The organism is Alphaproteobacteria bacterium, assembly GCA_016124955.1.
Lineage (GTDB): Bacteria > Pseudomonadota > Alphaproteobacteria > UBA9219 > RFNS01 > RI-461.
The window spans coordinates 1-56,527 of sequence record WGMR01000003.1 but is presented as its reverse complement, the minus strand read 5'-3'; the positions used below and the strand labels follow the sequence as shown (position 1 = coordinate 56,527).

The following is a 56,527-nucleotide window of genomic DNA, read 5'->3' as shown; positions in this document are numbered from 1 at the left end:
TGGTATTCGATATCGGCTGAAAGCTGGCCGCGTGCGGCGCGCGGCAACGTAACGGCATAATCTTCATCAACCACAAGCGGCACGTTTTCCATCTGCCCAAGCCAAACACCGGCATCCCCGACCTGATCGCCAGCCTTGAATAAAGTATAGGTCCCGAATTCGCGAAACCCCCATTCCAGAAGCCGCGCGGCTTCGTCGGCGCGTTCCTGCATATCCTTAAGGCCGTTGACGACCAGAACAAGCCTGCGGCTATCCTGCAGCGCCGAAACCGCGATACCGTAGCCCGCCTCTTCGGCATGGCCCGTCTTTAACCCATCGACATTAATGCTGCGGTACAAAAGCGGGTTGCGGTTGCCTTGCTTGATTTTGTTGAAGGTAAATTCTTTTTCAGAAAAATAGTGGTAATGCTCGGGGAAATTCTTGATTAGCGCCATTGAAAGCACGACCAAATCGTGCGGCGTCATGTAATGATCGGGTTCGGGCAGGCCGCTTGCATTCGTGAAGTGGCTTCCGGTCAGGCCGATGCGCGCGGCCGTTTCATTCAAAAGACCTGCAAAGGCCCCGACGCTGCCTGAAATCGCTTCGGCCAAAGCAACACATGCATCGTTGCCGGATTGCACGATAACGCCGCGGATTAAATCTTCGATCTTCACTTGCATGCCCGGTTCAAGGAACATGCGGGAGCCTTCCTGCTTCCACGCCAGCTCGCTGACTGTCGCGGTGTCATCAAGCGCGATTTTGCCGTCGCGCAACGCATCGAATACCGCGTACATGGTCATAAGCTTGCTCATGGACGAAGGGGGCATTCTCTGGTCGGCATTCTTGGCCAGCAAAACCGTGTTGGTCGTGGCGTCTATCAGCAAAGCTTCGCGTGCCGTGGTTTCCGTGGTCGGCAGCTCGGCGCGCACCGGCGAAACCACAAGCAAAAGGCACAGGGGAAGAAGCAAAGCTAGGAAACGCATGGATACCCTCGTTTAATCAATGACAATGCGCGGTTCGGGCACGCCGGCACGAACGACCTGCTGCAGAACATAATCCGCCTGATCGACCGTTGCCACGGGCCCAAGCCGCACGCGGTAGAATTCACGCCCGTTCACGACCGCCTGCATGATGTTCGTTTGCGCTATATTTCCAAGGCGCGCTTTGAGCTTGCTGGCATTTTCCTGCTTGGTAAAGGCGCCCGCCTGCACATAGATATCGGATTTTTTAGGCACAGCGACTTGCGTCACGACCGGCTGGGCCGGGGCGTTATAGGGCGGTTCGCGTAATACGCTGTCGGCATATTGCTTGGGCAGCGGAATGATTTTGGGCTCCTGCGGTTGCACCACCTGTACCGGCGACGGCGTAACGGACGGCAACGCCTGCACTTCGACCGAAGGTTCGGACGCACGCGGCGCAGATGCGCTGGCCACCTGCAAGGTTTCCGGCGCACTCGCACCATGAGTTTTTGCCGCTTGCGCGATGGCGCGGCTTTCATCCGTCATAACCTGAACGCGCACCTTCGCCGTACCTTGATTTTCAAAGCCAAGCAGCTGTGCCGTACGCCGTGAAACATCGATCACACGTCCGGCCTTGTACGGGCCGCGATCATTGATACGGACAACAACGGAACGGCCATTATCAAGGTTGGTAACGCGCGCAAGCGAAGGCATAGGCAGCGTCGGGTGCGCCGCCGTCAGTTCGTTTGAATCATAAATTTCACCATTCGCGGTGGATTTTCCGTGAAATCCGGGCCCATACCACGAAGCAATACCGGTTTCGTCATAACTGAAATCTTCAGCCGGGTAATACCATTCACCCTTGATTTGGTATGGCTTGCCGACCTTATAGGTTCCGGCCCCTTCACCCGAAACGCGCGCCTGCTCGGTCGTGCCGCAGGAACCGAGCATCACGAGCATCGCTGCAAAAATCAGGAGATTGAAAGATTTAATCATCGGCGGGACCCGTACCAGAGAATCAGGACGCTATTTCATCAGCAAGAAGCCCAACCGTGGTAGCAAAATATGTGGACCTGTTCCAGCGCATGAGCGCGCGGTAATTATCATATACCAGATAACTTGCACCGCCGGCGCCATCCGGCTGTACTAGCGAAGCTTTTATGTCTTCCAGCGGCAACGGCTGGCCATTGCTTTGGCGCACACCCGCCCCGTGCCACGCTCTGAGCGATTGCGCGTAATCAAGCCCCGCGTGCCGCGCAGCCACCGGCTTCGTGAGCCGCACAGCCCGCCCCCATGTAATGCCATCACGCCAGCCTTCGGCCCGCAGATAATTTGCCATGGATGCGAACACATCGGGCAGTGTGGACCAAATATCCCGCCGTCCGTCGCGATTGTAATCGACCGCGTAATGCAAAAACGTTGTCGGCATAAACTGGCATTGTCCCATGGCGCCCGCCCACGAACCTTCCATCTCGTAGGCGCCAATTTCGCCGCGCTCCAGGATCGACAGCGCGTTCATCAGCTCGCCACGAAAATAGCCGGACCGGCGCCCGTCATAGGCAAGCGTGGCAAGGGAATCGATAACATTGAAGCCGCCTGTATATGTGCCATAGCGGGTTTCAACGCCCCAAAGCGCCACAATATATTTGGCCGCAACCCCATATTGCTGCGCAATACCTTGCAAAAGCGCAAAATGTTCGCGGTACAGCGCGCGCCCTTGTTCGATCATCGTGTTCGTGACGTTACGTTTTTTGTATTCTTCAAAAGTGATGCGCCCTTCCGGCTGCTTGCGATCAAGCCGCAAAACATCGTATTGAAGCTCGGTGCCTGCCAAAGCCGTATCTAGCGTGGCACCGCTAACCCCGCGCTGCATCGCTTCCTGCCGCACGCCGCCCAGCCACACATCGAACGGTATTGTATTGGCCTGCGCAGGCACAGAAACCGCAACGACAAACAGCGTGAATAGAAACACTTTGATCATTCCCGTACCGGCCCCGGAAAGAAACTGTCCATTCTACCCATCAGATAATACGCAATGTGGCCAAGCCATTCATGCACCGCCATATGCAGTTGGCCAAGGTTACGGGTCACATCGAATTTGATCAGCGTGTCATATGTTCCGGTCGTGAAATAACCCGCCGGGTAGGGTATGACGTTCCAGCCTTGCTGTTCAAACACGCCAACGGCGCGGGAAAGATGGAACGCACTTGTGACCAGCACCCATGGTTGCCTGATTTCATCCCCCAGCAGCTTCGCGGCGTTGGCGGCGTTCTGAAAGGTGTTTTTTGAAGTGCTTTCGTAAACGACTTTACGGTTCATACCCATGGCCTGCAGAAGCCCCTTGGCCACAACCGATTCTGTAACGGGCAAATCGCCCTCTTTCATGCGTCCGGTCCCACCGGCAAAAACGAGTTTTGCTTCAGGATGTTCACGGGCAAGCTTCGTAAACTGGATTAAGCGTTCGCCGGCGTAATTTATGCTCGGTTGCCCGCGATGAAAGGCAACAGCCTCGTTTTCTGTGCCGCCAAGCACAACAATACCATAAACCTTTTGCGGTAAATCGGGCACCGGAAAACGGTTTTCAAGCGGCGTTAACAGCCATTCGCCCATCGGCAACGCCGAAATGGCGACCAGTGCGGCAGCGCTAAGGCCAAGCAAACGGCGTCCAAACCGCCTTAGCCCCTCGGGCTTGCAAAAACCCAGAACAAGCCCCGCTGCCAAAAGAATGACCAGCAAACTGGGCGGGGAAAACAAAAGCCAGAAAACCTTGCTAAAAACATAGAGGCCGGACATCGTCGCACCCTTTCAAGGTTTCCGGGTCGCGAGCCAAGCCGGTTGCTATCAGCTTTCCATGCCGAGAACGGACTTGTAAAGCTCAAGCAGCTCCTGCTGCTCAACCCGCTGCTGCTCTTCCATTTTGCGCAGCCTGATCACCTGCCGCATGACCTTCGGATCAAAGCCGGTTCCCTTGGCTTCCGCATAGACTTCGCGGATATCCGTCGCCACGGCGGCTTTATCTTCTTCCAGCTTTTCAATGCGCTTGATGAAGGATTTCAAACGGTCAGCGGAAACATTTCCTGACGCTTCAGGCATACGTGAACCTCGTGTGAATGTGTGCGGGGCTTGGCAAAATAGCGCGCGTAGCGTTCCGATCAAGCCCTATTCTTCTTCGACCCTGCCAGAACGATACATAGCGTAGCGTGCCGCCAGGTTATTCGCGGTGGCACGGATCGCCTGATAGCTGGCTTCCAGCAGGTTTTCATTATTGAAGGATTCCTGAACGCCGAAGGTGCCCTTCGCATATTCCGGCGAATAAGGATACTTGCGGTCACCGGCAATCGGGAAATCCGCCTGCTGGCGGAACTGATCGACGGCGATAATCATGCCATCGGCGCGCACAAGCTGGGCCGTGCCTTCAAACGTGACATAGCGAATACCGCCGCCGCTGGCGCCGGCGAGCAAAAACCCTTCCTTACGGCGCGAAAGGATCAGCTGCCCATCAACCAGCAGGAAGGCATCAGCCCCCATGGCGCTGGTGATGCTGCCGATAGCGCCAAGCATCGGGTAGGAGGTAAAGCGCTGGTCATATGCGCCGCCGCCCTTGGTCTTGGCGGGAAGCTTGAATGAGAAGTTGTTTTCCGGATCGGGGAAAATACGCGTGTTCGCGCTCGTGACGCGGTCGTTCTTCGTATCGGAATCTTCGCGCAGCTTCCAGCCGTGATAGGCCATCTTTTCCTGCGACTGTGCATTCAGCGCATGGCTCGCGGAACGTTCGACGAAACCTGCCTCGTAATCGAAACCGTGTTCATAAAGCTTTTTGCTGTAGGGCGGGGAAACCACGTTAAAGCCGCGTGCAAGCAGCGCCCCTGAAAACTCTTCTTCAAACTTGGTTAGCACATTCATAAGTGCGGCCGTGTCGTTGCTGAGCACGGGCATCGACTGTTCCTGGCGGCTGCTGATGGTCGCGAACGCAATCGTGTTCACCCCCGTCATGGCTTCGGGGCGCACATCAAGCGTCTCTATTTCCTGTGTAGAACAGGCAGTCAGCAACAAGGCGGCTAAAGCGGGGACGGCAAAGAAACGAGCTTGCAACATGGTATTCCCTCGTAGATGAAGACAAAGATTCCAGCCACATGACCAGCATACCGGGGGAGCCCGAGATTGGCATAAGTAATCAGCGGTGCCAAGAAAAACTTGCGATTCAGTGACTTGCTGGCAATAATGGCCATCGGCCAAGGAGTACACCCTAAATGCCTTATATTATCCGCGACAAAGACGGCAACATCACAAAAGCAAGCGTTAGGATGATCCCCAACGCCGATTTTTTGCCGCATACGGACGCGAAACTTAAGGCGTTTGTCGAATCACGCGGCGTCAAGCTGGCCGACATCGAAGGCTCCCTTGAAGAACTGCGGCGCACCGACTTGGATATGTCGCGCGCCGTTGAAGATGTCATCACCGCGCTGCTGAAAAAAAATATTTTGAAGATGACGGACCTGCCCAAGGCGGTACAAGACCGCATAGCGCTTCGCGTAAAAATGCGCGCGCTGATCGCCGAAGCCTACGACCGCGCTTCGGACAGCAAGGCGGCCTCGCGCTGATCCGTCGCGCCCTTCTCCGCCAAACCAGCCAATATCGCACGTGCAATCGCGCCATAGGTCCGCGCTTGCGGGCTTTCAGGCTGTGCCACAACAAGCGGCAACCCATCGTCCGATGTCTTGCGTATATCCAGATCAATCGGAATTTCGCCAAGGAATGCACAACCCATCTTGGCCGCCTCTTCGCGCGCGCCGCCATGTGCGAATATCTCGCTCCGCTCTCCGCAATGCGGGCACTGAAAGAAGCTCATGTTCTCTATGATGCCCAGCACGGGCACATCGACACGGCGAAACATGTTCAACCCCTTGCGGGCATCTATAAGGGCGATATCTTGAGGCGTTGAAACAATGACGGCGCCCGCAAGCTGCACTTGCTGCGTTAGCGTCAATTGCGCGTCCCCCGTGCCCGGCGGCATATCGACGACAAGGATATCAAGCTCGCCCCACATTACATCACGTAACATCTGCTGGATCGCGCCCATCACCATGGGGCCGCGCCAGATGGTGGGCGTGCTTTCATTCGTGACAAAGCCGATCGACATAACGGTAAGCCCGTGCCGCTCGATCGGAACGATTTTCTTTTCCGGCGTGAGCTTCGGTCGTTCTTCAATGCCCAGCATACGCGGAACCGAAGGGCCGTAGATATCGGCATCAAGCAAGCCAACCTTTTTGCCTGTGCCCGCCATAGCAAGCGCGAGGTTGACCGCCGTCGTGGATTTCCCGACACCGCCCTTCCCGGATGCGACCGCCACAATCTGCTTAATGCCCTTTATTTCCATGCGAGCGGGCGGGCGCGGACGGCCACCGGGCAGCGGCTTGAGCTGCGTGGCACGGTGCGCCGTGAGTACCGCGGTCACAGCCGCCACACCCGGTAATACGGCAACGACGCGCTCCGCTTCCTGCCGCAAGGTTTCCATCTCCGCGCCACGCGCAGGATCAATTTCGATCGAAAAGCTGACATGTTCGCCCTTTTCGCCCGCGCTGGTATTGAGCCCTGCTATCATATTCAGGCTGACGATATCTTTCCTGTGGATAGGGTCTATAACCTGCCGAAGGGCCTGAATAATTTTATCCTGCATTTGCCGTGCCATTGCTGCATTACATCCTGTATAACCGATTAAGCTTGATTATGACCCGCGATAGCCAATATAGCTAGCGCATCGCTAACAGGGAGCAGCCATGAGCTGGAATGAAAACAAGGGCGGTCCGTGGGGTTCGGCGGGCGGCAATAGGCCGAAAAACCCGTGGCAAAACAATAATGGCTCGGGCAACGGTGGCGGCAATGGACAGCAGCCTCCGCCAGATATCGATGCCGTGTGGCGCGAAATCCAACAAAAGATGAACCAGTATTTTCCAGGCGGCCAGCATCGCAGCCGCGGTATTTTTGTTGCCGTCCTTGTTGTGGCCGGGCTGTGGCTCGCCAGCGGTTTTTATCAGGTTTCAGCCGGTCAGCTCGGCGTCGTGCTCCGTTTCGGCAGCCCGACGCGCATCGAAGCGCCGGGCCTGCGTTACCATTTACCTATGCCAATCGAGCAAGTTATTTTGCCGGACGTTACATCGGCGCGGAAAACCGAAATCGGCTTCAGCGCCGACCGGCGCGGCAATTCTGACCGCGACATTCCCGATGAAAGCATGATGCTGACAGGCGATGAAAACATCATCGACGTTAACTTCGAAGTGATCTGGCAGGTCGATCCCGTCAAGGTAAAAGATTACCTGTTCAACATCCGGGACCCGGAATTGATGGTCAAGGCGGCGGCGGAAAGCGTCATGCGTGACGTTATCGGTACCACCAACATCCAGACCGCGCTTACCGGCGGCCGTTCGCTGATCGAACAAAGAACCATCGAATATCTGCAAAAGCTGCTTAGCCAGTACCAGGCGGGCATTCTGATCACACAGGTCAATCTGCGTAGCGCCCGCCCGCCCGCCGAAGTGGCCGATGCCTTTCAGGATGTGACCCGCGCGCGGTCGGACAAGGAAACAGCCATCAATAAGGCCGAGACCTATAAAAGCCGCGTCGTGCCGGAAGCCGAAGGCGAAGCGGCACGCAAGATCCAGGAAGCCGAAGCTTACAAGAAGCAGGTTGTGAATATCGCGAAGGGCAACGCTGAACGTTTTCTGAGCGTTTACGAGTCCTACAAGCTTTCAAAGGACACAACGGCCAAGCAAATGTACATGGATGCCATGGAAAGCATTTTGCAAGATGCGCATAAGATCGTGATCGACCCCAAGAACGGCAGCGGCACCACGTCTTACTTGCCACTGAACGAGCTGATCAAGCCCCCGGCCACACAAAAATCAAGCAGGAACTGAGCCAGCCATGCACCAGCTCAAAATCACTATCCTGATAATCCTGGTTACCGTTGTCATGATCGTGACGACCAGCACGCTTTACGTTGTCGATCCCGCGCAACAGGCCATCGTGTTCCAGTTCCGCGAAAAGAAACGCGTTGTGAAGGATCCGGGGCTTTATGCCAAATTGCCCTTCATCCAAGACGTTATGTACTTCGACAAGCGCATCCTGCCGCTTGAGCCCACAGGTCAGGTCATTATTCTTGATGAGCAAAAGCTGCTTGATGTCGATGGGTTCGCCCGCTGGCACATCACGGATCCATTTGTGTTCTTCCAGACCTTGCGCGACGAACGCATCGCCGTTGACCGGTTAAACGGGTTGCTGAACTCTTCGATTCGCAACGTGCTCGGCACCGTAAAGGTTTCCGATCTTTTGTCCGATAAGCGCATCGAGATTATGGAACGCATCCGCGATGAAATGAATGCATCAGCCGTGCGTTTTGGCGTCGAGGTCATTGACGTGCGCATTCGCCGCACTGATTTGCCGCGTGAAACGGTACAAAACGTCTTCAACCGCATGCAATCGGAGCGCCAGCGCGAAGCCGCCGCATTGCGCGCCGAAGGCGCCAAAATCGCCAATGAAACGCAGGCTAAGGCCGATGCCGAAGTAACCGGCATCCTTTCGCAGGCACAAAGCGAAGCACAGAAGATTCGTGGCGAAGGCGACAAGGAAGCGCTCAAGACCCTCGCTGAAGCTACCAGCCGCGATCCACAATTCTTCGCTTTCTACCGCTCGCTGGAGGCCTACAAAGTGGCTCTGCCGCCGGATAACACAACCTATGTGCTCTCCCCCGACAGCGAATTCTTCAAGAACTTCAGCAACGGCGGGCGATAGGCATTTACCGCATCTGCGCCCTCTGTCATAAATTCGCCTTAAACTTTTCCTTGATTCTTCTCCGTTACAAACGGGAGGGTATTGTGATGTTGCGCCGTAGCGTTCTTTCTTTTCTCTGCCTTGTTTTCTTTCTGTCCGCTTCGCCAGCGCATGCGGCGGCGCCCCATGCCAGCTATGCCGACCTCGCCGAAAAGCTTTTGCCGGCGGTCGTGAATATTTCCACCACAAGCAAGCGCGGCTTCGATAACGCAGAAGAAACGATGCCGGATATGCCGCAATTCCCGCCCGGATCGCCGTTCGAGGATTTTTTCCGCGATTTCATGGAACGCCATCAAGGCATGACGCCGCAGCAGCGCAAGGTTACCTCGCTGGGCTCCGGCTTTATCATCGACCCCGATGGGCTGATCGTCACCAACAACCACGTTATTCAAGATGCCGACGAAATTACCGTTATCCTGCATGACGACACCAACCTGAAAGCCGAGGTTGTGGGTCGCGATAAGAAAACCGACCTTGCCTTGCTTAAAGTCAAGCCGAAGAAAAAATTACAGGCCGTGCAATGGGGCGATAGCGACAAAATGCGCGTGGGCGACCCTGTGCTTGCGATCGGCAATCCGTTCGGTCTTGGCGGTACGGTCACCGCCGGCATTATTTCCGCGCGCGCGCGCGATATCAATTCAGGCCCCTATGACGATTATTTGCAAACCGATGCATCAATCAACCGCGGCAATTCTGGCGGGCCTATGTTCAATCTCGATGGCGAGGTTATCGGCATCAATACGGCTATTTTCTCGCCCACCGGCGGATCGGTCGGGATTGGTTTTGCCATCCCTGCCGCGCTCGCCAAGGGCATTGTCACGCAGCTGAAAGACCACGGCTACACCAAGCGCGGTTGGCTTGGCGTCAAGATACAAACCGTGACGGACGATATTGCCAGCAGCCTCGGCCTAGATAAGGCCCGCGGCGCGCTCGTGTCCGAAGTTACCCCCGGCGGTCCAGCCGAAAAAGCGGGCTTGAAGTCCGGCGATGTCATCACCGGTTTTGACGGCAAAGACGTTGATGAAATGCGCCGCCTTCCCCGCATGGTCGCCGAAACGCCCGTGGACAAAAAAGTTGATATTGATCTGTGGCGCGATGGCAAGAAGCGTACGCTTGGCCTGAAACTGGGCGAGCTCAAACCCAGCGACGACGAAGACGATGAAGATAAGCCAACAAGCGACGCCAAGGAAAACACGCCCAAGGCCGACAAAATCGACGATCTTGGCGTTAGCGTCATTCCGCTTTCAAGCGACATGCGCAAGCGCTATTCGATCAAGACAGAAACCAAGGGCATGCTGGTTACGGACGTAAAGCTTAACGGGCCGGCGGATGACCGGGGCTTGCAATCGGGTGACATCATTGCCGAAATCAACCAGAAGGCCGTTACGTCTTCTGACGAGGTCAAAAAGCAGGTCGCCGCCGCCAAGAAGGACAAAAAGCCCGTCCTGATGCTGGTCGAGCGCAAGGGCGACATGCGCTTCGTCGCTGTTCCGCTTAGGGACGATAAGAAAGACAAGGACTAGGCGCAGCCTAAGCCACAAATTCAGCTTTCCTGTAACCTTGCAGGTATAGCAGCGCCGTAAGATCGCAATGCCGGATGCGATGGCGCACGGACGCGTTTACGCTCGGCTTGGCATGAAAAGCGACCCCGAAGCCCCCGGCCTCCCCTGCCCCCAAAAGCATGGGCAAATCATTCGCGCCATCCCCTACGGCAATGGTTTTGGCCGGATCAACTCCTAGCTCGCTCGCGGCAAGCTGCAGCGTCGCAAGCTTGGCGTCCTTATCAAGGATCGGTTCCCGCACGCCGCCGGTCAGCGCACCACCCGTAACAACAAATTCATTGCCAAATTCGCGCTCAAACCCCAGCGCGGCGGCAACGATACGGGTAAAAACACGAAAGCCGCCAGAAACCAGCCAGCATTTTGCGCCATTCCGCGCCATGGTAGCCGTAAGCGCCCTAGCGCCCGGCGTATAGGTCATACGCTTTGCCATGTCCGCCAGCAAACTTTCCGGCTGCCCCTTGAACAAAAGCACGCGTTCTTTCACGGCAGCAATAAAATCAAGCTCGCCATTCATGGCACGGCGCGTGATATCCGCCACCTGCGGCCGCGCATCTACAACCTCGGCCATTTCATCCAGCATTTCCTGCTCGATAATGGTCGATTCCATATCAGCCAACAGGAATGTCTTGCGGCGATTTTTTCCGTCATGCAAAACCGCGTCGATTCTCATACCCGCAGCAACGGCTTCGACAACCAGCAGGATATCGGCTTCCGCGCCTTGCACCGTGCAATCCACGGCTTCATCGGGCGCAAGCCAATCGGTGGCGCTTAGGGCGCACCCTTTTGCTTGTAATGCCGCTGAAAGATGCGCGACCCATTCTTGTGTCAGGGCGGTTTCGCCCGGCGGGGCGATCAGCGTAACGACGGCCATGACTATGAAGCCGCGGCCATGGTCTCGTCACGATCAAATGTACGATCTTCTTCCTCGTTCCACGTGGCGGCGTCTTCGCCAAGCGTGTTATCTTCCTTGTTCGCGGGCATCGCCTCAAGAACCGGGCGCGCATCAAGCAGGCCGGCGGCACGCAAATCGTCAATGCCGGGCAAATCGGTCAGTGCGGCAAGGTTGAAGTGGCTCAGGAAATCCTGCGTCGTAACCCATGTAAACGGGCGGCCCGGGGTTTCACGGCGGCGGCCGGGGCGTACCCAACCAAGGCCCAAAAGCAGTTCAAGGGTTTCGGACGCCACGGAAACACCCCGGATCGATTCAATTTCCGCGCGCGTAATGGGCTGATGGTAGGCAACGATCGCCAGCGTTTCGGCGGCGACGCGCGGCAGCTTGCGGCGGCGTTCCGTTGTGATCTGCATAACGCCCGCAAGGTCGGGCGCGGTGCGGAAACTCCAGGCGCCATCGGTTTCCACCAGGTTGACGCCGCGGTCGCTGTAGGATTCCTGCAGTTCCGCAACCAGCCCTGCGATATCCGCCTCATCGCCCAGCCGTTCCTGTATCATGGAAGCGGACAGCGGTTCGGGCGAAGCGAACAGAAGCGCTTCAAGGGTACGGAGATTCTGTTGTTCCTGCTGCTGATCGGTCATAACGCTTACTCTGCTACGGTTGAGGTTGCTGAATTTTCGGCGCGGCGCACATAAATGGGGGCGAAGGTGCCGTCTTGCCTTATTTGAATTTCTCCAAGCTTCACCATTTCAAGCGAAGCCGCGAAGGTCGAAGCAATGGCGGAACGCGCCGCCAGCGGGTCTTGAAGCATATCCGGGATGAAATCGGCAAGCTGCATCCATTGCGGCGCATAGCCGACCATGTTGCGAAGCCGCTGCAACGCGTCTTCCAGAGAAAGCAGCTTGTCGAGCGGCAACTGATAGGAAGGTGATTTTTTGCGGCGCAGCGGTTGCGTCAGCGCATGCAACAGATCGGTCACGCGCAAATAGTAAACCGGCTTTTCGATAATCTCGATCTCGTCCGGAACGCCGCGCATAAAAACATCGCGCCCGAGCTGCGGCAAGCCTTGCAGATCCTGCGCTGCCTTCTGCATGGCTTCGAGCCGCAGAAGCTGGAAGCGCAGCGCCTCGGCCATATCCGTCGCCGGCGGCTCGTCTGCCTTGGCTTCCGGCAGAAGCAGCCTCGATTTCAGGAACGCCAGCCACGCCGCAACCACAAGATAATCGGCCGCGATTTCAAGCCGCAGCTTCCGCGCCTCGTTGATATAAAGAAGATATTGTTCCGCCAGCGCGAGGATCGATATCTTGGCAAGATCGACCTTCTGGTCGCGCGCAAGATTAAGCAGCAGGTCGATAGGCCCTTCGAATCCGTCCAGATTGACAACAAGGTCGCAGCCATCGGCTTCGATAGCTTCATATCCCGTTTCATCCCGCTTTACTGCTTGTTCCATTTTTATCTGCCTGAATCGCGAATAAGTTCAGCACTTTACTTGAAATAGCTTTTGAGTCGCATCAGCATTTTACGGTTAAACCATATGGTTTTGAACATAAAAACATCCTTTTTTATCATTATGATATCAGTAAATTCTAATGTTATTTCTTAAATAGCCAGTGCCGTGCCGCCTAAAATCATGTCCAGCCTGCTGGCAAGGCCATGCTCATCCACGAAGCCCGGCTTCCTCAGCAGCCGCTTGGAAGCATGCTCCCATCGGGCCCAGGCGATATCCGTCATGCGCGGCAAACTGCGCCCTATCTCGATCATGCCCGGCATGCCGCCCTGACAGTAAAGCAGCACATCCGTACCCGCCTGCAGCGCGTCACGTGCCCGGTCTTCCAACCGCCCTTTAAGCGCATGCATGTCCAGGTCATCGGAAAATAGCAAGCCTTCAAACCTGATCTTTTCGCGTATGAACTTGATAACCTTTTCAGACATGGATGTTGGTTTTGCGGGGTCAATGCCTTTGAACAAAACATGACATGTCATGCCAATCGGCATATCGCGCAGCGCAATAAAGGGTTTGATGTCTGTCTCTTCCAGCTCGGCCTCTGTCGCATCCACAACCGGAAGCGCCAGATGCGGATCGACGGTGGCGCGGCCATGCCCGGGCATGTGTTTGATAACCGGCAACACGCCGACCTCAAGCAACCCGGCGGTGAAAGCGCGTCCGAGCGCGGTGACGGCATCAATCTTGTCAGAAAACGCCCGGTCGCCAATCGCGTCATGAGTAACGGGGAATGTTAGATCAAGCAAAGGGGCGCAATCGACCGTCACACCCATTTTCGCAAGCTCATGGCCCATAAGCGTGGCATGGATTTTCATCGCCTCGGTAGCCAGTTCGGGGTCGTTCTTCCATATGTCCCCGAACACGCCCGCAGCCGGATATTTGGGCCATACGGGCGGCTTGAGCCGTGATACCCGCCCGCCTTCCTGATCGATAAGAATAGGCGCATCGGGCCGCCCTACGGTTTCGCGCATTTCCGCCGTCAGTTGTTTGATCTGATCGCGGCTCTGACAATTACGCTGAAACAGAATGAACCCGAGCGGGTTGATATCTGCAAAGAAGCTGCGTTCGCCCGCCGAAAGCTTCGTGCTGGCGCAACCGAATATAATCGGGCGGGGGCGGTCAGGGTTTGACAACCAAACACCCGCCTTTCTGGGCTTTAATATCTGTGCAAATCCGCTCCGCGTCCTTGGTGGAAATGCCCGGGCTTTGAATGCGGTAATAAACCCCCTTGCTGCCAAGGTCGGCACGGATCACAAGCAATTTTACATCGCCCAGCGCGCCGGAATATTTCTTTTGCAGCCGCGCAAGTTCCGCTTTCGCCTTGCTGGCGTCCGGGAAAGCCGCAAGCTGAACGCGTGTACTGCCTTTTTGTACCTGCTGCTTGCTCGTGCTTTCGCTCGTTTTGGCCGGCTCGGGCTTGGCCGCCTCAGGCGGCTTTTCTTCTACCTTGGCAGCGGGCTTTTCCGCTTCCTTGGGCTCTTCTGTCGCAACGGGCTTTTCGACCGATGCCTCCGGTTCAACATTTTCCGGCGCAGGCTTTTCGGCCGGCGGCAATAAACGTTCGACTTTTTGCGTTCCCGCCCCCGCGTCACCCGCGATTTTGTTATAAATATTGATATCCTGATACGGAATTTCGATGCCGCCCGGCTGTTCCGGCCGTTCCTTGGCCGGTTCGGCATCCGCCTGCACGATCACAGGTTCGATCGGCACGTCGTCGCCCGAAAAAGCGAAAAAATAAACAAGCCCGGCGATGACCAATAAAGCAAGCACGCCGCAAAAAACCAGCTTACGTGGCATGATGGCCGGTTCCGGCTCGGCATGATGCGGGCGGTTGTCCGGATCCGGGAACAGGGAAGATTCAGGCGGCGGCGGATTGATCATCGCGTAATTCCTCAAGCGGCTTAACGCCCAGAACGGCAAGGCCGCTGGCTATAACCGTACGCACGGCCTGAACCATGGCCAACCTTGCCCATGATAGGGCTTCATCGTCTTCATGCAAGAAGCGAAGGCTATTATCCTCCCTCCCCTTGTTCCAAAAGCCGTGAAACTGGCCTGCAAGCTCAATCAGGTAATAGGTAACGCGATGCGGTTCATGCGCTTCCGCCGCCGCTTCAACAATACGCGGCCAGTTAGCCAGCGCGCGAATCAGCTGCAATTCCTCGGCATGCCCGAGCCGATCGAACGGCGCGCCAACAAGATCTTCGTTTTTCTGGCTGATCTTCGGGAACATCTCGGCCCCGTGCCGCAAAACCGAACAGCAACGGGCGTGCGCATACTGCACATAAAATACAGGGTTATCGCGCGATTGTTCGACCACTTTCACAAAATCGAACTCGAGTTCCGTATCCGGTGTGCGTGACATCATAAAGAAGCGCACCGCGCCCGGGCCGACCTCTTCGACAATTTCACGCAACGTAATGATGTTGCCGGAACGCTTGGAAAGCTTTACAGGCTCGCCGTTTTTGAAAACCTTGACGATGGAATTAAAAATAACATCGAGCCGCGCCTTCCCGTCGCTGAAGGCCGCGACGGCCGGGCGCATGCGCTCAAGGTAGCCGCCATGATCCTTGCCCAACACGTTGATCATCCATGTATAACCGCGGCGAATTTTGTCATAATGATAGGCGATATCGGGCATAATATAGGCCCATGTGCCATCACGCTTCTTCAGCGGCCTGTCGGTTGAATCTCCGAACTGGCTGGAACGGAACAGGGTCAGCGGCAACGGCTCCCAATCTTCCATAGCCTTGCCGCGCGGCGGCGGCAGCGTGCCGGTGTAAATCAGGTCACGTTCTTCCAGAATTTGGAAGCATTTATCCAACGTGCCGTTCTCGATCATCTCGCGTTCATTCGTGAACACATCATGATGGATGCCGATCAGGTCCAGATCCTTGCGGATCATACCCATCATATGCTGAACCGCAAAATCACGTATCGGCGCCAGCCATGCCGCTTCATCCTTGCCTAGCCATTGCTTGCCGTCGCGCTGCGCCAAAGCTTGCGCCACGTCCTTCAAATATTCGCCCGGGTACAGGCCTTCGGGTATCGCGCCGATATCTTCGCCCAACGCCTCCCGGTAGCGCAGAAACGTCGTGCGCGCCAATACATCGACCTGCGTGCCAGCATCGTTGAAGTAATATTCACGATCAACATCAAACCCGGCCTTGGCCAAAAGGTTTGCCAACGTATCGCCGATCACGGCACCGCGCACATGCCCCGCATGCATCGGCCCCGTGGGGTTGGCGGAAACATATTCGATGTTTACGCGTTCCTTCTTGCCCGCATCGCTGTCGCCATAGTTGGTGCCGGCATACAAAATTTCTTTTGCTTCTGCGTGCCAAGCTGCTGGCTGAAGGCGTAAATTGATGAAGCCCGGACCGGCGATGGTAGCATCAGCGATCAGCGCGTGCTCCTTAAGCTTGGCGACAATCACTTCAGCAATCTGGCGCGGCGGCTTGCCCGCCAGCTTGGTTAGCACCATGGCCGCGTTGGTCGCGATATCGCCATGGCTCGCGTCACGCGGCGGCTCGACCGTGAAATCGGGCGGCTCTTGCGTTAAACCGAATGCCGCAATCGCATCTTTGATGGCGGCGCGCATGGTTCCATATACTGACATCAGATCTTCATATCCTTATCGATCAGGCGGCGATATTCGGTAATAGCATACCGGTCGGTCATGCCCGCAATATAATCCGCGATTATCCTTGCGCGCCCGGCATTGTCCTTTGCGGCGTTGACTTTTTCCAGCCACGAAGCGGGCAAGCCCTTTTCCGGCTGCTCCATATACAGCCCGAATAGCCCGCTAATAAGCGCCTTTGCCTTCGTCAGCATATCGTTGACCTTACCATGCCGGTAAACATGCCCCATCAAATATGCCCGCAGGGTTTTGAAATGTTCCTGCATTGCCGGGCTGCATGCAATCAACGGCCGCCCGGCCCCACGCACGGCGGCGGCGTCAGCCGGTTTTGCCGCAGCAAGCAGGCCCCGGCTGGTTTCAAGCAAATCGGTTGCCATTGCACCGATCACCTGGCGCACGACTTCATGCACTTGCCGCCCGGCATCGACCCCGGGATATTTTGCGCGCACGATCTTAAGCTCGTCAGCGAACAGCGGCATTTCCTCCATATCGTCGATGCGTAAAAAGCCGGCCCTGATCCCGTCATCCACGTCATGCGTATTATAGGCAATATCATCCGCCATTGACGCAACCTGCGCTTCAAGGCCCGGCCAGCCCGTAAGTTCGAGATCCCACTTTTCCTGAAACGCCGCGATCGTAACGGGCAACGGCTTGCCCGCCGCTCCCGGCAACAGGGGGCCGTTGTGCTTGGCGATCCCTTCAAGCGTTTCCCATGTAAGGTTAAGCCCGTTGAAAGCGGCATAGCGCTGCTCGAGCTTGGTTAGAATTCTGAACGTCTGGTCGTTATGGTCGAACCCGCCATAGGGTTGCATCATATCCTGCAAGGCATATTCACCCGCATGGCCAAAACATGTGTGGCCAAGATCGTGCGCGAGAGCGATCGCTTCGGTCAGGTCTTCATCGATCCCCAGATTACGGCTGATCGAACGGGCGATTTGCGCAACCTCAAGCGAATGGGTTAGCCGGGTGCGGTAAAAATCACCTTCCGACTCAATAAAAACCTGTGTTTTGTTGCGAAGCTTGCGAAAAGCCCCGGAATGGACGATCCGGTCCCGGTCGCGCTGGTATTCGCTACGCGAAGCGCTGGCAGGTTCGGGCAGCAAGCGTCCGCGCGTCCCGGCCGCTAGGGTGGCATAGGGCTTAAGATCGTGGGTCAAGGCTGGCTCATAAGGTCTTTAAACATCCGGCACGAATTACTATATTCTATATATGAATATGACAACCGGCACCACGCAAGAAGGCCAGGCACCCAAGCGACCCACCCTTGAGGTGACGGAGCGGGCCGCCACCCGTTTGAAGCAGCTGGCCGGCGAAGGGAAACGTATCAGGCTTGAAATCCTGGCGGGCGGCTGTTCCGGCTTCCAGCGCGTGTTCCGGTTCGATACATTGCAGGAAGGTGACCTATGCTTCGGCCCTGCGGGGGCCGAACTTCTGATCGACCCCACTTCGCTGAATCTCATCAGCGGCAGCGTGGTCGATTTCACCGATACGCTGGCCGGCAGCGAATTCGAGCTGAAGAACCCCAATGCCAGCTCGGCCTGCGGGTGCGGGGCATCGTTCAATCTATGAAAATTGCGATCTGGAACGTCAATTCCATCAAGGCGCGCTTGCCTATCGTTACCGGCTGGCTGCAGCAGAACCAGCCGGACATATTAATGATGCAGGAAATCAAATGCGTCAGCGAAGCTTTTCCGGCCGCCGAATTCGATACGTTGGGCTACAGGCAACTCGTGGCCGGACAAAAGACCTATAACGGCGTGGCAATATTAAGCAAGGAACCGGCCAAGCTTGTGATGGATACGCTGCCGGGCGACAAGGATGACCCGCAGGCCCGGTATATGGAAGCGGAATATAACGGCATCACCGCCATCAACATCTATCTGCCGAACGGAAACCCGGTTGATACCGAAAAATTTCCCTACAAGCATAAATGGATGCGGCGGCTGCATGCGCGGCTTGCGGCGTTACTGGCGGAGGAAAAGCCGTTTCTTGTAGGCGGCGATTTTAATGTCATCCCGGAAGCGCGTGACGTTTATGATGCGAAAGCGTGGGAGGGCGATGCCCTTTTTCACATTAAAACACGCGAACTTTGGCGCGGCATAACCAATCTTGGCTTGACCGACGCTTACCGCGCGTTGCACCCGGCGCAGGACCGCGCCTTTACATTTTGGGATTATCAGGCCGGCGCCTGGCAGCGGGATAACGGTTTGCGCATTGATCATTTCCTGCTATCGCCCGAAATCATCGACCGTCTGCAAAGCTGTGTGATTGACCGCGCGCCGCGCGGCATGGAAAAGGCTTCGGACCATACGCCGGTTATGCTGTCTATAAACTAGGCCCCGGCGGTTTGTGACGCATTGTTTTTTTGGCCACTTCCACAACAAGCTTTTCGAACATTTTATACCACTTTATAGCAAGCTTTCCCCCTTTCTGGAATTTCTTCCAGCAAAAGTCCGCCATCTGCCTGAGGCGTTTTTCACTTCTGTCCTTTGGCATCCGATAAATCCAAATCGAGTAAATTCATAATATATAAACGCAGATTATCACGATGCTGATGAAAGCAATGACTGACACTTTGGTTAATTTTTATGCCTTATCTGTAAAATTCCAAGCATAAAGGCGGTAAAGCCGGTTTGCACGCCGCCGATCACAAGCGTAGCGGCCGCGATAAGTATGCGCATCATATCGCGGTAATCGAGCGCGCCGAAATGCACCGCCGACCATATCTGCGCTGCCCAGAATATCGCGCCAACACCAAGCGCCGCCATCGACAGCGCAAGCAGCAACAGCCGTTCGACCGAAAGCACAGAAAACAACCGCGCATATTTTCCATCATCCGGCAGCACGCCAAGCCGCACGGCGCTTTGCCGCGCCAGCATAGCGAAAGTCAGGCTCTGCATACCCACAATTATGCACACCGCGCCGATAAGCAGCGTATGCACATCGATCCCCACGTTTTCCATCACCATGAACGGCCCCGGCAGCAAAAGCATGGCGATCGCGATGCCGAAACCCATAAGCGCAAGCCCCGGATACAAATAAAGCCAGCGCGGGCTGTACAGCAGCAGGAAGCGCAAGTGCCTCCAGCCATCCTGCCATGGCCGCAAATGGGAAGGGCGCGCGCGGCCATCGGGCGAAAGCGTAACCGGCACTTCGGCGATCTTCAGTCCTTGCAATGCGGCACGCACCAGCATCTCGCTCGCATACTCCATGCCCGTGGTGCGCAGCCCCAGCCCGATGACCGCTTCGCGCTTGAATCCTCGCAGGCCGCAATGGAAATCACCCGCCGGTATTTTGAAGAACAGCCGCCCAATTGCGCTCAGCACCGGGTTACCCAAATACCGGTTCATGAACGGCATCGCGCCGGGCTTGATCCCGCCTGTAAAACGATTGCCCATGACCAGATCGGCTCCGCCGCGCAATTTTTCCAGCAGAACTCCGGATTCGGCAAAATCGTAACTCGCGTCAGCGTCACCCATAATCACGAAAACTCCGGCCGCCGCAGCAATACCGCCCGCCAGTACCGCGCCATAGCCGCGCTCTGCCACGCGCACCAGCCTTGCGCCGGCCTGCTGCGCGATTTCGGGCGAACCGTCACAGCTCCCGTTATCGGCCACGATAATCTCGCCCGCTATGCCGTTCGCCTCAAGGAAGCTCCTTGCTTTGCCGATGCATGCCGCCAGCGTCCGCGCCTCGTTGAGGCAAGGCATGACAATGGAAAGTTCGCAGGCGTCCGCAGGGTTGTTCATGCCAATAAACTATGGGGAATTCCGCAGGCGTTCAACTTTGTTGAAAAATCGGCCCCGCTGCATCATTATTGCGCCACGGATGGGTGGCAGAGTGGTCTATTGCTCCGGTCTTGAAAACCGGTGTACCCGCAAGGGTACCGTGAGTTCGAATCTCACCCCATCCGCCACACATATGTTATGCCCAATGCTCACCAAAATCACGATTAACATAAATTAAAGCCACACAGCAAAAAGTAATAACTTGCTCATCATGCTTTTTATTTAAATTCTATGTCCGCTCTATCTCCTTGTTCCGCATGGCATCATCACAAAGCTAAAAGTTTGACATAAAGGCGTCACAAAGTGACGCAAGAATTTTCCGGTATGATAAGCGTAAAGAAATAAAAAACGATTCCTGCTACAATCTAAGCAACCGGCAAAGGATGAAAATCCTTTATGGAGGTTACATGCGTACAAGTATGATGCCGACCGGAAGTGAAGCTTTCATCGATCTCGGCAACGTGATAAACGTGCTGCTGGTCGAAGACAGCGTCAGCGACATTCTGCTCGTGGAACGCATGCTCGATCATGCACCGAATGGCGATTATTATGCCTTCACCGAAACGCACAGGCTGGTCGAAGCATTCCATATGCTGAGACGGCAGGAATTCGATCTGATCCTGCTTGATCTGAACTTGCCGGATGTGGCAGGCGCGGACGCCGTCAAGGTTTTGCATGACGAACGCCCGGAAATCCCCATCATCGTCTATAGCGGGCTCGAAGATATGAAGATGAAGTATGAAGCGCTACGAAGCGGCGCGACCCGCTATATCGTTAAGGGTGAAACGAGCAGCATGGACCTTCACCACATAATGGAATCCGTGATCTACAGGAATATCTAGCGCCCGTTTCGTACGGCGTTTGACACCCCGGCCCGGTATCGCATAGCTTTCCGGCATACAGCCGCCGGAGAAAGCCATGGATAACCACGATAGCAACGCAAGCCCGAGCGCAACGGAAAGCGACCGCGAAGCGATCATCGACCAAACGGAACTGAAAAAGAACGTTTCCGATGGCGGCACATGGCTGCGCTTCGTGTTCATGATCGTTTGCGGCGTCGCCTTCTATTTCGCCGCGACGCTCGCACTCGCCATCACACTGTTCCAGTTCGTCGCCAAGCTGTTCAGCGGCAAGGTATTCGACGGGCTAAGCGATTTTGGCGGCAATCTTTCCGTCTATCTCGGGCAGGTCGTATCCTACATGACATTCGCGAGCGACGAGCGGCCTTTCCCCTTCGCGCCGTTCCCCGAACGCAAGAAGCCTGAATAAGCCTTCCTAGCGCTGCAGCCAGGCGCGCATCAGCGCGGTTACGGCATCCGGCCTTTCAAGCGGCGTAAGATGCCCGCTTTTATCGATAAGCTTGAGCTGCGCGGCGGCACCGATCCCTTCCGCGGTTTCCCGCGCGATCTCGGGCGGCGTAATTTCGTCCTGCATCCCGCAAACAACAAGCGTCGGGCATTTAATGGCGGGCAGCGAAGACCGGCTATCGATGCGGTGCAGTATGGCAGTTTGTTGCCGCTCGAACGCTTCGCGCCCGACGCGTTCGGCCATGGCGAGGATCACATCCGTAATTGCATCGTCCTTCAGGCTATCCGGGTGCACCAGCATGGGCATAAGGCGCGGCGTTACGCCTTTGAACTTCCCGCTCCGGGAAAGCGCAATGAGCGCTTCGCGCCGCTCCTTTTGCTCGGGCGTATCGGCCCGTGCGGATGTATCGATCAGCGCCAGCCGTTCGACCCGTTCGGGCGCAACCCGCATAATCTCGAGCGCCACATAGCCGCCCATCGAAAGCGCCCCGAGAGCAAAGCGTGGCGGCGCTTCCGCAAGCACTTGTTTGGCCAGATCACTGATCCTGCTATGCTTTGTAAGGTCCGGAACATGGATATCGGCCCTATCAGCCAGGGCAGGGATTTGATGCTGCCACAGCGCCTTATCACACAACAGGCCGGGCAAAAGGATAAGGGAAGTACGGTCAGACATGATGAAACTTGCTTTTTCCGCGTGGATAACTATGTTGTCGGCAACCCGGATGCCTGTTTAACGTATAAAACCATAGAGTAAAGTCTTCCGTGACAAGTTTTGAAGATCTGGGCCTAGGCTCCGACGTGCTGAAGGCCATAGCCGAAAAAGGCTATACCACGCCAACGCCGATACAGGAAAAAGCGATCCCCATTATCCTGATGGGGCGCGACATGATCGGCTGCGCCCAAACCGGCACCGGCAAGACCGGCAGCTTCACTATTCCGCTTATCGAAATTCTTGGCAGCGGGCGGGCGCGGGCGCGCATGCCGCGCTCCATCATCCTTGAGCCAACGCGCGAACTTGCCGCGCAGGTGGAAGAGCATTTCCGCCTTTACGGCAAATACCACAAGCTGGAAACCGTCCTCCTGATCGGCGGCGAGAATATGGACCCGCAGATCAAGAAGCTCGATCGCGGTGTTGACGTTCTGATCGCCACGCCCGGCCGCATGATCGACCTGTTCGAGCGCGGGCGCATTATGCTCAACGACATCAAGATCTTCGTGATCGACGAATCCGATCGCATGCTCGATATGGGCTTTATTCCGGATATCGAAAAAATCGCCGGACTGCTGCCCAAAATCCGGCAAACGCTGCTTTTCTCGGCCACCATGCCGCCGGAAATCCGCAAGCTTGCGCAACGCTTCATGAGCAGCCCCAAGGAAGTCAGCGTTTCGCCGCCCGCAACTACGGCCACCACGGTGAAGCAGGCCATTATCAATGTCCATGAAGGCGACAAGCGCGCTGCGCTGCGCACCCTGCTCCGTCACGAGGATGTGCAAAACGCCTTCATCTTTTGCAACCGCAAACGCGACATCGACGCGCTCAGGGATTCGCTGCGCCGCCATGGCTTTAATGTCGGCGCGTTGCATGGCGATTTGCCGCAAAGCAAGCGCACCGAAACACTGGACGCTTTCCGCAAGAACGAAATTTCGCTTCTGGTTTGCAGCGATGTTGCCGCACGTGGCATCGATATCGGCGGCCTGAGCCATGTGTTCAACTTTGACGTACCCTTCAACGCCGAAGATTACGTTCACCGTATCGGCCGCACCGGCCGCGCCGGCAAAACCGGTATTGCGTATATGCTGGTGACCTCGGACGAACGCGAACAACTCGATTCTATTGAAAAGCTGATCAAGAAAAAGATCGAGGCGCTGGAAATCGACATCAGCGAGGAAAAGAGCAAACAGCAAGGCGGCAAGAGCCATCGGGGTGGCCGGGACAGGCACGGCGCCCGCCCCGGCAGCAATCGCGGCGGCGATAGGGGCAATCGCGGGCACGAAAAACCCAGGCAGCCCGAAGCCCCCAAACACGACAAGCCCAGGGCCGAAAGGCCGCAAAACGACGGCGGCGACACCAAAGAGGGTTTTGGCAGCGACCTGCCCGCCTTCCTGCGCCGCCGCTAACCCGCCAGTATCGCTTTTAGTTTGACCAAATTGGCTTATCTGGCAATCCTTTAGGCCATGTTCCGAATCAGAATCCTCAAGATCACGCTTCCCATGCTGGCACTGCTTCTGTGCCACGGCACGCTTGCTGCGCCACAAGCGGAAGGACGACCGCTGCTGAGCGCCGAAAGCATCCGCTACGATCAGGACCAGAAAATCGCCATCGCTATCGGCAAGGTCGAACTGGTGCATGACAAGCGCGTCATTCGCGCCCAAAGAATGACCTATAACCAGCTTACGGATGTCGTGACGGCTGACGGGAATGTTACGGTCATCGAGCCGGATGGCAATGTTATATTCGCCGACCATGCGGAAATCACGGGTGATATGAAGCGCGGCTTCGTCAGCCAAATCGGCATGGTGTTTACCGACAATTCTCGCTTTGCCGCACTTGAAGCGGAAAAGGTCGCCGACCGTTACACCATTCTGCGCCACGCCACCTATTCGCCTTGTAATCTTTGCAAAGAAGACCGGACAAAGCCCCCACTTTGGCAAATGCGGGCAGCGCGCGTTACGCATGACGATAAAGAAAAACGCATCATATACCGCGATGCCTTCATGGAAATCGGCGGCGTCCCGGTTATGTACACGCCGTATTTTTCCCACCCCGATCCAAGCGTAAAACGCAAATCCGGGTTCCTCACGCCCAACGCAGGCCATGACCAAAACATCGGAAATTTCGGTCGCGTGCCGTATTACTTCTATTTTACGCCCGATCAGGATTTCACAGTCTCACCCACCATAAGCCAAAAAGACGGCTTTCAATTCGCAGGCCAGTACCGCGAGCGGCTTGAGCGAGGCAAACTGGATTTCACCGGCAGCTTTGTGAACGCAGACCGCACGACCGACGAAGGCGTGTTCCAGCAAGACCAGTGGCGCGGCCACTTGTTCGGCAACGCCGTTTATAATGTGGACAGACGCTGGCGCCTTGGCGCCGACATAGCTTTCACATCGGATAAAAGCTATCTCTATCGCTACAATATCCCCACCAAGGACGTGCTAAAAAACCGCGGCTATATCGAACGTTTCAGCGGCCGTCATTATGCCGCGCTCGATGTCTATTATTTCCAGGATATCCGCCCGGGCATTCGCGCCACCGAGCCGGTCGTGGCCCCGAATGTCAGCATCAATATGGTTGGCGAGCCCGGCAAAACGCTGGGCGGGCGTTGGGCCTTTAATGGCAACATGGTTGCGCTGACACGCAGTCGCGGCGTTAACGCCACCACGGGCGCGGGGCCCGATAGCCGCCGCGTCTCGGCAGAAGGCGGCTGGGAACGCACAGCCATTTCCAAAATCGGACTCGTGACCACGCTTTCAGGCAGCGTACGCTTCGATACGTTCTGGGCCGACAAGCTGACGGACCCGAACAACCCGGCAAACAAGTTCGATGATGCCTATACCTTCCGCGCCTTCCCGCAAGCCAACCTGGTGTTCCGCTATCCGTTCGGGCGGCGCGGAGAATTCTGGGAACAAATCGTCGAACCCATCGTGGCCGTTACATCATCTCCAAGGCTTCGTAACTATCCACGCATTGCGAATGAAGACAGTATCGACGTCGAATTCGATGAAACCAGCCTGTTCGACAAGAACCGCTTTACCGGGGTCGATCTTCTCGAAGGCGGGCACCGCGTTACTTATGGCGCGCGCGCGGGTTTCTATAGCGACAGCGGCAAGCGCGTCGATGTTATGTTCGGGCAAAGCTACCGCTTTAATCAGGATCCGTTGTTTCCAACCGAATCCGGCCTGCGCGGCCATCGCTCCGATTATGTCGGTCGTATCGAACTGCAACCCGCCAGCTGGCTGCAAGCGAGCTATGGCTTCAGGCTTGATGCCGAAACATTCACCCCACGCCGCAGCGAAGTGCGCGGTTATATCGGGCCGGAATGGTTCCGCGCCAGCGGCGATTTCCTTTCCGCCGATACGCAGGATACAACCAGCGGCCGCGTGACGGTTTCGGAACTCACCGCCGGTTTTTCCTCGCATTTGTTTGATTACTGGAACTTCTCGGTCTATCAGAAACGTGCGATCAAACCGCAGGCGGGCTTGCGCAACACAGGCGCAACAATCGCCTATATCGACGAATGCTTGACGGCCGCGCTCAGCTTCAGCCAGGATGAAACATCCCGCCCCGATCTTAACCCCGGCACCGCAATCGTGCTTAGCGTGCTGTTCAAGAACCTCGGCGGTTTTACAACCGACGCCCTTTCCACCAACCCGTCACAAAGATGAGGCAGGCAATGAAAATAACAGGCAGGATTGCGCTTATCCTTTCTTTTTTGGCATCAATCCTGATGCCGCCAAACCCCGCGAATGCACAGGAGAAGAAAATTATGGACCCTGAAAATACCCTGATCATGGAATTGCCCGATGGCAAAGTCATCATCCAGATGCGGCCCGATGTCGCGCCCAACCATGTCGCGCGCATCAAGGAACTTGTGCGTCAGGGCTTCTATGACGGGCTTGTGTTTCATCGCGTGATCCCCGGCTTTATGGCCCAAACCGGCGACCCGAATGGCACCGGCACCGGCGGCAGCGGCAAGAATCTGAAGGCCGAATTTTCGGATGTACCGCATGTGCGCGGCACAGTTTCGATGGCCCGTGCGGCCAGCCCCAATTCAGCGGACAGCCAGTTCTTTATCTGCTTCGACGTTGCGCCGCATCTGAACGGCACTTACACGGTCTGGGGGCAGGTAATCGAGGGCATGGAACATGTGGATGCCATCAAAAAAGGCTCCGTAACCAACAACGGAACGGTTGATAACCCGACCAAGATGATCAGCGTTAAGGTTGCGGCTGACGTGAAGGATGCGCCATAATGGCCGCATGAAGGACGTAGAACCGGTTCATATCGTTGGCGGCGGATTGGCCGGCAGCGAAGCGGCGTGGCAGCTTGCCGCTGCCGGTACGCCCGTCGTACTGCATGAAATGCGGCCCGTACGCGCCACCGAAGCGCACCAAACCGGGCAGTGCGCCGAACTTGTTTGTTCGAATTCGTTTCGGTCGGACGATAGCGAATATAATGCCGTCGGGCTTTTGCACGATGAAATGCGGCGCTGCAATTCCCTGATCATGCAGGCGGCAGACATGCACAAGGTTCCGGCCGGCGGCGCGCTGGCGGTTGACCGCGAAGGTTTTGCAAACGCTGTAACGCAAGCACTCGAACGGCAACCCAACATCGCCATCGAGCGCGAAGAAATCACCGCTTTGCCTGCATGGGAAAGCACGATCATCGCCACAGGCCCGCTGACATCCGCCTCGCTGGCACAAGCCGTCCTTGCCGCCACGGGCGAAAGCGCACTTGCTTTCTTCGATGCCATCGCCCCCATCGTGCACCGCGAAAGCATCGATATGAGCAAGGCGTGGATGCAATCCCGCTACGACAAAGTGGGCCCCGGCGGCACAGGTTCCGATTACATCAATTGTGCAATGGATAAGGAACAGTACGAGAATTTTATCAAGGAATTGCTCGGCGCACCCAAAACGGATTTCAGGGAATGGGAAAAGAACACGCCCTATTTTGAAGGCTGCCTGCCGATCGAGGTGATGGCGGAGCGCGGCGTTGATACGCTGCGCTACGGCCCAATGAAACCGGTTGGGCTAACCGATCCGCACACCTCGCGCCGCCCTTATGCCGTCGTGCAACTGCGGCAAGATAACGCGCTTGGCACGCTCTATAACCTTGTCGGGTTTCAAACAAAAATGAAATACGCCGAACAAACCCGCGTCTTCCGCATGATCCCCGGGCTAGAAAACGCGGAATTTGCACGTCTCGGCGGGTTGCATCGCAATACCTTTATCAACAGCCCGCGCCTGCTCGATACGCAGTTACGTTTAAAGGCCAAACCATCCTTGCGCTTTGCCGGGCAAATTACGGGCGTGGAAGGCTACGTTGAATCGGCAGCCATCGGTTTGCTAGCTGGGCGCTTTGCCGCAGCCGAACGGGCTTCCGGCACGCTCAATGCCCCGCCGCCCACAACCGCGCTCGGCGCGCTGCTCAGCCACATAACGGGCGCAGCCAACGATGCAACCTTCCAGCCCATGAATGTTAATTTCGGCCTGTTCCCGGATATCGAAGGCAAGCACAAGGGCCGCGACCGCAAGCTGGCCTACAGCGCGCGTGCAAAACGGGATTTATCCGGGTGGCTGGAGCAGCAGCACAAGGCCGCCGCCTGATTAACCGTCTTTCTTGTCGGTAATCTGCGTACGCTTGCCGCGCACTTCGTTCAGAATGCCTTCCATGCCATCAAGCTCGACCAGCGTGGCGTTCGCGAGCTGCCAGTTCTGTTGGCGCAGCGATTGAAGCAGGCGCATTACGCCTTCTTCGAAATGCTGCCCCGCCTTGCGCGCAACACGGTCAACCTCGCCTGCCGAGCTGGCATGGTCAAATTCTATTTTCATTTCCTGCACAACCGGGTTGCCGGCCTGCGATTCCTCAAACTCCTGTTCATGCAAACCAAGCCAATAACGGCCGCGACGCACAGGTTCGCGCAGCGTTTCATAGGCTTCGGTCAACGCTTCAAGCTGCTTGGCGGCATGGCCCCGCTCGGTGGCGCCGCGAATGGCGAAACGCTGCGGATCGAAGGTTTTCTTCATGGCCGCATACTGGCGTTCCAAAGTTTCCTGATTGATATCGATGCGGCGTTCAAGAGCAAGGCGGGTAAAGTGATCAATGTTCCTGACGGGCTGTATAGCACCGCAGCTGTGACAAAAAATCACGCGCGGCGAAAGCGATTTCATACAAAGCCAGCAAACTGTTTCGTTCGCGGCGCCGCCGCGCATTTCACCAAAGCCAATCACATTACCCATATCAAAACCTCAAGCTGCTTGTTTCATGTTACGGATACGCGCATGGAGCGCTTTCCACGTTTTTGTGAACTGTTCGAAATCCTGCCTTGTTGTGTTCCAGCCGGAAGAAACCCTGATCGCGCAGCCGGCTAAATTGTCATCCAGCCCCATCGCACGCAGAACGTGGGAAGCCTTGACCTTGCCGCTTGAGCAGGCGGAACCGGCGCTCACGGCTATACCTGCCAGATCGAAAGCCACGACCTGCTTTTCACTGCTCACGCCCGGCATGGCAATGCACGATGTATTGGCGACGCGTGTCGCCTCGCTGCCGAAAATGCGCACACCTTCGCCGAAAGACGCAATCTCGTTTTCCATCCACGTGCGCCATTCACTGAGCTGCAGCTGGTTGATCATATCATTGGCGACAAGCCTCGCCGCTTCGCCAAACCCGGCAATGCCGGCAACATTCTCCGTCCCCGCGCGGCGGCGCATTTCCTGCCCGCCCCCATGCAGCAGCGGCGCAACGGGAAGATCGGGCCGCACGATCAGCGCGCCAACGCCCTGCGGGCCGCCGATCTTGTGTGCCGAAAGCGTCATCATATCGACGCCAAGCGCGGCAAAATCCAGCGCCATCCGCCCGGCCGCTTGCACGGCATCGGTGTGGACGATCGCCCCGTATGATTTTGCCTTCGCGGCGATTTCATTTACGGGTTGCACGATGCCGGTTTCATTGTTGACCAACATGGCAGAAACAACCGTGCTTACGCCATCCTCCAAAAGCCCGGGCAATGCATCCAGATCCATCACGCCGCTAGCCAGAACCGGCAGGCGCGCCGTTGCGGCGCCTTGCAGGATGGAATCATGTTCTATCGCAGAAGCGACGATCTTTGTTCTGCCGGTTGCGCGCAGTGCAAGGTTATTGGCCTCCGTACCGCTGCTGGTGAAGATCACCTGCGCAGGCTTGACCCCGACCATGGCGGCAACCTCTTCCCGCGCCCCCTCAACCAGCATACGGGCCTGCTGCCCATAGCGATGGACCGAGGAAGCATTGCCGCAGACATCCATCGCCGCGACGACCGATTCGCGCACGGCGGGCTTAAGGGGTGTGGTTGCGTTGTAATCGAGGTAAATCATTGTTTTGTTAGGTACCTAGCCGATTACGCAGATGGATCCGTTAATAAGGTTTACCATTATATACTGTTTATCTTTAAAAATCAATAAGTTAAAATATCAAGCTTCAGTTATTAGACCACAAATAACCGCAACCAAAAACAACGTAATGCTTGAATTCTGCATGGCCGACTATGCTATAAGAGGCCAGCGGCTGCTGAAGCTGAAAAAGACCAATTAATTCAGTTTTATAGCTGCCACCTGACCAACCCGTGTTTATGAGGCTAGCACCAGATGCCTGAAGTTCTCTTTGCCGGCCCTGCCGGTCGTCTCGAAGGTCGCTATAGCCCGGGCAAATCGCCCACAGCTCCCATCGCCCTGATGCTGCACCCGCACCCGCAGCATGGCGGCACAATGAACAACAAGGTTGTTTACGCCATTTACAATGCTTTCGTGCAGCGCGATTTTGCCACCCTGCGCTTTAATTTCCGCGGCGTCGGCCGTAGCCAGGGCACCTATGATCGCGGTGAAGGCGAGCTTAGCGATGCGGCGGCAGCGCTTGATTGGCTGCAAAGCATGAACCTTAATTCACGCTCGGTCTTCGTGGCGGGCTTTTCCTTCGGTTCATGGATTGGCATGCAGCTGCTGATGCGGCGCCCCGAAATCGATACTTTCATCTCGATTGCGCCCCCGGCCAACATGCTCGATTTTAACTTTTTGGCACCCTGCCCGACTTCAGGCCTCGTTATCCATGGTGAAAATGACGATCTCGTGCCCGAACCGGTGGTGGCAAAGCTTGTGCACAAGCTGGCGCATCAGCGTGATATTTCAATCGACTATCGCGTGGTTCCCGGCGCGACCCATTTCTTCAGCGAGCATCTCGATGAACTGACAAGCCATGTCGAGGAATATCTGGATACGCTGCTGCACCAGATGCCCATCGCCATGGCGATGGCCGGCTGAGTCGTAAACCTCAGACAATTATAAATAACCAAAATTGGTAACGGCAGGATTATTTCTTCCGTCGTTCTTTTGCCATTACGCACACGCCAAATTCCGCCGTTTGAAGATTTACAAAACTCATTACCAAAATACGCAAGAATATTATCGTTATTTGCTGCCTTTCATGAGTAGCCCTTGGGCTGGAGAAAATCAAAGCCCAAAAAAACACTTGACGGAAATTCGCGTTATTTTTTGCGCGAAAACAATCCTGTCAACCCGGTATTTTGCCGCTTTAGGCTTTCCGCACGGGGCATTGCGTTATCACGATGATACATTCGGGAATAAAGCGCTGTAAACCTGCATTTTTATTGCATGGAACGAGATTCCGCAGCACAAACGTCCCCATATCTGGCCGCTATGCAAAAAAGCGGTAGCTCAAAAAACATTTGTTATGTTGACCGTTTTCGCAATGAGCATAAGAATTGGCCCGAGCGTTATCGAGGGCGGCCACAGGAATCAGGGGGGCAAACGGCCAACAGCGGTAACGAACTCAAAATAAAAAAAAGAAACTCCAACAAAGGAGGCTAAGATGGCTACGCATGATTAAGATGGCTACGCATGATGATGATGTTGCTACCGATCGGGCACAGCAAGCCGCGGTGGAAAATTTAAAAGTAAAGATGAACGTTGCCCTGGCAGCGACAGATACATACCTGTCACACTTGGAGAACAAGAGTGATGCTCAGCAAAAGCTGGAACAGGAACTGGCTGCCGCAAAGAAGCTCATCGATATTGATGGGGATGGGGAGATCTCGGTCGAAGAAATGCAGAAGGCCCTCCAGAACAACCCGGAAGTTCTGGTCAAGGTTCTTAATCTGCAGGCCCAGATTAATGCCCTTGCAAGCCAGTCTGACGCGCACTACCAGGCGTTCCAGACCAGCTTCAAGGATTTGGCCCAGGCGCTTAACACGGCTTTCACAGCAACCGTGCAAAGCGGCAAGGCAACCAAGAAGCAAAAGGACCAGGTCAGCAAAATACGTGACCTTCTTGGCAAGGCCACAGGCGCAACAGCCAGCGCCGGATCGAAGAGAGGCAGTTGGTTATCGGTGGGCAACAGTGGGGTTACCGGCGGCATTACGCTGGCGGCTGATAAGCCGGTCCGTACGCAAACCAGGTTTGCCCATATTGGCGGGGTACAACGCAGAGGACGCGTGCTCGCTATGCACTAAATAAGACGCAGATAATAAAAAAAGATACTTTAGCCTCGGGGGCGGTGGAAACACCGCCCCCTTTTTTTATTTTTTACGGCTTGTGCAACACGCCGCCGGTCATGCGTTTACGCACGCCCGTGGTCGTCGGCAGCGTAAGCGGCAATTTAAGCTTGCTTCGCACCGCCAGATAGGCGAATGCCTGCGCTTCCAGCGCATCGCCGTTCCACTTCACGGCCTCTACCGGTTGCACCGGCCGCCCGAGCAAACCGGAAAGCCATTCCATCAAGGTTTTATTGTGGCGCCCGCCGCCAGTGACCAGTACGCGGGTCGGTTGCTCTTCGAACATCGCGAAGGCATGGCATATCCCCATCGCGCTCATCATCGTCACCGTTGCCGCGCCATCGGTCAGCTTTGCGCGCTTGGGAAGGAATTTCTTGAATTCATCGCGGTCGAGCGATTTAGGAATGGGCTGCAGGAAATAAGGATGCGCCCAGAATTTATGGACGGCGTTCCAATCCACCTTGCCGCGTGCCGCCAGCCTACCACCAACATCCTTTGGCTTGCCATGCTTGCGCAGCACCCAATCATCGATCAGCGCGCCGCCCGGACCGGTATCGAAGGCGTATATCCCGCCCCGTGCATCAAGCCATGTGATATTGGCCACGCCGCCTATATTGATGATTGCAAGCGGCTTGGGCAGCGCGACCGCCTTGGCGGCATGGAACAGCGGCACCATGGGCGCGCCATGGCCGCCGGCCTCGATATCGGCGCGGCGGAAATCGTTGACGACGGGAATGCCGGTAAGCTTGGCCAGAAGTTTGCCATCACCGATCTGGCACGTAACGCCGTCCTGAGGACGGTGCCAGATCGTTTGGCCATGAAACCCAACAAGGTCTATATCGGCAGGCTTCAAGCCCGCCTTCTTCAGCGTTGCCAGCACGGCCGCAGCATGAAGTTCCGTAAGCCTGCGCCCGACAGCCGCGACCGCCCTGTCCTTCGCCCCTTGACGGTTCCCGAAGCATTTGCGAAGTTTTGCACGGAAATCGGGCTGATAGCGCCTGGTCACAAACGCCTTGGGCTTTACATATGTCCGACCATCCGTTTCAATCAATGCCGCATCGACGCCATCAAGCGATGTGCCGCTCATCAGGCCGATACTGCGATAAACTTTATTTGGCATAGCCTTTTTATTCCATTCCCACACCAGATTCGCAGGTAAGCTAACATGAAATCCGAATTTTTGCGCGTGATGCGCGAGCGAGGCCACCTCCATCAGGTTACCGATGAAGCGGCACTGGACGCGAAGGCAAACAAGGGCGTGGTCACCGGCTATATCGGCTATGACGCGACCGCCGATAGTCTTCATGTCGGCAATCTTGCCAGCATTATGATGTTGCGGCGCCTGCAGCAAACCGGGCACCGGCCTATCGTTCTGATGGGTGGCGGCACGACCAAGGTAGGCGACCCTTCGGGCAAAGATGAAACCCGCCAGCTCATGACCGACGAGAAAATCGCGGCCAACATCGCCAGCATCAAGGAAATATTCAAGAACTACCTTAGCTTCGATGATGGCCCGACCGGCGCGATCATGGTCAACAATGCCGACTGGCTCGAAAAGCTTGGCTACATTTCTTTTCTGCGGGAAGTGGGGCCGCATTTCACCATCAACCGCATGCTGACGTTCGATTCCGTCAAGCTGCGATTGGAGCGTGAACAACCCCTCACCTTCCTCGAATTCAACTACATGATCATGCAGGCATACGATTTTCTCGAACTGCATAAACGGAACCAATGCACGCTGCAAATGGGCGGTTCCGACCAATGGGGTAACATCGTCAACGGGGTCGAACTTGGACGGCGCAAGATGGATGCCGAACTGTTCGGGCTTACAACCCCGTTGATCACCACCAGCTCGGGCACGAAAATGGGCAAGACGGCGGCGGGCGCCGTTTGGCTGCGGGCCGAACGCCTTTCTCCCTACGATTACTGGCAATTCTGGCGCAACACGGAAGATGCCGATGTGGGCCGGTTCCTGCGCATATTCACGGACATGCCGCTGGATGAAATCGCACGGCTTGAAAAACTCGGCGGCGCAGAAATCAACGATGCCAAAAAAATTCTGGCAACGGAAGCCACCAAGCTATGCCATGGGGAGAAAGCAGCGGCGGAAGCATCGGCAACCGCGGCACAAGCCTTTGCGGGCAGCGGCAAGGCCGGCGGCCTTCCCACTTTCGCCTTCGCAACGGGCAGCGCACCCGCTATCGTGGATATTGCAGTGGCGCTTGGTATGGCTGCATCGAAAGGCGAAGCAAAGCGGCTTATCGAGCAAGGCGGAATTAAGCTGAACGATAACCCGGTCACATCCATCACCGCAACGCTTGGTAACGGCGATCTCGATGCCGAAGGCATCGCGCGGCTGACGTTCGGCAAAAAGCGTCATGCGCTCGCAAAGGCACAATAGCTAGTTGTGAAGCTTGCCGCGAATTTTACCCTGCTGCTCCGGCACATTCATCTTCGGCACGTCTGACGGTCCATCGAGGCTGTCCATAAAGAACATTTGCCGGAAAATCCCGGGTGTGAGCATGGAAGCCGGGTTGACGCTCACATCAAGGTTTCCAAGCGGCCCCTTGGCACTATAGGCGGCAGCGATCAGCCCCTGCCCCTTGCCGCCCGTGATCAAATCACCCACCAGCGGAATGCTGCCGACAACGCGGTTAAAGAAATCGAATGGCACAACGGTGCCCTGCAAGCGCGCTTCGTTGGTATAAAGATCGATATAGCCTTCCATATTCAACCCGAGCGAACCGCCACCCGTCGTGCGAATCTTTTTCAACACCAGCGTATCGCCATCCAGCTTAAAGTTGCCGTCCAGCCTGTCGAAATTGAGTCCCTTGCCTTGCAGCATATCGGCCAAGCCGCCAAGCGAAACCGCGTTGATCAGCACGGCAAGGAACGGCATATCCTTCACCTGATAGTCCTGCAAGTCGATCGTCCCCTCCACAACGCGCGGATTTTCGGGCGTGCCTTTGCCCGATATGATCAGTCTGCCGCCCTTGATGCTCTCGCCCGCATCCCATGAACGCAAAACAGCGCCGAGATCGTCGGTTGCGATACTAAGGTGGCTGACCTTGCCTTCCGGGCGCAGCCACATGCTAAGCGGTATGCCCTGCTCCGCCTTCGCCTGCACATCAAAATTATACCAGCCAACGGCATCGCGCCGGGCCACCAGGCTTAGATCCGTAAAGCGGCTGCTTTCACCGGTATAGGCGTTGCCGACCTTGATGTTAACTTCAAGCGGGTGCTTGTGCTGCGGCTCCACCTTCGGCGCCTCTTCCGTCTTTGGCGGCGGCTCGCCGCTGGCGATATCCAGCGCCTTGCCGGAAAGCACAAACTTCTGCGCTCCCTTTTCGTCCGCACTGAACTCCATTTTGGCGTTGTTGCGGCCAAGGATAAACGGATCGAGCGTCAAGGAACGCAAATTAAAGCTTTTGGCATCCAGCATGCCTGTACCGTCGATATTAGCCTGATCGCCATCTATGCGAAGCGTATCGATCTGCGCGAGTTGATCCCGCGGCATGCTGATCGCAGCTTCAAGAAGGAATGGCTTTCCCGGAGACTTGTGGTAGTTCAGGTCGTCATAACTTATTCCGGCTTTACCGCCGTCAATCACAAGACCGATATTGCTCATCTGCTCGCTGACATCAGTGTAATCGATGGCCACGTCGGTCGGACCGGTAATATTGTGATAAAGTGTAGTATCGAGCATTTGCCACTGTTCGCCGGTCACCGTGCCCGTAACCCTGCCGGTTTTACGCGGGCTGATATCCTTGCCGTCTTGCGGAAAATTTTCCCGCCACGCGATATCGAGCGGAACGCCGTTCAGTGCAACATTACCGTCAATCCCGAGATGCACGTCATCGAGCAATACATCAAGCTTGCCGTTCGAAAGTTTGTAACCGGGCACCAGCTCTTCGCTGTAAAAATCCTTTACTCGTCCCTCGCCCGTAACCTTGACCTGATCAATCGAAAGGCTTTTAAGCAGCGGGAAATTGAATCTTACGGTCACATCGGCCTCGCCCTGCACCTTATCGGGGCTCAGCCCGACAGCGGTGGCATAGCCAAGCGGCTCGCGGTCGATCAGGCCAAGCAGCGCCTTGAGCGGCGATTTGGCGATCACGGTGATATCGATAAATTGATCCTCGGCACTCAGACCCGATATGACGATTGGTGCAGGCTGCAAATCCATGCCCGCGGCCTTGCCGCCTGTGACCTGTATCCGCATTTCATTTTGATCGAATTCGGCCGTTCCGCCCACACCCGTTACGGGCGGCAAGGCATCGTGATAGCGAATGGTCGCGTTTTTCATAGCGATAGCGCCCTTGGCCGAAGCAAGGTTCACGCCTTCCCACGCGCCCCATTGTCCGCCGCCTTTGAAATGGCCGCCAAGCTCCGTGAAGGCGCCTTCCGTCATATTTTCCGCTATCCATGCGCGCGGATTGACGGCAACCTTATCCGGCCAATAGCCGGTGATGCCGTCCATAGGCAGATCCCGCATCACAGCATCGATATCATAGATAAAGCCGCGGTCGGCGCCTGTCGGCCTGATTTTCCCCGAAACCTCGATCTTAAGCCCGGAAAGTTCGGCGTGCAGTTCCTTCAAATTGGCGGTCAGGTTGCGGCTATCGAAATCCCCCTCGCTTCGCAAAGCACCAACCTTCATCGGCGCAGGCCACAATTCCACGGCCGTCAAAGTCCCCGCGCCTGCTTTTACATCCCACTTTGCCGCATCGAGCGCAAAATCCTCGTTCAGCATAACGGTAACGTCGCCGCTTAGCGGCATGTCAAAGCGGGCAAAATCCGAAAGGCTTTCATGCTTGCCGCCAAGAAAGGAAAGATTGATGTCCGTAAAACTGCCCGTAAGGCTAATGCGCTTTTTATCGCGCTGGTATGCCATGTTGACACGTAGCGGGCTTACCGTTTCGCCCTGCGTAATCTCGACAAGCGCCGTGCCATAGGTGCCGCGCCAATCGCGTGAAAAACTGATGAAGGGAAACGAAACCTGCCAGCTTTTACCTGTTGCTCTATCAAAGATGCTAATGATCGCGTGATCAATCGTCAGGTTCGAAAGCGCCCCAAGCCCGCCGATAATGCCGGATTCGATGCCAAGAAACTGTTTCAGCATTTCGGCGAAGGAAGCTTTATTTCCATCATCCGCCGGCATCTGCGATGCGCCATCGGCTTCACCAATTCCGCCAAACAGGAACTGGCCTTCGACCGTACGCTCCAGCACGATTTGCGGCCGCTCGACCTTAATTTCGGCCGGAGCCACCCTGCCGTAAAGCAGCGAGAACAGGCTAAGCCGCATCGAAAGATCGGGCAGCAGCGCTATCTGTTGCCCCTCGGCGTTGAATAGCTTGGCACCGCTAACGCGGAAGCGAAACTCGAACTCCTCGTTATCCCACACGAGCAGGTTCGAAGGCACTTCCGCCGTAATACCGTGTTCGCTGTCCCCAAGCGCCTGTTCGATATAGGGTTCCATTTCCTCGAAGGTTATCGGCGCGCTCGCAACCCGCCATATCGCCGCGCCAAGCGCAATGGCAACAACAGCCAGCACGGCGCCGAGAATCTGTATGCTGATACGGAAGGTTTTCTTGAGCATTGCGGGCAAGCTTCAGGGGGTGATTCAGATACTTAACATAGTCTGCTTGATTTTACGCATATATTCATACAGATAATATCATGTTATTCCTTCTTTTTATCCCATCAGCAGGTATGAAATGCCCGTAAAAGCCAAGACAAAGCCACGCGCCGTCAAAAACAAGAAACCCGCTAAATCCAGCAAAATTACGGCACCCATGAAGGGGCCGAAAACCGGCGGCAGAGCGCCAGCCTTTTCCATGCCTGTCACGGGTGGCGGCAAGGTCACGCTCAACGATCTGCTTGGCAAGCCTTTCGTGCTTTATTTTTATCCGAAGGACAACACATCCGGCTGCACCAAAGAGGCGTGCGATTTCGGCAGCGCGCTGCCCCAGTTCAAAAAACTAGGGATCAAGGTAATCGGCGTTTCAAAGGACAGCATCGCAAGCCACGAAAAATTCAAGAAGCTCTACAGGCTTTCGTTCGAACTCGGGTCCGACCAGGAAAGCGGCGTAGCCGAAAAATACGGCACGTGGATCAAGAAAAGCATGTACGGCCGCAGCTATATGGGTATGGAGCGCGCCACCTTCCTGATCGACAGCAAAGGTATCGTGCGCGGCGCGTGGCGCAAGGTTAAGGTGCCAGGCCATGTCGATGACGTGCTTGCGGCGGTCAAGCAGCTCTGATGCCTGCGGCGGCCAATATATTCCCGGCTTCGGACGGGACTATCAAACAGGCCGCCCAGCTTATCGCACGCGGCAAGCTTGTCGCCTTCCCGACCGAAACCGTTTACGGCCTTGGCGCCGATGCTACAAACGACAAAGCGATTGCAGCCTTGTTCGCCGCCAAGAACCGGCCTGATTTCAACCCGCTTATTATTCATATCGCAAAACGCGAACAGCTCGACGAATTGGTCGAACCAAACGATGCCGCCGATCAGTTGATCGAGCATTTCTGGCCTGGCCCATTAACGCTCGTGCTCAAGCGCAAGCAAGGGTGCGCCGTTTCTCTGCTCGCCAGCGCCGGGCTTGATACGCTTGCGGTTCGCATGCCCGACCATCCAACGGCGCTTAAGTTGATCACGCTGGCGGGCAAGCCCATTGCGGCACCGAGCGCCAACCGTTCCGGCACGCTTAGCCCGACGATCCCGATGCATGTCGCAGAATCGCTTGGCAACAAGGTCGATATGATATTGGCGGAAGGTAAGTGCAAAGTCGGAGTTGAATCGACCGTCCTTGATCTTACCGGCGAAACTCCGACCATTTTGCGCCATGGCGGTGTAACACGAGAGCGGCTGGCGCGCATTCTTGATAATATTGAATCTTCAACCCACGACGACCCTGCCCGGCCAAAATCGCCCGGGCAAATGGCAAGCCACTATGCGCCCAAGCTTCCGCTACGCATGGAGGTGTCGGAAGCCGGGCCGGATGAAGCGTTTCTTCTGTTCGGCCCAGCCTTTGCATTTAAGGGCGGCGCCTTACGATTAAATTTGAGCGAGGCGGGGGATCTTGAGGAAGCGGCGGCCAGCCTGTTCGCAAAACTGCGGGAGCTTGATCAACCGCGCTTCAAAGGCATTGCGGTCGCGCCTATCCATGAACAGGGTATCGGAGCAGCCATCAATGACAGGTTGCGCCGCGCCGCCGCGCCGCGCGATTAAGCGAGCTTACGACGATCTTCGCCGCGCTGCCCACGATCTTCCTTATCTTCGCCAAACAGATTCAGATGCGCCGTTGTTTCGCTAGGCATATCGAGCTGCGCAAGCATCATGGTGCTCAAAAGCGATTGGGGATCGGCTGAAGGCAGAGAATAAAGCGGCCTTTCCGCATGCGGCCTGAAAGATTGTAAAGCGCCCGCGCTTTCTGTCGCAAAACCATCAAGACCTGCTAGGCGGATTGAAGGCGCACTGGCCGCAGCCGCGACCATGCTGCCGGTTTCAGCTATAACCGGCGTGCGGTTCATGACGCCGGCAAAGCGTTTGTATATTGCACCTACCGTACGGTGGCTACCGTCGGCATTGTAGAAAACACCTTTGTTGGCTTGCGCCGCTTCGGGCAACAGGCTGGCGGCGTCCGTGCCCGGCGCGCTACGGTTCGCATCAATGAATTTCGCGGCGGCGTTGGGGCCAAGGAAATGCGCCATATAAAGTTCGGTCTTGCCGATCTTGCCGCCAACCGTTTTTTGCAACTGCTGCTTGTTTTCGTTGGCCAGTTCGGCGGCCATCGCGGCCGAAAGTTCCGGGTTCTTGCGAAGCTCAAGCACTTCGCGGCGCAAAGCGCGGTCCGAAATACTCACGGCCCCGCTTGCGGTCGTGATCACCTTGTCGGCAACCTCACCAAGGCCATGCTTGGCGCCGTGGTTTTTGACCATCTGCAACCAAGTCTGTTCGATAAACTGGAAAAGCCCCGTGGCGCTGCTGGTGCTTGCCTTGGCATCGGCCCGCATGCCGCTTTCCTGGGCAGCTTTATTCATCAGGTAGGTAAAATCTACCCCTGTGGCATCGCTGGCATGCTTGATTGCCGCTGCGATACGGCTTTTAGCCGGCGATGTAACAGATTGATTTTCAACCTGTTTAACCGGCAGCGATGAAATGGACTCGATTGTCATTATCCCCTCTGTACTCAACGGAATTGTATTCCCCACCCCTACCCTCGCAAACGCCGTGCCAAGAGCGGGAAACGGTTATTTTTTATTAACTTTCATGGGGCAGTTTGTGAGCATGACCTATTCCCCGCCGCTGGCAGACATCCGTTTTATCCTCAACCATCTGATCGGGATCGATAAGCTTGCAGCCTTGCCGGGCTATGAAGCGACTTCGCCCGATCTGGTTGAAAGCGTGCTCGAAGCCGCAGGCAAACTCGCCAGCGAAACATTCGCGCCGCTCAATCAGGTTGGTGACAAAAACAAGGCGAAGCTGACCGAAAAAGGCATCGTGATGCCCGAAGGTTTCCGTGCAGCCTACCAGGCCTATGTCGAAGGCGGGTGGAACGGCTTGCCGTTCGATCCGGACCATGGCGGCCAGGGGCTTCCCTGGTGCATTGCCATGCCGGTGCAGGAAATGTGGCAATCCGCCAACCTCGCGCTCGCGCTCTGCACGCTGCTGAACCAAGGCACGATCGAAGCGATGGAGGCGCATGGCAGCGACGCGCTGAAAAAAATATACCTCGAAAAACTGGTCAGCGGCACATGGACCGGCACAATGAACCTTACGGAACCGCAGGCTGGCAGCGATGTCGGTGCGGTGCGGTGCAAGGCGGTGCGGGCAGGCGATCATTATAAAATCACGGGGCAAAAAATATTCATCAGCTACGGCGACCATGACATAGCCGAAAATATCGTACATCTTGTGCTCGCGCGTCTCCCGGATGCACCCGAAGGCACAAAAGGCCTGTCGCTATTCCTTGTGCCGAAGCTGTTGCCGAACGCCGATGGCAGCCCCGGCGCGGTCAACGATGTCCGCGTCGTTTCGACCGAACACAAGCTCGGCCAGCATGCCAGCCCCACTTGCGTTATGGCCTATGGCGATCAGGGCGGCGCGACCGGCTATCTGGTAGGCGAAGAACAGGGTGGAATTGCCGCCATGTTCACGATGATGAACAACGCCCGTATCGGCGTCGGCATTCAAGGCCTTGCGCTGGCCGAACGCGCCTATCAAGGCGCGCGCGAATATGCCAAAACCCGTGTGCAAAGCCGGGATATAGCCAAGCCCAAGGACGCGCCCGTCACGATCATCCATCACCCGGACGTCCGCCGCATGCTGCTAGGCATGAAGGCGCAAATTGAAGCAGGGCGGGCGCTCGCTATGGCCGGCGCTTACGCACTCGACCGCGCCAAACATGCGCCGGATGCAGACGAACGTGAGAAAGCAGGCCTGCGCGTCGATCTGCTGACGCCGGTGATTAAAAGCTGGCTAACCGATATGAGCAACGAGGTGACATCGACCGCCATGCAGGTTTTTGGCGGCATGGGCTATATTGAGGAAACCGGGGCGGCGCAACATATGCGCGATGCGCGCGTGCTTGCGATCTATGAAGGCACCAACGGCATTCAGGCCAACGACCTTGTGTTTCGTAAACTCGGACGAGACAAGGGCGCGGCCATGAACGCCATGCTGGAGGAAATTGAAGAGCTGACAGGCACGTTAGCCGCGCAAAAGGGCGATGACCTTGCTTCCATTGCTACGCATCTGAAGGCGGCACATGCCTGCACACAAGAAGCCGGGCAGTGGATGCTGGATACAATGAAGGGCAACCCGAGCGCAGCGGCCGCCAGCGCGGCACCCTATCTTCGTTTATGCGCCTATACGTTCGGCGGTTATTATCTTGGGCAATCGGCACTGATTGCACAGCAATTGCTGGCGTCGAACGATGGCGATGCCGGTTTTCTGAACGCTAAAATCATGTCGGCCCGATTCTTTGCCGAACATTTCCTGACGCAGGCTGCAGGGCTGCGCGATACGGTAAAGCTGGGTTTCCGGGCCACGCTTGCCATGACAGCCGAGATGTTTTAAGCTTTGCTTCTCCTGCGGAGGTTGACTACATGATCAATATCATTCTGATTGGTGGTGCCGTTCTCTTCTTCCTTTGGCAAACCTTCAGAACCGTCTGATAATTTTTTCACGAAATTAACCAGGCGTTTACCACAAGTTTTTTTATCCCTGCGGCGAGATTCGCCGGACAGTCAGGGCCTTGTGGATTCATTCCAATAAAATCAGGCTCTTGGTCCATGCGTTATGGATAAAGTTTTATCCATCGTTAAAGCCGAATTAAGCACAAAGAGCGACAATAGAAGGTGGAACAGAGTTATTTCCGTGGCGTCGTGGGGAGGCCTGGGTGACTAGTCCAAACAGCTTGTCTTCACCGGCAACGGTGAAGCAGGTTCAGACTGCGCCACCTGTCAGTCTGGATCTGCAATCACGTCTCGCTGCGCAGGCGCCCGAAGGCATACAAAGCCTTCTGGCCTCTGTCGCCGGCGCGGGTGATAACAACGTGCTGGGCGGTCTGCGCACCAATGCCGAAAACAGCGATCCGAACAACACCAATCCACACAAAGATGGCGTCAACGCCGCCAATATCCGTGGCAGCGATACCATTCCACCCACCGCGCGGGTCGATGTCGCGAACTTTGCGCTCGCGAACCCTGTCGCGCGTGAAATAGAATTCAACCTGAAGGATGCGCGCGCACCCGAAACCACGAAGCCGCGCGAAAGAATGGAAATTGCCCGCGCGGAACCGCAAGATAATCCGCAGCCGGCCCCGCAAGCCGAAGCGCCTGCCTATGAACCCACGACGCCAACCGTAGCCGCCGCCCCCGCTGCAACAGCCTATGCAACAGCCGCAAGCAGCTACAGCAGCGCAAGCGGCTATAGCGCGACGGCCAGCAGCAATTCGGGGAATACCGTCAACGTGGCGGCGTAATCAGGCCGCGTAATCAAGCATGGCTTTGGCGACAGCAAGACGGGTTTCAACCTGCTCGCGTTCCTGCGGCGTTTTGGCATCGGCCAAATCTTCGCCCAGATCCTTCACGCGCTTTTCCATATCGGCGCGGTTGATATCCTTGGTCGGGATCGCTTCTTCGGCCAGAACGATGCAACGCTCCGGCGTTACTTCGGCGAAACCGCCCGCCACGAAAACCCGGTCCGTGACCGTATCGCCTTCATAAACATCGATCACGCCGGCGCGCACACCCGTGATCATGGGCGCATGGCCTGCAAGCACGCCGAAATCCCCCTCGCTACCCGGCACGGCAACCATGGTGGCTTCCTTGCTAAGCAGGAGCTTTTCCGGGGAAACAAGTTCGAAGATAAGCTGTTCGGCCATGTCTGATTATGCCGCTTCCGCCGCCATCTTGCGTGCCTTTTCGGTCGCTTCCTCGATCGTGCCGACCATATAGAAAGCCGATTCCGGCAGATGGTCGTAATTGCCTTCGACGATGCCCTTGAAACCGCGAATGGTATCTTCGAGCTTGACGAACTTGCCCGGTGCGCCCGTGAACACTTCGGCCACGTGGAACGGCTGCGACAGGAAGCGCTGGATTTTACGTGCCCGCGCAACCACAAGCTTATCGTCTTCCGAAAGTTCATCCATGCCCAGAATGGCAATGATGTCCTGCAACGACTTATAGGTCTGCAACACCTTCTGTACCTGACGCGCAATGTTGTAATGCTCGTCGCCGACGACGCGCGGATCAAGGATGCGGCTGGTGCTGTCCAGCGGATCGACCGCGGGGTAAATACCCAGCTCTGCGATCTGGCGCGAAAGCACTGTCGTGGCATCAAGATGCGCAAAGGAAGCGGCGGGAGCCGGGTCGGTCAAATCGTCCGCCGGCACGTAAATCGCCTGCACCGAGGTGATCGAACCCTTCTTGGTGGTGGTGATGCGTTCCTGCAGCGCGCCCATGTCGGTGGCCAGTGTCGGCTGGTAACCCACGGCGGAAGGAATACGACCGAGCAGCGCCGACACTTCCGAACCCGCCTGTGTAAAGCGGAAGATGTTATCGACGAAGAACAGAACGTCCTGCCCTTCTTCGTCGCGGAAATATTCGGCCAGGGTCAGACCGGTCAAACCGACGCGGGCGCGGGCGCCCGGCGGTTCGTTCATCTGGCCATAAACAAGCGCGGCCTTGGAACCCGTACCGTCGGTTTTGATAACGCCGGATTCCATCATTTCATGATAAAGATCGTTGCCTTCGCGGGTACGCTCACCCACGCCAGCAAACACCGAATAACCGCCGTGTGCCTTGGCAATGTTGTTGATCAGCTCCATAATCAAAACAGTCTTGCCAACGCCGGCGCCGCCGAACAGGCCGATCTTGCCGCCACGCGCATAGGGCGCGAGCAGGTCAACGACCTTAATGCCGGTCACCAGAATTTGCTGGTCGGTCGATTGATCGATAAAGGGCGGTGCTTCGCGGTGGATCGGGGAAGATTTCTTGGCATTCACGGGGCCCCGTTCGTCAACCGGTTCGCCGATCACGTTCAAAATACGACCGAGTGTTTCCGGACCCACGGGCACGGTAATCGGCGCACCGGTATCTTCGACCTTCTGGCCGCGCACAAGGCCATCGGTCGAGTCCATCGCGATTGTGCGGACAGTATTCTCGCCCAGATGCTGCGCCACTTCGAGCACAAGCTTCTTGCCCTCATTCTCCGTGTGGAGCGCGCTCAGGATCGCAGGCAGGCTGCTATCGAACTGAACGTCCACCACGGCGCCTGTAACCTGCGTAACCCGGCCTTCGTTATTCGCTTGCATAGTTCTTTGTCCTTCCTAAAGATAAAATCAGATCGCCTCGGCGCCCGAGATAATTTCGATCAGTTCCTTGGTGATGTAGGCCTGACGGCTGCGGTTGTAGTTCAGCGTCAGGCGGTTGATCATGTCGCCCGCATTACGGGTCGCGTTATCCATCGCCGTCATGCGCGCGCCCTGTTCCCCCGCTGCACTTTCGAGCAACGCGCCAAACACCTGCAGCGCAAGATTCTTGGGAAGAATTTGCGCCAGAATTTCTTCCTCGCCCGGCTCAAATTCGTATGGCGCCACGGCTTCCTGCGGCTGGTTTTCGTTCGCCGCCGGCGGCGCGGCGGGAATAAGCTGCTGCACGGTCGTGATCTGCGATATCGCCGATTTGAAACGGTTATAGACAAGGCGGCAAGTATCGAACTGGCCACCTTCGTATAACTCAAGCAGCTTTTCCGTCACGCCGTGCGCATCGCCAAAGCCAACACGCTTGCGGCCAATATCCTGCACGCTATGCACGATGCTTTCTGCAAATTCACGGCGCAGCAGATCCCTGCCCTTGCGGCCGACGCAGAAAATCTTCACCTGCTTGCCTTCGGCACGCAGCTGCTTGATTTGGCGGCGCGCTTCGCGCACCACGGTGCCGTTAAAGCCGCCGCACAAGCCGCGGTCGGACGTCACGACCAAAAGCAAGCAAACATCTTCCTTGCCCGTCCCCGCGATCAGTTTGGGCGATGTATCGGTCAGCACAAGATTGGCGGAAAGCGAGGCCAGCATGCGGGCCATGCGCTCGGCATAGGGGCGGGTGGCTTCCGCCTGCTCCTGCGCGCGGCGTAGTTTGCTGGCGGCCACCATCTTCATCGCCGACGTGATTTTCCGCGTCGATTTGACGCTGGCAATCCGGTTTTTAAGGTCTTTTAAACTGGGCATTCCGGGCGATCTGGCTGTTTTTTCGGTCGCCTTCTTTTGTCCGACTCGGCCCTCCGGGTCAAGTGGAAACTGGGCCGTTATTCCTTTTATAATTCAGGGAGTTATGAGGCAAAAAATGGGTCGGGGCCGGTGCCGAAGGCTACACCGACCCCGATTGCTGTAAGCGCGCCCTTGTGAGGGTTGCTAGGCGGGCTGACTTAGTGAAGCGCGAAAGGCGCTTCAAACTGCGCGGGCTGTGGTGTGTCGCTTACCCCATCCAGTTTATTACGTGCCGCTTCGACAGACATCGCCAGGGCCTTGAGCGCCAGGCGCGCGTCTTGAATGTGGTCATCAAGCTGTTCGAGCCGTTCAATGATTTTGTCTTCGAAAATGTCTTCAAACATGCGTGCCTCCGTTCGGGTTTATGGTGCCTTCGTAAAATTCACTTGCACCGGAACAGTTGCATGCGGCGTGCCAAAACGATGGTGCGGAAAAACCATGGTTTTTCAAGGCCGGTCAGGTCAATTTATCTAAAATTCTATGGAATTATGCGAAATTGTGGCGGGCCGTTTGCAAGCTGCGAAGCAGGCCGCGGCCATGCTACCCGAGCATGCTCCTAGTCATAGGCGGTAGAGCGACCACAAGCCCGTCCAGCTCCGGCCTTACTTTTATCTGGCAACCGAGGCGGGATGTTCCGGTAACGCCATAAGCGAGATCGAGCATATCGGTTTCATCAACGGACGGCGCAGGCAACTTGCCCGCCCAAGCCTTGTCAACGATAAGGTGGCAGGTGGAACAGGCCATGTTGCCTTCGCACGCACCTTCAACATCAAGCCCGTTAGCCCACGCGACCTGCAAAAGCGTCTGGCCGGTTTCGGCCACGACCTCCCGCCTGTTTCCGGATTTTTCGATAAAGATGATTTTGGGCATGTGGGAACAAATAATTAAATCAAGACTTAAGCACTATGATTAACTATGGCTCTTTATGCAACTAATAGCGATATGGACATGCTTACATATGTTGTTTAGAAAGCATTCTATTGTTAAGGCATTTTAGGAGAAGAATTATGTCCAAATTTCGTATTGCCGCAACAGCACTTTGCGCTGTGGCCGGTCTTGGCCTTATGGTTTATGCCGCATTGCTTGCAGCCCCGCTCGTTGCTGTGCCAGCATTTCTTGCTGGTGTAGGCAAAGGGGCCATCATGGTTCCTGGTTTAGTTTTATTTGGCGGGGCTATGTTTTCACTGGCACTTAGATAATTCAGCCAAATAATTTAGCGCACGGCCTACTCTAACTTCACCGAAGGCTCCCGCTGCGCCATCAGGCCGCGCGGGCGCCAGATCATGATCAGCACCATGCCGGCACCGAAAGCAGCCATGCGGTATTGCTCCAGCTCGCGGAAAAGCTCAGGCATGCCGATGATGAAAAGCGCCGCCAGCAATATGCCGATCTGGCTGCCCATGCCACCAAGCACCACAATCGCCAGTACGGCGACGGATTCGTTGAAGGTAAAACTTTCCGGGCTGATGAAGCCTTGTCGCGTTGCAAAGAACGCGCCCGCCAGCCCGGCCACCAGCGCCGCAAACATATAGGCCGCAAGCTTCGCCGTCATGGCGTTGATGCCAACCGAAGTGCAGGCGATTTCATCATCCCGCAGGGCTTCCCATGCCCGGCCGAGCGGCAGCTTGCGCAAACGCCAGCTAAACCACGCAACCACTATCGCCAGCAACAGGATCAGATAATAAAGATAGATCACGCGCTGGATCGGGCTGTATTCGAGGCCGAAAAATTCATGGAAAGGAAATACCCCTTCCCCCTCGCTGCGCGTAAATTCAAGCCCGAAAAACGTTGGACGCGGCACGCCCGAAATGCCGTTCGGCCCGCCCGTCAAAGTCGTCCAGTTAATCAGCACAAGCCTCACGATTTCGGCAAACCCAAGCGTCACGATCGCAAGGTAATCGCCGCGCAACCGCAACACCGGCGCGCCGATCAGCCCGGCAACCAGAACAGCCATTAACCCCGCAACCGGAAGCGCCATCCAAAAGCTGAAATCGAAATGTTGCGCCAGCAGCGCATAAGTATAGGCACCGATAGCGTAATAGGCGACGTAACCAAGATCGAGCAACCCCGCGTAACCGACAACGATATTCAGCCCCCACGCGAGCGCGACGTATGTCAGCACCATCGTCGCTACATCCATCGCATAACGATCCGCGAAGGGCATAAGGGGCAGAAAAATCGCGAGCGCAAAAACAAGCGGCAACATATAGCGGCTTTTGCGTTTCAACACGCTTAGCCATGTTTGCGCCAGCCCCGTATCTGAAACTTTGCGTATCGCGCCGCCGATATTGCCGCGCAACGCATAGATCACGATAATGACCGGCCCTGCAATGGCGATGAAGTGTAGAAACTGTGTTGGAAATTCGATCTGCGTCGCGGCAAGCAACGTCGCAAGCGCAAGCACGAGAACGGGAACGCGATAGCCTTCCTGCGCCAGCATAATCGCAATACGGCCAAGGAAAATAAGCCCGGCGGCATAGACAACATCCGCCATCTGCACCGCGATCGAAAGGCCCGTCGCGCCATCGACCGTACGAAACCCGGCAAGTGGCAGCGCCAGCACGAAGCCTATCAGCCCGGTTATAAAGGCTTCGCGGAAAATTCGTCCCATCATGGCGGGTGCGGGCAATGAGCTTGTTGCGGTTGCCATTCGCTACACCTTCTCGATTTCCGGGTGCCCAAGCAACCCGTTCGGACGTACCATCAGGATAAGGATAAGGATGCAGAACGCCGCGACGTCCTTGTATTGCACGCTGACATAACCGGACCAGAACGCTTCGATCAGGCCGATTAAAATCCCACCCAACATAGCGCCGGGCAGCGAACCGATCCCGCCGAGCACGGCGGCGGTAAAAGCCTTCATGCCCGCAAGGAAGCCCATGAAAAAATCGACCACGCCATAATACAACGTGACCATAAGCCCCGCCACGGCCGCCAGCGCAGCGCCCAGCAAAAACGTCCAGGAAATAGTGCGGTCAACATTCACGCCGCACAGCGCCGCCATGGTTTTATCCTGTTCGCAGGCGCGCTGCGCGCGCCCGAGAGGCGTGCGCTGAATGATCGTGGCAAAGGCCACCATCATGATCGTCGTGAGCACAATAATGAATATCTGCAGGTAGGATATCGAAACCACGAAACCATCGGCGCGTTCCGCCAGCGTAAAGCCACCCTGAATGATCGGCTGCATCGGCTTCACGCGCGCGCCCTGTAGTAACTGGACATAGTTTTGCAAAAAAATAGACATGCCGATGGCCGAAATAAGCGGCGCAAGCCGGTTCGAGCCGCGTAACGGCCTATAGGCCAGCCGCTCCACGGTCCAGCCATAGGCGGAGGTAAGAAAAATGCTGATGATCAAAACAAGCAGCAGCATGACCGGAACGGTCGCTATACCGATCATACCGAAAAGAACGAAGCTGATGACGGCGATGAAAGCGCTGATCATGAAAACCTCGCCATGCGCGAAGTTAATCATGCCGATGATGCCGTAAACCATCGTATAACCGATGGCGATCAAACCGTAGATGGCCCCCAGAGTCAGCCCATTGATAAGCTGCTGAAGGAAGTATTCCATTTTTTAGCGATGGTTCTTACCAACCGGCTCAATCGCCTCGGCGGCGGCGGTTTTAAACTTGCACTTGCTTTCCTGGCACGGATAACGGCTCGCGAGGTCCTTCAGCTCCTGCTTCAGGCGGGAAGCAGACCAGGTGCTGGCTTCCATGACGCGGTCACGGAAGTTTTCGCAAAAGCTGGCGTGTGAAAGATCGGCCACGCGCTGCGAATATTCGTTGCCCATCAGCGTACGCACTTTATCGACCTTGCTTTCGGGCGCGCGTGATCCGGCGCCGCGATAATAGTTGATCAAGGTTCCTTCGGCATCGCGGATCGCCGCAAGATGCTTGCGGGTGAATGTCTGGTATGCGCTGGTGAGCGAAGCACCTTCGGATGAATAGCGGCAGGTCAGCGCAATCACCATAAGCTCGCTGTGCAATCTTACGGTTTGCTCGGCGTTGACTTCATTGTCGGAAAAGCAGCTGCCTTTGGCTTGCGATGGAGCGGGCGCGGCAACAAGCGCGAAGGCCAGCGCGGCTATGGCAAGCGAACGAAACGATTTCATAACTTTGAGCTCCATGCCACGCAACCGCGCGATCTATCCAGAGGCGTTAACAGAATAGCAGCAATTCCCGAAAGTTTATCTAAGACAGGCGCAGCGCATTCATTTATGGTTAATCACTGGCTTCAGGGCTAGCGATGGTATAAGAATCCGTTGCCGCAACAATATGCCGTCCCGAATACGGCAAAGCAACACACAATTGCCTTTATGGTTAAAAAATTAGGCTCAATAAAAGTACAAGCAATATGAGAAACTTGATACTAATCGTCCTGTGGATAACATTTTATGCTGCCGGAAGCGAGGGGTAAATGTCCAAGCAAACTGATACCAAAAGGCTGACCGCACCCGATATCGCAAAACGCAAAGGCAGCGAACCCATCGTTGCACTGACATCATACCACGCGCACACGGCCGCGATCGCCGACAGCCACGTCGATCTTTTGCTCGTCGGCGACAGCGTCGGCATGGTGATGCACGGCTATGACAGCACCATCCCCGTTCCGCTCGAACTCATGACCATGCATGGGCGCGCCGTCGTGCGCGGCGCGAAGCACGCGCTTGTCGTCGTCGATATGCCGTTCGGTACGTATGAGGAAAGCCCCACGGTCGCGTTCCGTAACGCATCGCGTGTCATGAAGGAAACCGATTGCGGCGCGGTGAAAATCGAAGGCGGCAAACGTATGGCCGAAACCGTGCGTTTTCTTGTCGAGCGCGGCATCCCCGTTATGGGGCATATCGGCCTTACGCCGCAATCCGCCAACACACTTGGCGGCTTCAAGGCGCAGGGCCGCGATCAAAGCGAATGGGCCGCGCTGGAGGAAGATGCCCGCGCTATCGCCGAGGCTGGCGCCTTCGCCATCGTGCTCGAAGCAATTGCCGAACCGCTCGCGGCACGCATCACAACGCAAATCGCCATTCCAACCATCGGCATCGGCGCTTCGGCCGCATGTGACGGACAAATACTGGTGATGGAGGATATGCTCGGCCTTTCGCCGCGCGTGCCGAAATTCGTGAAACTCTACGGCCAAATCGGCGACGCCATCGAACAGGCGATCAGCGCTTATGCAACCGAAGTGCGCGCCCGCGCCTTCCCAGGTACGGAACATACCTATGCCATGAAGACCGGGAAGCCCGATCTGAAAACGGTCAAAAATTCATAGAAGAAATTTTATTTTTTCTGTTTTCCGGAAGCCGTATCACGGTTGCCCAGCAAAGCCATGGCGGCGATCAGCCCAAGCACTTGCACCACAAAAAACCCTACGGCGGATTCCCGGGTAATGCCCGCGAACGTCGCCGTCAGGGAACGCGCCAGCGTCACCGCCGGGTTAGCGAACGAAGTTGATGCCGTAAACAAAAACGCCGAAGTAATATAGAACGCCACAAGCGTCGCGATTTTGTCCTTGCAGAACCTTTCACCCAGAACAATCGTCGCGATCAGGCCGAATGTCGCGAGAAATTCCGCGACCAGAATGCCGGTGCCGCTTCTGTCCTTCACGCCCATTTGCACAAGCGGCGCATCAAACATCAAATGCGCGAATATTACGCCCAGAACCGCACCCGCAACCTGCGCCAGCACATAGGCGCTGAACAGCTTGGCGGTCATGGTTTTTTCCATCAGACATTTGGCGGAAACCAGCGGATTGATATGCGCACCGGATATCGGCCCGATGACGGTAATCAGTACATATAATGCAGCCCCTGTGGAGACTGTATTGATAAGCAGGGCGACACCTGTATTCCCGCCGGAAATCGTTTCCCCCATGATGCCGGAACCGACAATGGCAGCAAGCAACAGGAAAGTTCCGATAAATTCGGCAATGATCTTGTTCATCATGTTGCGGCGCCTATCCTTTGCAGTTCCAGCTTCAAATCATTTGACGACATAGTTTCGAGCCGCAATGCAATTAACTTGCCGCAGCGCGCCGCCATAACATTATAGGTATCGAGGAAAGCCTGCTTGATGGCCGCGTTGCTGCCCGTAACAGCCGCCGGGTCCGGCACACCCCAATGCGCCTTGATCGGCGCCCCTAAAAATAACGGACACGCTTCCCCCGCCGCGGCATCGCACACCGTAATAACGGCAGAAAACTTCGGCGCATTTTCACCCGTATATTCATCCCAGCTTTTGCTGCGCAAACCGTCCGCCGCAATGCCTTTTTCCTTCAGTAAGGCCAGCGCGTGCGGGTTGACCGCTCCGTTCGGCTTGCTACCGGCGCTGAATGCGTCAATTCTGTTGCCGCCCAAATGCCGGAGCAACGCTTCGGCCAAAATGGACCGCGCCGAATTTCCGGTACAAAGAACCAGAAATGATGGCTTCATGGCTATTCCCACTCGATCGTGCCGGGCGGCTTGCTTGTCACGTCATAAACGACGCGACTCACGCCGTTCACTTCGTTGATGATGCGCGTCGCCGTCTGCGCAAGAAACGCATGTTCGAAGGGGTAGGCTTCCGCCGTCATGCCATCCAGCGATGTCACGGCACGCAGCGCCAACACATAATCATAGGTACGGCCATCTCCCATCACACCCACGGTGCGCAGCGGGGTCAATACCGCGAAGGCTTGCCATATTTTGTCGTAAAGCCCGGCCTTGCGGATTTCATCGAGATAGATCACGTCTGCTTTGCGCAAAATCGCCAGTTGCGGTTCAGTGATCTCGCCTAACACACGGATAGCAAGACCCGGCCCCGGGAACGGATGACGGCCAACAAAAACTTCCGGTAATCCAAGCTCTTGCCCGAGTCTCCTCACCTCATCTTTAAACAGTCCGCGCAGCGGCTCGACCAGCTTGAGGTTCATACGTTCGGGCAGGCCGCCGACATTATGGTGGGATTTGATGGTTTCGCTCGGCCCCCCAAAGACGGATACGCTTTCGATCACGTCAGGGTATAGCGTGCCCTGCGCCAGGTATTCGGCGCCGCCGACCTTCTTTGCTTCCTTATCGAACACATCGATGAACTTGGCGCCAATGATCTTGCGCTTCTGTTCGGGGTCGGAAACACCTTTCAACGCGCCAAGAAATTCGCTCGAGGCATCGACCGCGACAAGCGGAATGTTATAGTGGTTGCGGAACAGATCGACGACCTGCTTCCCCTCCCCTTCCCGCATCATCCCCGTATCGACGAAAATACAGGTCAGCTGATCGCCGATCGCCTCATGGATCAGGATCGCGGCAACGGAACTGTCAACGCCGCCCGAAAGCCCGCAAATAACCTTGCCTTTGCCCACCTGCTTGCGGATTTGCTCGGTTTCCGATTTTCGGAACGCCTTCATGCTCCATGAATTGGTGCAACCGCATAAATTCTTGGCGAAGCTTTCAAGCAAGCGGCCGCCGTCCGGCGTATGCACCACTTCCGGGTGGAACATGGTGGAATAATAACGGCGCTGCTCATCGCCGGCGATGGCAAAGGGCGCGCCCTCGCTTGATGCAAAAACCCTAAAGCCTGCGGGCAGCTGCGTGACGCGGTCACCGTGGCTCATCCACACTTGCTGCTTGCTGCCCACGGACCACAGGCCTTCAAACAGCTTGCTGTCTTCCTTGATTGTTATGTGGGCGCGGCCAAATTCGCGCGCATGCCCGCCTTCCACCTTGCCGCCAAGCTGCATGCACATCGTTTGCTGGCCATAGCAAATGCCAAGCACCGGCACACCCAGTTCCCACACGGCATTCGGCGCGCGCGGGCTGCCTTCAACAAGGGTGGAAGCGGGCCCGCCCGAAAGAATAATGCCGCGGGGGTTATAGGCCTTTACGTCATCGTCGCTGCGGTTAAAGGGGTGGATTTCACAGTAAACGCCGTATTCGCGGAGGCGGCGCGCGATCAGCTGTGTGACCTGCGAACCGAAATCGAGGATGAGAATGCGGTCGGTCGTATCTGCCATGGCGCCTATATACCAGAATCGAGGGTTTTCTGCACCGGTCGTAGCATGTCGATATGCGGGATGCCATCCTCGTCATAAGGGGGCGTGACGGTCTGAAACCCCAGGCTTTGATAAAAGCTTTCAAGATATTGCTGTGCTTGCAGCCGTATCGGGCTGCCCGGATATATCTCATTCAGCCATTTCATGGCTTCAAGCATCAGCGCCCGCGCAATGCCCCTGCCGCGCATAGCCGGATCAACACAGACCCGGCCGATCGAAGGATCTGGAAAATTATGATAGCCGCCTGAGGGGACAATCCGCGCATAGGCGACCAGCTTGTGCCCCGCGCCTTCACCAACCCACCCAAGCACATGGTGCGCCAAAGGATCGGCGCCATCAATATCCGGGTATATGCATTGTTGCTCGACAACGAAGATCGCCTGACGTAGCCGGAACACTTCATATAGATTATCACGCGAAAGGCCTTCAAAACTTTTTTGATGCCATGATACTTTCATGAATTATCCTAGAAACGACAGGAATGGCTTCTACCCATGCCCATGCCCGTCATCTCAAGCGACCAGAATGTAACAAAGGGTTTTTGTCCTTCCTGGCATGCCGGTTCGTCCGCCAGGGGTTCATCTTTATTGATATACGCACCAAAAACCTCCTTGTTATCACCAATAACAATGGCGGGCATATTCGACCTTACGGCTTCCGCTTCAAGCACCGGAATTATCTCTACCAGCGGACCGGAAAAAACCAGCTTACGTAAATCGCTTTTAAGGTAGCGAACCTTTTTCGTGTCTTCCGGCAATTGACGGACAACCCACGGGGGCAATTTGGAAACGTCAGAATCGATAAAATCGTATTCGGGCGACAAAATGCCGAGTTCCTTTTGCACCGCAAGATAGTTATCCGGCGAAAGATCAAGCGGGCGGGAAAAAACATAGCCGCGATCCGTCACGAGCTTATGACATTCATAACAAAGCCCTGCCATGCCTTTATCCGTGTCTTCGGGGCTTTTGGTTAAAACCAACCCATCGGCGTTAAAAATCGCATAACCCCAACCGCCCGTATCGGCATACTTTTCCTTGTTCCTCACCATGATCTGGTAACGGCTCGCGCCAGAAGGCACCTTGGAATCCTTGAAAGCCGCATCGCCCGCCACAGCAACCCCTACTTTCCCGAATACCGCACCATCCGGGTAATCTGTTTGGCCGCTAAGCAGCGTTTTGTATGCAAGCTCGTTTGCAAACGCGAAACGCTGCTCGCCGATATCCGTCCGGAAAGTTACCGTGACCAGCTTCCAGTCTTTTTCAAACCCCTTGTAGTCATCAAAGCGAATATCATTCATTGCGCGCCGATTGAAGGCATTCGCGGGATATTCCTGCGCGGGCAGCGCGGTGGATATCATGCCCGCCATCACGACCACGGCCGCTATCAAATAGGTTTGCTTCATGGCCACCCTCAATAATGCGAGCTAATCACCACAGTTATGGTGCACCAGCGCGGAAAAACTTCGAACCGCTTGATGCAATTTCTTGAGGTTTTACAATGTATGGGAAAATTACTCAAGTGCCCCGAAGCCAAAAACGGAAGATATTTTCAATGGGAGCCGCTTCCAGTAGCGGCATAATTCAAGCGCGGTGGTTACATGGTGCGACCCCTAGACATGCCTGAGGCCAGCCTGGTGCAAAACTGAGGCATGCCCCGGACATGTCTAGGGCAAGCCAGAGGCTTTCTAATATTCGCTGGCTAACATGATGGTGAGTACGCGGGTGGTGATCTTCGGGTCGGCAGGGTTTTCTGAACCGTAGCGAAGGGTGTTGTCGTAATAGTCGATTTTCCAGAAGAAATCCTGACCGCCGACAACTACCTTTCCGAAGTCATGCTCACCGTAAGGGTCGTTATCTTGCACAAAGTTGTCATATAGCTGCACAGATCTGAACAATTCGATGCGCGTTAATTCGGAAAGTGAGTTCACTTCGTCCGTTACCATAGGCGATAGCCAACGCCCGGCTCATTAATGATAAACTGATCCCGCGCCGGGTCTTTTTCTAGCTTCTGGCGGAGTTGGGCAATGTAGATGCGTAAATATTGGTTATCTTCTGTATGCGCTTCACCCCACACCTGCTGCATGAGATATTTATGTGTCAACAATTTACCTGCATTCATCGCCAGCACTTTAAGCAGATTAAACTCTTTGGGTGATAGCTTGATGCGCTCATCCCGTAAGGAAACAATGCGCTTCATCAAATCAATACTGAGATCACCAATGGTCACAGTAGTTTCTTCCGTTTGCGCCACAATCGCATCGCGCAAAGAAGCGCGTATGCGCGCTAGAAGCTCTCCTGTTCCAAAAGGTTTTGTCACATAATCATTAGCTCCCAAATCGAAGGCTTTGACTTTTTCTTCCTCCTGATTTCTCACAGAAACCACAATAATTGGAATCTTCGACCATTCACGCACTGACTTTATGACTTCGCTACCATCAATATCGGGAAGCCCAAGGTCTAACAAAATAACATCTGGCTTTATAGAGGTGGCTACTGTAGAAACCGTGGCAAAAGTTGGTGGATTGGCGCTGCTTGGAACGCTGGCGTACAAAGCCTTCGGCAACTACCAGCAGCAGCAAGCGGCGGGCGGCAATGCCAGCGTGGTGGATGCAGTAAAAACCTCCGCTACCGGCATGGCTAGTCAGGCGAGCGGTTTGATTTCAGGATTGCTATCAGGCAATCAATCGCAAGCTGCGGCATTGCCAGCACACGCTGCAACACCGGCGAATAAAGAGCTTCCTCTCGCCATCATTCGCGCCATGATCGCTGCCGCCAAAGCCGATGGCCATATTGGATTTAGTTACAGTGATTTAACTGTGAGCGAGCCGCTAAAAGTATGGGTCAAAGACATGCTGATGGTGTTTTTCTTTTTACTCATCGGGTTGGAATTAAAACGCGAGACGGTAGAAGGATTTCTTTCCAGTAAAGAGCAGATTATACTTCCATTCCTTGCAGCCATCGGAGGAATGCTGCTGCCTGCGCTAATATTTCTGGGGGTGAATCTA

Annotated in this window: 58 protein-coding genes and 1 tRNA gene (1 of these 59 cut by a window edge); 23 read left to right on the top strand and 36 right to left on the bottom strand. The window is 55.9% G+C overall.

The genetic code is table 11. From position 1 onward, the window contains the following. The 6 genes from GC131_01185 to GC131_01160 all read right to left on the bottom strand — a co-directional run. Positions 1 to 962: the 5' portion of a D-alanyl-D-alanine carboxypeptidase gene (locus GC131_01185; protein ID MBI1272686.1), read on the bottom strand. 178 nt of this gene lie to the left of the window's left edge; 962 of the gene's 1,140 nt are visible here — the first part of the coding sequence; the start codon lies at positions 960 to 962; its stop codon lies off the left edge, out of view. 12 nt (positions 963 to 974) lie between these two features. After that, entirely contained in the window at positions 975 to 1,931 is a 957-nt protein-coding gene (locus GC131_01180) for a septal ring lytic transglycosylase RlpA family protein (GenBank protein MBI1272685.1), read from the bottom strand. 25 nt (positions 1,932 to 1,956) lie between these two features. Continuing rightward, positions 1,957 to 2,919, bottom strand: a complete 963-nt coding sequence (locus GC131_01175) for a lytic murein transglycosylase (GenBank protein ID MBI1272684.1) — start codon at positions 2,917 to 2,919, stop codon at positions 1,957 to 1,959. Beyond that, positions 2,916 to 3,731, bottom strand: coding sequence for a YdcF family protein (locus GC131_01170; protein MBI1272683.1), 816 nt, complete (start codon positions 3,729 to 3,731; stop codon positions 2,916 to 2,918). The genes GC131_01175 and GC131_01170 overlap by 4 nt, the downstream gene beginning before the upstream one ends. 48 nt (positions 3,732 to 3,779) lie before the next feature. Continuing rightward, the gene (locus tag GC131_01165) at positions 3,780 to 4,031 is read right to left on the bottom strand and encodes a DUF2312 domain-containing protein (protein ID MBI1272682.1); all 252 of its coding nucleotides are present in this window, start codon (positions 4,029 to 4,031) and stop codon (positions 3,780 to 3,782) included. 66 nt (positions 4,032 to 4,097) lie between these two features. Next, the gene (locus GC131_01160) at positions 4,098 to 5,033 is read right to left on the bottom strand and encodes a hypothetical protein (protein MBI1272681.1); all 936 of its coding nucleotides are present in this window, start codon (positions 5,031 to 5,033) and stop codon (positions 4,098 to 4,100) included. A gap of 155 nt (positions 5,034 to 5,188) precedes the next feature. Here GC131_01160 and GC131_01155 point away from each other — a divergent pair, with 155 nt between their 5' ends. Next, positions 5,189 to 5,539 (top strand): hypothetical protein, encoded by a 351-nt coding sequence (locus GC131_01155; protein ID MBI1272680.1) that lies wholly within the window; start codon positions 5,189 to 5,191, stop codon positions 5,537 to 5,539. On the opposite strand, the gene GC131_01150 is transcribed toward GC131_01155, so the two are convergent. Continuing rightward, positions 5,500 to 6,627 (bottom strand): P-loop NTPase, encoded by a 1,128-nt coding sequence (locus GC131_01150; GenBank protein MBI1272679.1) that lies wholly within the window; start codon positions 6,625 to 6,627, stop codon positions 5,500 to 5,502. The genes GC131_01155 and GC131_01150 overlap by 40 nt on opposite strands. 88 nt (positions 6,628 to 6,715) lie before the next feature. Here GC131_01150 and hflK point away from each other — a divergent pair, with 88 nt between their 5' ends. The 3 genes from hflK to GC131_01135 all read left to right on the top strand — a co-directional run bounded on the left by hflK (position 6,716) and on the right by GC131_01135 (position 10,288). Further along, positions 6,716 to 7,852, top strand: a complete 1,137-nt coding sequence (gene hflK, locus GC131_01145; GenBank protein MBI1272678.1) for an FtsH protease activity modulator HflK — start codon at positions 6,716 to 6,718, stop codon at positions 7,850 to 7,852. Positions 7,853 to 7,859: 7 nt separating this feature from the next. After that, positions 7,860 to 8,726, top strand: coding sequence for a protease modulator HflC (locus GC131_01140; protein ID MBI1272677.1), 867 nt, complete (start codon positions 7,860 to 7,862; stop codon positions 8,724 to 8,726). Between the two features lie 86 nt (positions 8,727 to 8,812). Further along, positions 8,813 to 10,288 carry a Do family serine endopeptidase gene (locus GC131_01135; protein ID MBI1272676.1) on the top strand — a complete coding sequence of 492 codons (1,476 nt, stop codon included), beginning with the start codon at positions 8,813 to 8,815 and terminating at the stop codon, positions 10,286 to 10,288. Positions 10,289 to 10,295: 7 nt separating this feature from the next. Here the strand turns inward: GC131_01135 and serB are convergent, their stop codons facing one another. The 7 genes from serB to GC131_01100 form a co-directional block, all read right to left on the bottom strand. Then, on the bottom strand, positions 10,296 to 11,198 hold the full coding sequence (gene serB / locus GC131_01130; protein MBI1272675.1) for a phosphoserine phosphatase SerB: 903 nt from the start codon (positions 11,196 to 11,198) through the stop codon (positions 10,296 to 10,298). 2 nt (positions 11,199 to 11,200) lie between these two features. Then, entirely contained in the window at positions 11,201 to 11,860 is a 660-nt protein-coding gene (locus GC131_01125; protein MBI1272674.1) for an SMC-Scp complex subunit ScpB, read from the bottom strand. Positions 11,861 to 11,865: 5 nt separating this feature from the next. After that, complete coding sequence (locus tag GC131_01120) at positions 11,866 to 12,669, bottom strand: segregation/condensation protein A (GenBank protein ID MBI1272673.1); 804 nt, start codon at positions 12,667 to 12,669, stop codon at positions 11,866 to 11,868. A gap of 149 nt (positions 12,670 to 12,818) precedes the next feature. Further along, positions 12,819 to 13,970: a beta-N-acetylhexosaminidase gene (nagZ, locus tag GC131_01115; GenBank protein ID MBI1272672.1), complete on the bottom strand. Its 1,152-nt coding sequence runs from the start codon at positions 13,968 to 13,970 to the stop codon at positions 12,819 to 12,821. Next, positions 13,843 to 14,604 carry a hypothetical protein gene (locus GC131_01110; GenBank protein ID MBI1272671.1) on the bottom strand — a complete coding sequence of 254 codons (762 nt, stop codon included), beginning with the start codon at positions 14,602 to 14,604 and terminating at the stop codon, positions 13,843 to 13,845. Before GC131_01110 ends, nagZ begins: the two co-directional genes overlap by 128 nt. Further along, positions 14,582 to 16,339 (bottom strand): arginine--tRNA ligase, encoded by a 1,758-nt coding sequence (locus GC131_01105; protein MBI1272670.1) that lies wholly within the window; start codon positions 16,337 to 16,339, stop codon positions 14,582 to 14,584. The genes GC131_01110 and GC131_01105 overlap by 23 nt, the downstream gene beginning before the upstream one ends. After that, on the bottom strand, positions 16,339 to 17,517 hold the full coding sequence (locus GC131_01100) for a deoxyguanosinetriphosphate triphosphohydrolase (GenBank protein MBI1272669.1): 1,179 nt from the start codon (positions 17,515 to 17,517) through the stop codon (positions 16,339 to 16,341). Before GC131_01100 ends, GC131_01105 begins: the two co-directional genes overlap by 1 nt. Before the next feature lie 58 nt (positions 17,518 to 17,575). Here GC131_01100 and GC131_01095 point away from each other — a divergent pair, with 58 nt between their 5' ends. Both GC131_01095 and xth read left to right on the top strand, forming a co-directional pair. Further along, positions 17,576 to 17,929, top strand: coding sequence for an iron-sulfur cluster assembly accessory protein (locus GC131_01095; protein MBI1272668.1), 354 nt, complete (start codon positions 17,576 to 17,578; stop codon positions 17,927 to 17,929). Beyond that, positions 17,926 to 18,696: an exodeoxyribonuclease III gene (xth, locus tag GC131_01090; GenBank protein ID MBI1272667.1), complete on the top strand. Its 771-nt coding sequence runs from the start codon at positions 17,926 to 17,928 to the stop codon at positions 18,694 to 18,696. Before GC131_01095 ends, xth begins: the two co-directional genes overlap by 4 nt. A gap of 243 nt (positions 18,697 to 18,939) precedes the next feature. Here xth and GC131_01085 read toward each other — a convergent pair whose 3' ends face one another. Further along, positions 18,940 to 20,109, bottom strand: coding sequence for a glycosyltransferase (locus GC131_01085; GenBank protein ID MBI1272666.1), 1,170 nt, complete (start codon positions 20,107 to 20,109; stop codon positions 18,940 to 18,942). 77 nt (positions 20,110 to 20,186) lie between these two features. On the opposite strand from GC131_01085, the gene GC131_01080 reads away from it, so the two are divergent. From GC131_01080 to GC131_01070, 3 genes are all read left to right on the top strand, one after another. Next, a tRNA-Ser gene (locus GC131_01080) sits at positions 20,187 to 20,276 on the top strand. 255 nt (positions 20,277 to 20,531) lie between these two features. Then, positions 20,532 to 20,990, top strand: coding sequence for a response regulator (locus GC131_01075; protein MBI1272665.1), 459 nt, complete (start codon positions 20,532 to 20,534; stop codon positions 20,988 to 20,990). 76 nt (positions 20,991 to 21,066) lie between these two features. Further along, complete coding sequence (locus GC131_01070; protein MBI1272664.1) at positions 21,067 to 21,417, top strand: DUF4389 domain-containing protein; 351 nt, start codon at positions 21,067 to 21,069, stop codon at positions 21,415 to 21,417. A 6-nt stretch (positions 21,418 to 21,423) separates the two neighbouring features. Here the strand turns inward: GC131_01070 and GC131_01065 are convergent, their stop codons facing one another. Then, complete coding sequence (locus GC131_01065; GenBank protein ID MBI1272663.1) at positions 21,424 to 22,128, bottom strand: alpha/beta fold hydrolase; 705 nt, start codon at positions 22,126 to 22,128, stop codon at positions 21,424 to 21,426. A gap of 89 nt (positions 22,129 to 22,217) precedes the next feature. On the opposite strand from GC131_01065, the gene GC131_01060 reads away from it, so the two are divergent. The 4 genes from GC131_01060 (at position 22,218) to GC131_01045 (ending at position 27,785) form a co-directional block, all read left to right on the top strand. After that, positions 22,218 to 23,573 (top strand): DEAD/DEAH box helicase, encoded by a 1,356-nt coding sequence (locus GC131_01060; GenBank protein ID MBI1272662.1) that lies wholly within the window; start codon positions 22,218 to 22,220, stop codon positions 23,571 to 23,573. A 57-nt stretch (positions 23,574 to 23,630) separates the two neighbouring features. Continuing rightward, positions 23,631 to 25,841, top strand: a complete 2,211-nt coding sequence (gene lptD / locus GC131_01055) for an LPS assembly protein LptD (GenBank protein ID MBI1272661.1) — start codon at positions 23,631 to 23,633, stop codon at positions 25,839 to 25,841. Between the two features lie 101 nt (positions 25,842 to 25,942). Then, a complete protein-coding gene (locus GC131_01050; protein MBI1272660.1) occupies positions 25,943 to 26,428 on the top strand; it encodes a peptidylprolyl isomerase in 486 nt (161 codons plus the stop codon). Between the two features lie 7 nt (positions 26,429 to 26,435). Next, a complete protein-coding gene (locus GC131_01045; GenBank protein ID MBI1272659.1) occupies positions 26,436 to 27,785 on the top strand; it encodes a methylenetetrahydrofolate--tRNA-(uracil(54)-C(5))-methyltransferase (FADH(2)-oxidizing) TrmFO in 1,350 nt (449 codons plus the stop codon). Here GC131_01045 and GC131_01040 read toward each other — a convergent pair whose 3' ends face one another. Both GC131_01040 and GC131_01035 read right to left on the bottom strand, forming a co-directional pair. Further along, positions 27,786 to 28,418 (bottom strand): molecular chaperone DnaJ, encoded by a 633-nt coding sequence (locus GC131_01040; protein MBI1272658.1) that lies wholly within the window; start codon positions 28,416 to 28,418, stop codon positions 27,786 to 27,788. 9 nt (positions 28,419 to 28,427) lie between these two features. Further along, complete coding sequence (locus GC131_01035; GenBank protein ID MBI1272657.1) at positions 28,428 to 29,531, bottom strand: aminotransferase class V-fold PLP-dependent enzyme; 1,104 nt, start codon at positions 29,529 to 29,531, stop codon at positions 28,428 to 28,430. A 270-nt stretch (positions 29,532 to 29,801) separates the two neighbouring features. Here GC131_01035 and GC131_01030 point away from each other — a divergent pair, with 270 nt between their 5' ends. Further along, positions 29,802 to 30,470 (top strand): alpha/beta fold hydrolase, encoded by a 669-nt coding sequence (locus GC131_01030; protein MBI1272656.1) that lies wholly within the window; start codon positions 29,802 to 29,804, stop codon positions 30,468 to 30,470. A gap of 578 nt (positions 30,471 to 31,048) precedes the next feature. After that, positions 31,049 to 31,678 (top strand): hypothetical protein, encoded by a 630-nt coding sequence (locus GC131_01025; GenBank protein MBI1272655.1) that lies wholly within the window; start codon positions 31,049 to 31,051, stop codon positions 31,676 to 31,678. Positions 31,679 to 31,751: 73 nt separating this feature from the next. On the opposite strand, the gene GC131_01020 is transcribed toward GC131_01025, so the two are convergent. Then, positions 31,752 to 32,840: an anhydro-N-acetylmuramic acid kinase gene (locus tag GC131_01020; protein ID MBI1272654.1), complete on the bottom strand. Its 1,089-nt coding sequence runs from the start codon at positions 32,838 to 32,840 to the stop codon at positions 31,752 to 31,754. 45 nt (positions 32,841 to 32,885) lie between these two features. Between GC131_01020 and GC131_01015 the strand changes: the two genes are divergently transcribed. Beyond that, positions 32,886 to 34,121, top strand: a complete 1,236-nt coding sequence (locus GC131_01015; GenBank protein ID MBI1272653.1) for a tyrosine--tRNA ligase — start codon at positions 32,886 to 32,888, stop codon at positions 34,119 to 34,121. On the opposite strand, the gene GC131_01010 is transcribed toward GC131_01015, so the two are convergent. Then, positions 34,122 to 37,319 (bottom strand): hypothetical protein, encoded by a 3,198-nt coding sequence (locus GC131_01010; protein MBI1272652.1) that lies wholly within the window; start codon positions 37,317 to 37,319, stop codon positions 34,122 to 34,124. A gap of 118 nt (positions 37,320 to 37,437) precedes the next feature. On the opposite strand from GC131_01010, the gene GC131_01005 reads away from it, so the two are divergent. Further along, the gene (locus tag GC131_01005) at positions 37,438 to 37,983 is read left to right on the top strand and encodes a redoxin domain-containing protein (protein ID MBI1272651.1); all 546 of its coding nucleotides are present in this window, start codon (positions 37,438 to 37,440) and stop codon (positions 37,981 to 37,983) included. Beyond that, on the top strand, positions 37,983 to 38,954 hold the full coding sequence (locus GC131_01000) for a threonylcarbamoyl-AMP synthase (protein MBI1272650.1): 972 nt from the start codon (positions 37,983 to 37,985) through the stop codon (positions 38,952 to 38,954). The genes GC131_01005 and GC131_01000 overlap by 1 nt, the downstream gene beginning before the upstream one ends. On the opposite strand, the gene GC131_00995 is transcribed toward GC131_01000, so the two are convergent. Further along, positions 38,951 to 39,901 (bottom strand): hypothetical protein, encoded by a 951-nt coding sequence (locus GC131_00995; protein MBI1272649.1) that lies wholly within the window; start codon positions 39,899 to 39,901, stop codon positions 38,951 to 38,953. The genes GC131_01000 and GC131_00995 overlap by 4 nt on opposite strands. A 112-nt stretch (positions 39,902 to 40,013) precedes the next feature. On the opposite strand from GC131_00995, the gene GC131_00990 reads away from it, so the two are divergent. Together GC131_00990 and GC131_00985 are read left to right on the top strand one after the other, a co-directional pair. Continuing rightward, on the top strand, positions 40,014 to 41,804 hold the full coding sequence (locus tag GC131_00990; GenBank protein ID MBI1272648.1) for an acyl-CoA dehydrogenase: 1,791 nt from the start codon (positions 40,014 to 40,016) through the stop codon (positions 41,802 to 41,804). A gap of 358 nt (positions 41,805 to 42,162) precedes the next feature. Next, entirely contained in the window at positions 42,163 to 42,711 is a 549-nt protein-coding gene (locus GC131_00985) for a hypothetical protein (protein ID MBI1272647.1), read from the top strand. Here the strand turns inward: GC131_00985 and GC131_00980 are convergent, their stop codons facing one another. The 5 genes from GC131_00980 to GC131_00960 form a co-directional block, all read right to left on the bottom strand. Then, a complete protein-coding gene (locus GC131_00980) occupies positions 42,712 to 43,113 on the bottom strand; it encodes a F0F1 ATP synthase subunit epsilon (GenBank protein MBI1272646.1) in 402 nt (133 codons plus the stop codon). Between the two features lie 6 nt (positions 43,114 to 43,119). Further along, a complete protein-coding gene (atpD, locus tag GC131_00975; protein MBI1272645.1) occupies positions 43,120 to 44,544 on the bottom strand; it encodes a F0F1 ATP synthase subunit beta in 1,425 nt (474 codons plus the stop codon). Positions 44,545 to 44,571: 27 nt separating this feature from the next. Beyond that, positions 44,572 to 45,456 (bottom strand): F0F1 ATP synthase subunit gamma, encoded by an 885-nt coding sequence (locus GC131_00970; protein ID MBI1272644.1) that lies wholly within the window; start codon positions 45,454 to 45,456, stop codon positions 44,572 to 44,574. A gap of 197 nt (positions 45,457 to 45,653) precedes the next feature. Continuing rightward, entirely contained in the window at positions 45,654 to 45,839 is a 186-nt protein-coding gene (locus GC131_00965) for a hypothetical protein (GenBank protein MBI1272643.1), read from the bottom strand. Positions 45,840 to 46,035: 196 nt separating this feature from the next. After that, entirely contained in the window at positions 46,036 to 46,365 is a 330-nt protein-coding gene (locus GC131_00960) for a 2Fe-2S iron-sulfur cluster binding domain-containing protein (protein MBI1272642.1), read from the bottom strand. 137 nt (positions 46,366 to 46,502) lie between these two features. Here GC131_00960 and GC131_00955 point away from each other — a divergent pair, with 137 nt between their 5' ends. Then, on the top strand, positions 46,503 to 46,694 hold the full coding sequence (locus GC131_00955) for a hypothetical protein (GenBank protein ID MBI1272641.1): 192 nt from the start codon (positions 46,503 to 46,505) through the stop codon (positions 46,692 to 46,694). A gap of 26 nt (positions 46,695 to 46,720) precedes the next feature. Here GC131_00955 and livM read toward each other — a convergent pair whose 3' ends face one another. From livM to GC131_00940, 3 genes are all read right to left on the bottom strand, one after another. Then, the gene (gene livM, locus GC131_00950; GenBank protein ID MBI1272640.1) at positions 46,721 to 47,989 is read right to left on the bottom strand and encodes a high-affinity branched-chain amino acid ABC transporter permease LivM; all 1,269 of its coding nucleotides are present in this window, start codon (positions 47,987 to 47,989) and stop codon (positions 46,721 to 46,723) included. A 159-nt stretch (positions 47,990 to 48,148) separates the two neighbouring features. Further along, positions 48,149 to 49,066: a branched-chain amino acid ABC transporter permease LivH gene (locus tag GC131_00945; GenBank protein MBI1272639.1), complete on the bottom strand. Its 918-nt coding sequence runs from the start codon at positions 49,064 to 49,066 to the stop codon at positions 48,149 to 48,151. Between the two features lie 3 nt (positions 49,067 to 49,069). Beyond that, positions 49,070 to 49,609, bottom strand: coding sequence for a hypothetical protein (locus GC131_00940; GenBank protein MBI1272638.1), 540 nt, complete (start codon positions 49,607 to 49,609; stop codon positions 49,070 to 49,072). Positions 49,610 to 49,914: 305 nt separating this feature from the next. Between GC131_00940 and panB the strand changes: the two genes are divergently transcribed. After that, positions 49,915 to 50,766 (top strand): 3-methyl-2-oxobutanoate hydroxymethyltransferase, encoded by an 852-nt coding sequence (gene panB, locus GC131_00935; protein ID MBI1272637.1) that lies wholly within the window; start codon positions 49,915 to 49,917, stop codon positions 50,764 to 50,766. An 8-nt stretch (positions 50,767 to 50,774) separates the two neighbouring features. Here the strand turns inward: panB and GC131_00930 are convergent, their stop codons facing one another. The 7 genes from GC131_00930 to GC131_00900 all read right to left on the bottom strand — a co-directional run bounded on the left by GC131_00930 (position 50,775) and on the right by GC131_00900 (position 56,085). Continuing rightward, positions 50,775 to 51,440 (bottom strand): aquaporin family protein, encoded by a 666-nt coding sequence (locus GC131_00930; GenBank protein ID MBI1272636.1) that lies wholly within the window; start codon positions 51,438 to 51,440, stop codon positions 50,775 to 50,777. Then, positions 51,437 to 51,931 carry an arsenate reductase ArsC gene (locus GC131_00925; protein ID MBI1272635.1) on the bottom strand — a complete coding sequence of 165 codons (495 nt, stop codon included), beginning with the start codon at positions 51,929 to 51,931 and terminating at the stop codon, positions 51,437 to 51,439. Before GC131_00925 ends, GC131_00930 begins: the two co-directional genes overlap by 4 nt. Continuing rightward, complete coding sequence (gene guaA / locus GC131_00920) at positions 51,928 to 53,484, bottom strand: glutamine-hydrolyzing GMP synthase (protein MBI1272634.1); 1,557 nt, start codon at positions 53,482 to 53,484, stop codon at positions 51,928 to 51,930. Before guaA ends, GC131_00925 begins: the two co-directional genes overlap by 4 nt. A 5-nt stretch (positions 53,485 to 53,489) precedes the next feature. Next, positions 53,490 to 53,981, bottom strand: a complete 492-nt coding sequence (locus tag GC131_00915; GenBank protein MBI1272633.1) for a GNAT family N-acetyltransferase — start codon at positions 53,979 to 53,981, stop codon at positions 53,490 to 53,492. A gap of 8 nt (positions 53,982 to 53,989) precedes the next feature. Continuing rightward, positions 53,990 to 54,925: a hypothetical protein gene (locus tag GC131_00910; GenBank protein ID MBI1272632.1), complete on the bottom strand. Its 936-nt coding sequence runs from the start codon at positions 54,923 to 54,925 to the stop codon at positions 53,990 to 53,992. A 282-nt stretch (positions 54,926 to 55,207) separates the two neighbouring features. Further along, positions 55,208 to 55,465 carry a DUF3768 domain-containing protein gene (locus GC131_00905; protein ID MBI1272631.1) on the bottom strand — a complete coding sequence of 86 codons (258 nt, stop codon included), beginning with the start codon at positions 55,463 to 55,465 and terminating at the stop codon, positions 55,208 to 55,210. Further along, positions 55,459 to 56,085 (bottom strand): response regulator, encoded by a 627-nt coding sequence (locus GC131_00900; protein MBI1272630.1) that lies wholly within the window; start codon positions 56,083 to 56,085, stop codon positions 55,459 to 55,461. Before GC131_00900 ends, GC131_00905 begins: the two co-directional genes overlap by 7 nt. On the opposite strand from GC131_00900, the gene GC131_00895 reads away from it, so the two are divergent. Then, positions 55,943 to 56,527 (top strand): DUF533 domain-containing protein (locus GC131_00895; protein MBI1272629.1); only part of this gene is annotated, 585 nt, incomplete at its 3' end. The genes GC131_00900 and GC131_00895 overlap by 143 nt on opposite strands.

What these genes read in the sequence shown, in the direction of transcription:
- GC131_01175 (MBI1272684.1), bottom strand. Translation starts at nt 2,919, where the DNA reads ATGATCAAAGTGTTTCTATTCACGCTGTTTGTCGTTGCGGTTTCTGTG.
- GC131_01170 (MBI1272683.1), bottom strand. Translation starts at nt 3,731, where the DNA reads ATGTCCGGCCTCTATGTTTTTAGCAAGGTTTTCTGGCTTTTGTTTTCC.
- GC131_01165 (MBI1272682.1), bottom strand. Translation starts at nt 4,031, where the DNA reads ATGCCTGAAGCGTCAGGAAATGTTTCCGCTGACCGTTTGAAATCCTTC.
- GC131_01160 (MBI1272681.1), bottom strand. Translation starts at nt 5,033, where the DNA reads ATGTTGCAAGCTCGTTTCTTTGCCGTCCCCGCTTTAGCCGCCTTGTTG.
- GC131_01155 (MBI1272680.1), top strand. Translation starts at nt 5,189, where the DNA reads ATGCCTTATATTATCCGCGACAAAGACGGCAACATCACAAAAGCAAGC.
- GC131_01150 (MBI1272679.1), bottom strand. Translation starts at nt 6,627, where the DNA reads ATGGCACGGCAAATGCAGGATAAAATTATTCAGGCCCTTCGGCAGGTT.
- hflK (MBI1272678.1), top strand. Translation starts at nt 6,716, where the DNA reads ATGAGCTGGAATGAAAACAAGGGCGGTCCGTGGGGTTCGGCGGGCGGC.
- GC131_01140 (MBI1272677.1), top strand. Translation starts at nt 7,860, where the DNA reads ATGCACCAGCTCAAAATCACTATCCTGATAATCCTGGTTACCGTTGTC.
- GC131_01135 (MBI1272676.1), top strand. Translation starts at nt 8,813, where the DNA reads ATGTTGCGCCGTAGCGTTCTTTCTTTTCTCTGCCTTGTTTTCTTTCTG.
- serB (MBI1272675.1), bottom strand. Translation starts at nt 11,198, where the DNA reads ATGGCCGTCGTTACGCTGATCGCCCCGCCGGGCGAAACCGCCCTGACA.
- GC131_01125 (MBI1272674.1), bottom strand. Translation starts at nt 11,860, where the DNA reads ATGACCGATCAGCAGCAGGAACAACAGAATCTCCGTACCCTTGAAGCG.
- GC131_01120 (MBI1272673.1), bottom strand. Translation starts at nt 12,669, where the DNA reads ATGGAACAAGCAGTAAAGCGGGATGAAACGGGATATGAAGCTATCGAA.
- GC131_01110 (MBI1272671.1), bottom strand. Translation starts at nt 14,604, where the DNA reads ATGATCAATCCGCCGCCGCCTGAATCTTCCCTGTTCCCGGATCCGGAC.
- GC131_01105 (MBI1272670.1), bottom strand. Translation starts at nt 16,339, where the DNA reads ATGTCAGTATATGGAACCATGCGCGCCGCCATCAAAGATGCGATTGCG.
- GC131_01095 (MBI1272668.1), top strand. Translation starts at nt 17,576, where the DNA reads ATGACAACCGGCACCACGCAAGAAGGCCAGGCACCCAAGCGACCCACC.
- xth (MBI1272667.1), top strand. Translation starts at nt 17,926, where the DNA reads ATGAAAATTGCGATCTGGAACGTCAATTCCATCAAGGCGCGCTTGCCT.
- GC131_01085 (MBI1272666.1), bottom strand. Translation starts at nt 20,109, where the DNA reads ATGAACAACCCTGCGGACGCCTGCGAACTTTCCATTGTCATGCCTTGC.
- GC131_01075 (MBI1272665.1), top strand. Translation starts at nt 20,532, where the DNA reads ATGAAAATCCTTTATGGAGGTTACATGCGTACAAGTATGATGCCGACC.
- GC131_01070 (MBI1272664.1), top strand. Translation starts at nt 21,067, where the DNA reads ATGGATAACCACGATAGCAACGCAAGCCCGAGCGCAACGGAAAGCGAC.
- GC131_01065 (MBI1272663.1), bottom strand. Translation starts at nt 22,128, where the DNA reads ATGTCTGACCGTACTTCCCTTATCCTTTTGCCCGGCCTGTTGTGTGAT.
- lptD (MBI1272661.1), top strand. Translation starts at nt 23,631, where the DNA reads ATGTTCCGAATCAGAATCCTCAAGATCACGCTTCCCATGCTGGCACTG.
- GC131_01050 (MBI1272660.1), top strand. Translation starts at nt 25,943, where the DNA reads ATGGACCCTGAAAATACCCTGATCATGGAATTGCCCGATGGCAAAGTC.
- GC131_01045 (MBI1272659.1), top strand. Translation starts at nt 26,436, where the DNA reads ATGAAGGACGTAGAACCGGTTCATATCGTTGGCGGCGGATTGGCCGGC.
- GC131_01040 (MBI1272658.1), bottom strand. Translation starts at nt 28,418, where the DNA reads ATGGGTAATGTGATTGGCTTTGGTGAAATGCGCGGCGGCGCCGCGAAC.
- GC131_01035 (MBI1272657.1), bottom strand. Translation starts at nt 29,531, where the DNA reads ATGATTTACCTCGATTACAACGCAACCACACCCCTTAAGCCCGCCGTG.
- GC131_01030 (MBI1272656.1), top strand. Translation starts at nt 29,802, where the DNA reads ATGCCTGAAGTTCTCTTTGCCGGCCCTGCCGGTCGTCTCGAAGGTCGC.
- GC131_01025 (MBI1272655.1), top strand. Translation starts at nt 31,049, where the DNA reads ATGATTAAGATGGCTACGCATGATGATGATGTTGCTACCGATCGGGCA.
- GC131_01020 (MBI1272654.1), bottom strand. Translation starts at nt 32,840, where the DNA reads ATGCCAAATAAAGTTTATCGCAGTATCGGCCTGATGAGCGGCACATCG.
- GC131_01015 (MBI1272653.1), top strand. Translation starts at nt 32,886, where the DNA reads ATGAAATCCGAATTTTTGCGCGTGATGCGCGAGCGAGGCCACCTCCAT.
- GC131_01010 (MBI1272652.1), bottom strand. Translation starts at nt 37,319, where the DNA reads ATGCTCAAGAAAACCTTCCGTATCAGCATACAGATTCTCGGCGCCGTG.
- GC131_01005 (MBI1272651.1), top strand. Translation starts at nt 37,438, where the DNA reads ATGCCCGTAAAAGCCAAGACAAAGCCACGCGCCGTCAAAAACAAGAAA.
- GC131_01000 (MBI1272650.1), top strand. Translation starts at nt 37,983, where the DNA reads ATGCCTGCGGCGGCCAATATATTCCCGGCTTCGGACGGGACTATCAAA.
- GC131_00995 (MBI1272649.1), bottom strand. Translation starts at nt 39,901, where the DNA reads ATGACAATCGAGTCCATTTCATCGCTGCCGGTTAAACAGGTTGAAAAT.
- GC131_00990 (MBI1272648.1), top strand. Translation starts at nt 40,014, where the DNA reads ATGACCTATTCCCCGCCGCTGGCAGACATCCGTTTTATCCTCAACCAT.
- GC131_00980 (MBI1272646.1), bottom strand. Translation starts at nt 43,113, where the DNA reads ATGGCCGAACAGCTTATCTTCGAACTTGTTTCCCCGGAAAAGCTCCTG.
- atpD (MBI1272645.1), bottom strand. Translation starts at nt 44,544, where the DNA reads ATGCAAGCGAATAACGAAGGCCGGGTTACGCAGGTTACAGGCGCCGTG.
- GC131_00970 (MBI1272644.1), bottom strand. Translation starts at nt 45,456, where the DNA reads ATGCCCAGTTTAAAAGACCTTAAAAACCGGATTGCCAGCGTCAAATCG.
- GC131_00965 (MBI1272643.1), bottom strand. Translation starts at nt 45,839, where the DNA reads ATGTTTGAAGACATTTTCGAAGACAAAATCATTGAACGGCTCGAACAG.
- GC131_00960 (MBI1272642.1), bottom strand. Translation starts at nt 46,365, where the DNA reads ATGCCCAAAATCATCTTTATCGAAAAATCCGGAAACAGGCGGGAGGTC.
- GC131_00955 (MBI1272641.1), top strand. Translation starts at nt 46,503, where the DNA reads ATGTCCAAATTTCGTATTGCCGCAACAGCACTTTGCGCTGTGGCCGGT.
- livM (MBI1272640.1), bottom strand. Translation starts at nt 47,989, where the DNA reads ATGGCGGATGTTGTCTATGCCGCCGGGCTTATTTTCCTTGGCCGTATT.
- GC131_00945 (MBI1272639.1), bottom strand. Translation starts at nt 49,066, where the DNA reads ATGGAATACTTCCTTCAGCAGCTTATCAATGGGCTGACTCTGGGGGCC.
- GC131_00940 (MBI1272638.1), bottom strand. Translation starts at nt 49,609, where the DNA reads ATGAAATCGTTTCGTTCGCTTGCCATAGCCGCGCTGGCCTTCGCGCTT.
- panB (MBI1272637.1), top strand. Translation starts at nt 49,915, where the DNA reads ATGTCCAAGCAAACTGATACCAAAAGGCTGACCGCACCCGATATCGCA.
- GC131_00930 (MBI1272636.1), bottom strand. Translation starts at nt 51,440, where the DNA reads ATGATGAACAAGATCATTGCCGAATTTATCGGAACTTTCCTGTTGCTT.
- guaA (MBI1272634.1), bottom strand. Translation starts at nt 53,484, where the DNA reads ATGGCAGATACGACCGACCGCATTCTCATCCTCGATTTCGGTTCGCAG.
- GC131_00915 (MBI1272633.1), bottom strand. Translation starts at nt 53,981, where the DNA reads ATGAAAGTATCATGGCATCAAAAAAGTTTTGAAGGCCTTTCGCGTGAT.
- GC131_00910 (MBI1272632.1), bottom strand. Translation starts at nt 54,925, where the DNA reads ATGAAGCAAACCTATTTGATAGCGGCCGTGGTCGTGATGGCGGGCATG.
- GC131_00905 (MBI1272631.1), bottom strand. Translation starts at nt 55,465, where the DNA reads ATGGTAACGGACGAAGTGAACTCACTTTCCGAATTAACGCGCATCGAA.